The organism is Paenibacillus sp. BR1-192, from assembly GCF_029542445.1.
In the GTDB taxonomy this organism is placed as follows: Bacteria; Bacillota; Bacilli; order Paenibacillales; family Paenibacillaceae; genus Paenibacillus_AQ; species Paenibacillus_AQ lautus_A.
In genome coordinates, this window is record NZ_CP120718.1 from 651,713 (window position 1) to 709,383 (window position 57,671).

The following is a 57,671-nucleotide window of genomic DNA, read 5'->3' on the forward strand; positions in this document are numbered from 1 at the left end:
ATGGGTATACGGCTTCGTCGGAGCGATGATCGTGGACTGCGGCGTGCCGGATACATAGGTCCAATTCCGCTGCATTTTTTCAAATTGGACGGTATTCACCAGCCACACATCCTGATCGACCGGAACCTTCATCCGCAGACGATTCGTACGCTTGGCATTCTCCGGAAGCTTCAGCTGTTCCTGGATCGCGCTCATCGCCTTCGGCATGCTGCGGCTCATGCCCGATTCCCCGATGATATGTCCTTGATCGTCGAGCAGGAACGATAGATTCTCGCTGTTGCGAATCACGTGCAGCTTCGACGGATCGATGTAGATGACGATCGCCCCGTAGGGCGTATGACCGTTGAAGGGGAGCCGCATGACGAGCGCGTGGGAAGATCTCCCCTTATTGAAAGGCCGCTCCAGGTCATGTACCCAGAACATGTCCGAATCTCCCTCCATGAGCCGGCCGAAGCCTAACGCATCCTGTTCCTGATCCAATGTCCGCAGCCCGAGATCGGGCTCCATGATTTTATTTTGCTTTTTGATGTAGAGATAGACCTGATCCACAAGGGGATCGGCATTTTCCACCAGGTTGAGCGTATTAAACAGCTCGTTCGTCTCCTCGATATTCGACACAAAGTCCATATCGGACAAGGAAGGCTTGAAATGGGGCTTCACCACCATATTGAGCGCGTAGTGGACGAGCTGGGTGAACTGCTCGTCCACTTGCCTCGCCGCGTCCACCAGGGCTTCCTCGTTCCGCTGCTGATATTGGTTGATCATATGCTGGTTCCCCACGTATAGGTAAACGGCCGTAATGGCCGAGATGGGGAGGCATGTCATCAACACGGCAAGCGCGATGCTTCTCCAATACATAACACCTTTGAAACCGGATTCAGGATTCTGTTGCCTCATAACACTAACCCCCTGTTGGCATAGACAAATCCAAGGCCTGATCGAAGAAAGCCGGGAAAATCATTAAATACTATCATAGCGAAAGAGGGGATTAGTTGAAAAGATCACATTTTCCTATTGATGCCGATGAACACGGCATTCCGGCACCAAGGAAAAAAAGTGCAATTCGAGGAAATGGATGATGCGAAACGCTTGGCAGGCAGGCATTTTTCCGTATTGTGCATCGAAGGGAGAGGCGAAAGGGCCGCGACGGAAAAAAAGTGGAATTGCAGGCAATTATGCAACCGTTTACATTAGGGATACGTTCCGCGAACGGTAGGTTTGAACGAGACGACAAGGCTGAAAGTGAGGGAGTATCGATGAAAGCACAAGAAACCGTTCAGTCGGCAAAAGGAAGCGGGAGCCCCCTATTCCCGCGAAATCCAAAACGAAGTGGGGGCGGATCCGGTCGGATGTAGCTCGCGACAAGTATTTATACATGCTGGCGTTGCCGGGTCTTATCTTTTTTATCATTTTCAAATATATTCCGATTACGAATCTCGTCATTGCTTTCCAGGAGTACTCGCCGTACTTCGGAGTGTTCGGAAGCCCTTGGGTAGGCTTCGAGCATTTCGCCCGGTTTTTCTCCAACGACGACTTCTGGATGCTGCTGCGCAATACGCTGGCGATTAGCTTCCTGAGCTTGATTTTCTTTTTCCCGGCGCCGATTATTTTAGCCTTGATGCTGAATGAAGTACGAAGCTCCTTCTATAAACGGACCATTCAATCGCTGGTGTATATCCCCCATTTTTTATCCTGGGTATTGATCTATGGGCTGACCTACCTCATGTTCTCGCAATCGGAGGGCTTGTTCAATAAGTGGCTCGTTACCATGGATTGGGGAACGGTCGATATTCTCTCCAATCCGAACTATTTCTGGGGCATGCTGACGGCACAATCCATCTGGAAGGAGGTCGGATGGGGGACCATCATCTTCCTCGCGGCCATCGCCGGAGTGGATCCGCAATTATACGAGGCAGCCGTCATGGATGGCGCAGGCCGTATGAGACGGATATGGCATATTACCCTGCCCGCGATGCGCAACGTGATCCTGATTCTGTTGATCCTCCGCCTGGGAACGATCATGGATACCGGATTCGAACAGATCTATCTGATGATGAATGCGCCCGTCACCAATGTAGCCGAAGTGTTCGATACCTATGTATACCGGGTGGGGATAAGGCAGGGAGAATTCAGCTACAGTACGGCCATCGGGTTGTTCAAATCGATCGTCGGCGTCATCCTGGTGGTCTCGGCCAACCGATTGGCGAGGCGATACGGTCAAGAAAGCCTGTACTAGAGGACGGGCGAAGACAAGGAGGAGTAAAGCATGCATGAGAAAGGATGGAAAACCGGGCTCTTCGGCTTCGTCAACAACGGCCTGCTGCTGATCATCGGTTTGGCAACGATATTTCCGATTTACTATACCGTTATTCTGTCATTTACCGATCCGGTGGAGTATTATCAACGAAGCTTGATATTATGGCCGCGGGATTGGACGCTGGATGCTTACAAGCATTTACTGTCCAACGGGTTGTTTGTCACCTCGATCTCCATAAGCGTGTTCCTGGCCACGGTCGGCACGATGCTCAGTCTGCTCGTTACCGGGGGGATGGCTTACGCGGTGTCCCGAAAACGGCTTCGGTTTCGCAAGGCGATCATGATTATGGTGTTAATCACCTTTCTCTTCACGCCGGGGCTGGTTCCGCTGTATCTGGTCGTCCGAAATGTGGGACTCATCGACAGCGTCTGGTCGCTGATCCTGCCGAGCTTGACGAGCGCGTGGTATGTGCTGCTCATGAAGGGATTCTTCGACAGCATTCCGGACAGTCTGGAGGAAGCCGCGATGATCGACGGCTCCAATGATATCGGCGTGTTCTGGCGAATCATTCTGCCGTTGTCGCTGCCGGCGCTGGTGGCTTTCGGATTGTTCTTCGCGGTCGGCTATTGGAATACGTACTTCAACGCGCTGATGTTTATTAATGACCAGAAGATGTGGCCGCTGCAAGTGCTGCTCCAAAATATGCTGGTGGATCCCACGACAATGGGATCGGGAAGCGGCGGGGGATTTGCCTTCCAGGTGAACCGTCCGGTTCCGACGGAAACGTTGAAAATGGCAGCGGTCGTCATTGCTACCGTTCCAATCATGTTAGTGTATCCATTCCTGCAGAAGCACTTCGCCAAAGGGGCGATGGTGGGTTCCGTCAAGGAATGATCCGATATACGGTTTTCTTTTTCCAACATGGTCAGTCAGGAAAGAGGTATCATAAACAGGGAGGTCTAATGATGAAAAAAATGGATGCAAAGCCGAGCAAGTCGTTTTTAAAAATGTCGGGGGTGCTGCTCTTAGCAAGTTCGCTCTTGCTTAGCGCATGCGGCAGCCGCGGCGGGAGTCCCTCGAGCGGCAGCGAGGGCGGGACAGACAGCAGTGAACCTACAAGCATCACGATACAGACCTTGAATTATGCCACCGAATTCATAGACAACACCAATCCGCTTTGGAAAGAGCTGGAGAAACGCACCAATACCAAGTTGAATATTACGTGGTTGTCCCCATCCACGGCCGAAGAGAAAATCAATGTCATGCTTGCGTCCGGCGACCTTCCGGAGGTTACTTTCGTGGAAACGATGCAGAACCCGCAGCTGCAGAAGATGCTGAAGCAGGGAGTCTTCTGGGATCTGACCCCTTTTCTCAAAGACTACCCCAATTTAAATCGCGAAGAGCTGAAGGAAATGTGGGAAATCACCAAGGTGGACGGCAAGAACATCGTGATTCCGCGTTACTACCCAAGCTATGGGGGCGGGGTGTTCCCGATGATCCGCAAGGATTGGCTGGATGCCCTTCAGCTGGAAACGCCAAAAACGCTGGATGAGTTCCATAACGTGTTAAAGGCTTTCAAGGAACAGGATCCGAATGGTAACGGACAGGCGGATGAGATTCCGTATGCCGCTAATCCGAGCGCGCTCGCGTATATTTATAATATCTTTAATGAAACGCAAGGGGGCTGGAAGCTCCAGCCGGATAACACCCTGTCTCCGATTATTACATCGGACGCGTCAAGGGAGGCCATGCTGTGGATCAAGCAGGCTTATGACGAGGGCCTGTTCCCCAAAGATTTTGCCATCATGAAGTTCTCCCAGGTGATGGATACGATGCGAAGCGCCAAGGCAGGGGTTGGCGGCATGTCCATGAACCATGCCTGGGTAACCGGCAAAGCCGTGAAGGACGTTGATCCCAAGGCGGATTTGATGCCGCTTGCTTACTTGGAGAATGCCAACGGGGTAAAGTATACGCCTTCAGGCTCCCCGTACTATGGCGTGTACCTCATTCCGAAGAAAGTGCCTGAGGCCAAGGTCAAGAAGATCCTCGAGTTCTTCGACTATGGCTACAGCCAAGAAGGAAACGAGATGCTGACCTACGGAATCGAAGGCGTCCATTACAATCTGGAGAACGGGAAGAAGGTCGCAACGCCGCAAGCCGTCACCGATAAGACGGGAGATGGAAATCTGAACAATATGATTCACCTCGTCAGCGACGATATGGCTATTAATGCGGTAGGGATGCCGGACGAGGTGTATGAACGAAACGTAGAGATCGTTACGGAGCGCAAGACGGTTAAGGTGCCGAATCCTTCAGGCGAGCTCTACTCCGAAGCCTATAACAAATACTATCCCGAGATTTCCAAGAAAGTAGAGGATATGCGGGTCATGGTCATTACCGGCAAGGAACCGGTTGAATCGTACGATAAATTGATCGAAACGATTAAAAGCGATCCGAAGATGAAGGAGATTACAGAGGAGATCTCGAAGGCGTATCAGGAGAAATTTGTGAAATAACCGAAATCCAAACCATAATGCGAGTGAGCTCGCATTGTGGTTTTCGTATTATTAGGTCAACCAGATTTCTGGTTGGCCTATTTTTGTAGGCATTATACGATGGTGGTAGCCGGGAGAACGAAGGTGGCTTAGGGACGCAGATCCCGTCAAAAAAACGGTTCTCTCACTACCGTCCAACGACTATGTTTGAGCTGGTAGAGGCTTTAGACCTCGCATCACAAGCGAAGCTATGGGGTTGGAGACCATGTGGGAATGCCGGTATCGAATCAAGGAGGTTATTATGCAGCCAGTAGTAGGAATAGACGTGGCCAAAGGGGTTAGCGTTATCCAGGCCTTTATCGGTCGCGAAAAACCCTTCGGGAGGATGGAGAAGCTTCATCATGGGCCGGAAGGTTTTGAACGGCTAGGGGAACTGTTAGGAACACTCAAACATAAAAGTGGCGTCGAGCCCGTTGTTGTCCTTGAGGCGACCGGACATTACCATCGAAGTCTGGTAGGGTATCTTAAACGTAGTGGATGGACTCATTACATCGTTAACCCTCTGCAAGCGAAACGATCGAAAGGTACGCAACTTCGCAAGGTGAAAACAGATGCAGCAGATGCATGGCATTTGGCTGAGATGTACTACCGAGGGGACGTTAAAGCGCATCGAGAGTGGGAGGAAACCTACACCGAGCTTCAACACTTAACGAGGCAACATGAGTTTGTAACCGCGATGTACGTACAGGCCAAGTTAAACAGCAGAGCTTTGCTTGAGCAGGTGTTTCCGGACTTCATCGGATTATTTCATAATCTGTATGCGACCACATCATTAAAAGTGCTAGAGCGATGTTTGGAGAACAAGGTCGAAGATGTGGGGGATCTGATCCTTGAATGTGTAGGTAAATCCCACTCCAAAGGATGGATTACGGAGAAAACAAAACGGTTGAAAGAACTCGTGTTGGGCTGGAAAACACAAGAGAGGAGTCGATCCCAGAGCATAGCGTTGACTAGCATGGTCTCCCTGCTGTTGGAATTCGATAAACAGTTAAATCATTTGGAAAAGCAGATGGAAGAACTGGCTGGGGAGTTGCCTGAAGTGGAATTGGTCAAAAGTATCCCGGGTGTAGGGAACAAACTTGCGGCAGCCATCGTGGCAGAGCTGGGCGATGCAAGCCAGTTCAAGGATGCGAAGCAACTTGTAGCCTACGCAGGATTAGATCCGGGGATTTACAGCTCAGGAAAATTCACGGCTACAAGCAACCGGATCACGAAACGAGGCTCAAAAAGACTACGGCGAGCACTCTATCTTGCCGTACAGTGCGGGATTCGCAGACGTGCAAACCGCAGGATCAGTGATTACTACGACAAAAAAAGAAAAGAGGGCAAGCCCTACAAGGTGGTCGTGATCGCTTGCGCCAACAAGCTTCTCCATCACATTTATGCCATCCTAAGTAAAAGCGAACCCTACAAAGCCTAAAAACCATATTTTCCCATAACCTTCACGCCACTGAAGGTTATTTGTGCTGTTTAGAAAAGTATATCAGTATTCTATTATTTAACCAAGTTATAATGCTTGACAAGTATTAGCTGGTTTTTTTGTTTCTTGGGACCTGTCCCTTTCGATTTTAGGCCCCTGATGTCTAACATCAAACATCCTATAATTTTACATTAAAGCATAAAATATTACATGAGGGGAGGACATAAAGTCATGAAAACGAAGGAAGGCATTAGGTTTGATATCGAGCAGGAAAGAAACAAGCTTCATAAAATGAAGCAGCGGTATCGTGATTTTAACCATCCTAAAGTCCTCAGGCAATCGATCGTGCTCGATGAACTGATTAACCAATATAACCGGTTCCTTAAAGAAAACAAACCGATTGCGTAAACAACCGGCTTGAATGGAACGGGAATTCTTTTTTTTATAGATCGTAAAGTCTAACCGCATTCTCGTAAAAAATCCTGCGAGCCTCGGAAACGGCCAGCCCGCGAAGCTCGGCCCATGCCGCCGCTGCGGAAGCCGTCATCTTAGGATGGGTCATCTGTCCGGTGAACGGGCCATCGAACGGCCAAGGGCCGTCGGTTTCGGTCATGACAAGATGCTCGGGATACATACGGGCAATATCGCGAATTTCATCCTCATAAAGAATGTCGGGCGTGAAGGAGATATAGCAGCCTTTATCCGCCATCCGCTGCAAGGTGTCACGGGAGCCTTTGAACCAATGGAAATGGGCGCGGGTGACGCCATATTTGTCGAGCAAATCACATGCGGTATCCGCATCTTCATATACAGCGTGCAGTATAACCGGTTTATGATGCCGCTTCGCAAATGCTATAAATTGCTCAAGCAGGCATTCGTAAGGGCGGTTATCCCACGGCCGACCCTCCGTTTCGGCTTCCAGCCTGGCATAATAGGGCAGGCCGACCTCTCCGACGGCAACCATGTCGTCGACATGATTAGCCATCCAATCCAGCAGTTCCTTGGTTTCTTCAGGGGAAGGGACGGGCTGTTCCGGATGATAACCGAATGCCGGCCGCACCAACGGTCCGTACTCCCTGGCCAGCTCCAGGTTTCGCTTGCTGGAAGCCAGGTTCATGGAAACGGAGATGATGGACTGAACTTCGCTTTTGCGGATATCCGCAAGAATCGTTTGCTGATCGGAGAAGGCATAAGAATCCAGATGAATATGGGTGTCCAGCAGAGGGAGATTCGTTTCCGTCTGCGTGAATGATTTCATCGTTACATCACCTCGCTTGTACGCCTCCGAGAAGCGCTCTTGAATAATGGATACAGGAGCTTAGGCATTTGTATCCTGCCTATGCGGCTCAACGCTTGTGCTGTTCTTCGCGCATGATGGCGGAGATTTCGGTTTTTAGCGCGATAAAGGACGGGTCGTTCAGGATGTCTTCCCTGCGCGGACGGGGAAAAGGGACCTTCACACGTTTCAGGATCGTTCCGGGCCGCGCCGACAGGATATAGATGCTGTCCGAGAGCAGCAGCGCTTCCTCGATATGATGGGTAATCATCAGCACCGAACGGCGCGTATCCTCCCAGATATCGAGCAGCCAGCGCTGCATATCGCCGCGTGTCAGCGCGTCGAGCGCGCTGAATGGTTCGTCCAGGCACATAACCTCCTGCGGACTCATCAGCGCGCGCAGAAAGGCGGCCCGCTGCTGCATCCCCCCTGAAAGGGTATGCGGATACGCCTTCTCGAAGCCGGCAAGCCCGGCCCGTTCCATCCAGCTGCGGGCATTTTCCCTGGCGGCGGTTTTCGAGGTGCCTCTCAGCTCCTCGGGAAGGAGCACGTTGTCCTCCACCGTACGCCAAGGGAAGAGGGCCGGCTGTTGAGGCATATAGGCGATGCGGCCTTTCTCTCCGGTCACGTCCTGACCGTCCATGAGTACGGAGCCCGCATCCGGAGCCGTTAACCCCCCGATGATATGGAAGAGCGTGCTCTTTCCGCTGCCTGAAGGACCGATCAAGGAGACGAATTCCCCGGGCTGCACCTGAAGCGAAAGGCCATCCAGCACGTGCACTTCGCTGCGCCGTTCGCGGAAGGTGATATGAAGGCTGCGAACCTCAAGGGCAGGCGCTGGCGGGACCGCGGTAGATGACCGGCGCTGCCCGTCATGATCCGGCAGGGATACTTGATATGTCATGTCGCTAAACAGCCTCCTTTTATATAGGTTGGAAAATGTCCGTTCACCGTGGTTCTAGCCTTTTCGATTCCAGCGGATCAGGCGCTTCTCCAGCAGGGTGATCAGCAGCACCATCAGCAGGCTGAGCAGGACGATGATCAGAATGGCAACAAACACCCGGTCCGTGCGGTAGCCGGATTTTTGCAGCATCATATAGTAGCCGATGCCCCGGTCCGAGCCGATCCATTCCCCGATCACCGCACCCATGACCGAATAGGTGGCCGCGATGCGGATCCCGGAGAAGATGGAGGGGAGCGCATGCGGCAGCTCCAGCTTGGTGAAGATCTGCCATGAAGTGGCTCCCGCCATCTGCATGTAATTCATCATGGTTCGGTCGGTACGCGCCAGTCCGTCCAGGGAGGCAACGGCTACGGGGAAGAAGCAGACCAGGGTAATCACGATAACCTTGGGCAGCATGCCGAAGCCGAACCAAATCATGAGGAGCGGGGCGAGAGCGATCGTCGGCACGTTCTGGCTAAGGATAAGAAGCGGATAGAGGGCTATTTTGAGAAAAGGCACCAGATGCAGGGCCAACGAGATGACAAGGCCGATCGCCGTACCGATCATAAATCCGACCAGGGTTAATTGCAGCGTGGCCAGCGTATGCTGAAAAAGGCCGGAGGCGCCGGTGGCGGCTTCATGCCCGATGGCCGTCGGCGCCGGCAAAATATACGGCTCTATATCGAATACCGATACCGCGGCCTGCCATACCGTCAAAAAGAAAAGGACCGCCGCAGCGGGCGGCCAAACGGTGCTCCACCAGCCTTTTCTCATGGACGGTATTTCTCAGTCAGCTTATCCATGCTGATGCCGCCCGGATGGTGCGCGATTTTGACCTGGGATATGACGCTGGGACTTCCCGCTTTCACCAGCGCCTCATGCATGCGCTCAACGATTTTCAGCAGCTCGGAAAGCTCTCCTTCCAAGGTGGTTTCGAGCGCATGGACCTCGTATTTCACGCCCGACTCCTGAATGACCCGAATCGCTTCATCCACATAAGGAATGCTGTCGCCTCCATCCGGCGTTCTGGGTATCACTTGTATGCTCAAGAGGGTGTTTGCCATCTAAACTCATCCTTTCATGCAAGCTATATTGTAATGGAAGAGAGGCAGCCTGCCGGACAGGCCGTCTCTCTTCCAAATTAAATGCATCCTATGGTTTCTCCGGTAAAAATTCATTGGTGAAGGCGCTGTCCGCATCAAGCTCCTTCTCGAGTAGCTTGCGTTCAAACATCCAGTCTGCATACCCCGACCATACTTCGGCTTTCTGCTCGCCCCAGCGGGCAGCATCATCCTGATAGCGGGGACTCAGCCATTTCTGGCTGGCAAGAACCAGCTCGGCATCCAGCTCGGGAACGGCCTTCGTCAGCAGGGCAGCCGCATCCTCAGGATGTTGAATCGCATAGTCGTATCCTTTTGAGGTCGCCCGCATGAATGCTTTGACAAGCTCCGGGTCCTCCTGGATCAGCTTCTCGTTCGTTACGATCACCGGCGTGTAATAGTCAAGCTGCTCGGAGTAGTCCTTCACATAGATCATGTCAAGCGGCTCGTTCCGGAGCTCGGCTTCGATACCGGTCCAGGCATAGAAGATCCAGGCAAAATCAATATCGCGTTTGACGGCCGTAAAATAATCGGCATCGCCCATGTTAACCATATTTACTTTGCTGACATCGGCACCGTCGATCTCCATGATGGATTTCATGACGGCTTCCTCAACAGGCGAGCCCCAGCCGCCGTAGGATTTCCCTTCAAAATCGCCAGCCTTGACGATCCCCTTGTCCTTGGGGGCGGCAAAGCCGGATGTATTATGCTGAATAATCGCCGCAATGGAGACAAGCGGCAGGCCTTGGGTTCTGGCAAGCGTGACGCCTTCCTGGTAGCTGATGCCAAACGGCACCTTGCCGGATGCGACCAGCGTATCCGTTCCGCCGGCCCCCGGCTGGACGATCTGGACGTTAAGCCCTTCTTCCTCATAATACCCGAGCTCCTTGGCTGCATACAGTCCGGTGTGGTTTGTGTTGGCCGACCAATCGAGCATCAGCTGTACGTCGCGGAGCTTTTCGGCCGCCTGGCCGTCTGCGCCTTCGGTACCTGTATTTTCGTTCTGTCCGCCTGTACCGCATCCCGCCGCAACCATCAGCAGGGCGCAAGCGAGAAGCAGCGCCATCCATTTTCCCTTCTTCATTTTGTCTTCTCTCCTTTGAATTCTCTTTCTCTTTCTATGACCTCGTTAACTCCACAAAAAAAGCGCCCTGAATGATATCAGGACGCATGACGGCGTAAGTGTATACCACGGCAAATCATAGCTGCCGCAAACATGGACTTCCTACGCTGGCATTACCCAGATCAGGTGTAAGGGTCAGTATCATCGGATACACTCTCAGCCGGCCAATTTCCAGCTCCCCCGGGATTTATGAAGTTTCGGACGTTACATCCGTTATTATAGTCCTAACGCAAAGACCTGTCTAGTTCGGAAGGGGATGCGAACGAGGCAGGTCTTCGTATTGGACATGGCTTGTGCGGTTGGAAGAATGAACCCCGTTAACCATTCACGGGATGAAGCATTTTGATAGGATCCTGTTCGCCAGCGGTTAGCGCTGGAAGAACTCAATCCATTCTCCTTCGGGACCGTGGACGAAGAAATAGCGGTACCCGTTCGGAAGCGTTACGATTTCCTCGTCAAGATGAGGTACGGCCAGTCCCTGTACGCGCACATATTCCGCTTCGATGTTATCGGTGCTGACGGCGAAATGATGGACGGTGCCTTCTGCGGGAAGCGTGTCGCTGTAACCCTGGATAAGCTCGACTTCCGTTTCGTCGCTGCCGTTAAATCCGAGGAATGCCAGCTGGATGACGCCATTGGTATGGGTAAGGCGATCTTTCAGTTCAAGTCCGACGACGGTTGTGTAAAAAGCAATCGTGGCTTCAAGGTCCCGGACGACAATGCCGACATGATCCAATCGTTTCTGTGACAAGGCTAAACACCCTTTCCGATTCATATGAGATATGACTGAAATGTTATCATATAATTCCTATACGTCAAGTGGGTCTTGAGGACGGAAAGCTTTTGGAGCGCGATGGTTTAATAGAGTAGAATCGATGGTCTTTCTTTCATTTCCTCATCTTTACTTTTAGGTGGGTAAAAAGTATCATGAGAACTATAACTATTAATTCAAAAGACCTAACAAACAAGCATTGACAAGAAAGCTTGCCTTTTGGCCGAGGAGGAATGCTTATGAGTCCAACTCCAGCAGATCATCTGTGGATTCGACTCGCCATCATATATGCATTCATTCAGATAATGACCGTTCTGTGGATGCCTGATGCTTTATTGCTTCAGCGTGTTCTAGTCATTATGGCTTCCGCTGCCGCTTCCGTCTATTTACTACGGATCAGTCGGCATTACGAGCCGCATCTTCGAAGGTTTTGGCTTATCGCAAGTGCCGGGCTGATGGCGGATGCCTCGGCTCGAATCATCGATGCTTGTTATTTTTGGCTGGGGAAAGAGAGCGCTTCCCGTACAATTTTGACTCAATTATTCTGGGGATTCGAAATCATCCTGTTTGCAGGTGCCCTCATTTATTTGTTCCGGCACGTACAAGGTTCGTTTCGGGGAGTGCGGTTTATGCTGGATATCGTGATCGTTGGCATAACGGTCATGACGGTAGGCTGGGAATATTTCATCAAGCCCGAGCTTAACGGTTTGGCGAATGAAGCCTTATGGGGAAAGCTGTGGGTGGACATGCTGTACCCGCTGTGCGCAACGGTGCTTATTTTCTTCACCTTGGTGTTGTATTTTAACACAGGACAGTTAAGGAAACGGGCAGTCTTCCTGATATGCCTCGGCGGGAGCATGTACATTGCCGCCGATGTTCTGCATATGTATCTCGTCGATTATAAGGGTGTTGAAGTTCGTTCATACCTGTACCCACTGTATACGTTATCGGTATTCATCATTGGTTTGGCAGGAGGGCGGTCAGCTCCCGATGCCCGAAATCAATCGTTGGATGAGAGGGAGCCCCGTTCGTTCGGAAATCTGATCGTAAGATATCTGCTTCCCTACAGCGTGCTTGGCGGGATGTTTGTCCTTATGGTGCAGCGGTTCGGAGGGTGGAACGGGCTTTTTACCGGCTTATCCCTGTGCGTCATCCTGATTCTGATCAGGCAGATCCTGATCCAGTTCGAGAATGACCGCTTGTTTGACCGGCTGCATCAAAGCCTGATGCAGAGCGAGACCTTGGCGCATCGCGACGATCTTACGGGACTCTATAACCGCCGCTACTTTAACGCGAGGCTGTCGAGCTCGCTGCAGGAGGCGGACCGTGCGGGTTCCCGCGTAGGGCTTCTATATATGGATATGAACCGTTTTAAACGAGTGAATGACCGCTACGGCCATCGTGCCGGCGATTTGCTGATTCGCAAGGTCGCGACCCGTCTTCAAACCCTTGAATCCAAAGGCGTTCTGGTTTCCCGTTTAGGAGGGGACGAATTTACGGTAGTGATTCATCCGGCCGGCGAGGATCAGGAACTGATCTGGATGGCGGAAGAGATCTGGACGATGCTGAGCGAGCCGTATGAGCTGGAAGGGCATGAGGTCCGAACCACGCCGAGCATCGGCATCGCGGTCTATCCGGATCATGCCAGGAACGACCAAGAGCTGATCGGTCGCGCGGATGCAGCGATGTATGCGGCCAAAGAGCGAAACGCCCGCTGGCATTTCGATGTGGAACGAACGATGCTGCTGCAGCTGTTGGATCAAAAAGTCGAATAGACAAAAGATTCGGATATCGACAATGTGTTGTTAAGAGCAATATAAGTCGATTATTGTAGAATTTAGCGCAATCATTGCACGAATCTTGCGCATTTCTCGCAAAATAGGTCATAACTTCGATATAAAATCCATAAAATGCAAAGAAATCATATTCAAAATGCCGATAAGAAGCATAGTGAGAGCTAGCTTGCCAAGGAGGACGAACATGATTTGCGACAATTGCAGCACCTTTGAACCGATTGAGGACCAGGGGACCATTCATATGAAGCCTGCAAGTGGTGAGCTTATTCAATTGCTGGCAGTGAACGGCTACGCGGTACAAGAGAACAATGAGGGTTGTGCTGTGAACTACAAGGTACGAGCGGACCTGATCTCCATCATCGAGTGTCTGCAACCCCTTCCGCTGAAGATTCGTCAAGAGCTGTCCTTCTGTGTTACCCGTGGAGGAGCTCCGCAAATCCGGCATTCGTGGATCCCTATGCAGAAGTTCGAACTGCAGATGGAGCATTATGATATGGTGAATGTCATTTTACATAAGCAGTTTACGAGCTACATGCAGCCCATCGTGGATCCAAACGAGCAGATCGTGGCCTATGAATTTCTCCTTCGACCGGTAGAGTGGGGACTCCGGTTCCAGCCGTACGAGCTGTTTGAGACAGCCCGAAAAACCGGACTGCATTCATTCCTGGACCAGGCGGCACGCACCAGTGCGATTGAGACCAGTGCCGAGTGGCTTCCGATCGGCGTGAAGCGGTTCGTGAATTTCCTGCCGTCCTCGATATACGATGCGCAGATGTGCCTGAGCCACACCTTCAATACGATCGACAGGCTCCATCTGGATCCGAGGGATTTCGTATTCGAGGTGGTGGAAACCGAGAAAATCGACGATGTGAAGCATTTGCAGTCGATATTCGAGGTATATCGAAGCCACGGCATCTCGGTTGCCATGGATGACGTCGGCGCAGGTTATTCCACATTGGAGCAGATGATTAAGCTTAAGCCGGATTATGTGAAGATCGACCGGAGTCTTATCGACCATTGCGATCGAAATCCCGCCCAGCAGAAGCAGCTCGAAATGATCACGAACATGGCTCATGATTTCGGGGCCATGGTGCTTGCAGAAGGCATCGAGAGACGGGAGGAGTTTCATTTTTGCCGAGATATCGGGATCGAGCTTTCGCAGGGGTATTTGTTTGGGAAGCCAGCCGAGCGCCCTCCGCGTGATCCTCATACTCAACTGATCTATTCATAACATACATAATCGGCATTTCCCCCGCACGGAGGCGCAAAGCGATGGCATTTATCTGATCCCGGCTTATGGCTGAAGCCGAACCTGCAGATGATGCCTGACATGGACGAAGACGGGTTCTTCAAGAATGAGCCATGATGTAGAGGAGCCCGTTTTCTGTAAAAACAAGAGCCCTGGAAGATTTTCCAGGGCTCTTGTTTTTGTATGGGCCGGCGCATTGAAGCTCCAGTGCCTTTTATCTTGCAGCCGTTACCTCTCCAAATCCGCTGATGGCGTATTCCTTGCCGTTCACGTTCAGGACGGCGGGCGTATCCGTTTCGTTCACGATGAGGGTTTCATGGCCTTTGACGTTAACCTTCAGGCGGGATCCGCGGAACATCACCTTGAAGGAGAAGGAGGACCAATGCCCCGGAATGAACGGGTTCAGATGCAATACGCCGTCCTTCACGCGCAGGCCGCCGAAGCCATGCACAACCGACATCCAGGTTCCCGCCATGCTGGTCGTATGACAGCCGTCCTCGGTATCGTTGTTGTAGTTGTCCAGATCCAGGCGGGCTGTACGAAGGTACATCTCGTACGCCTTTTCCTGGTACCCGAGCTCGCACGCGAGAATGGAGTGTACGCATGGCGAGAGGGAGGACTCGTGTACCGTGAACGGTTCATAGAAGTCGAAGTTGCGTTTTTTCGTAGCCAGGTCGTACCGGTCGCCAAGGAAGAACAATCCTTGCAGCACGTCGGCCTGCTTGATGTACACCGAACGCAGAATGCGGTCCCAGGACCAGTTCTGGTTCAGCGGCAGGTGGGCAGGGTCCAATTCCTTCACCGGAACCAGCTCCTTGTTAAGGAAACCGTCCTGCTGCAGGAAGACGCCGAGTTCCTCGTCTACCGGGTAGTACATTTTGCTGATGATATCCTGCCATTTGGCCGTTTCGGCATCCTGCAGGGCAAGCTTCGCCGTAAGCTCGGCATAGCGGGAATTCTCACTCTCTTTCAAATACTCCAGCACGTCGAGCGTGTATTCCATCGTCCAGCTGGCAATGCGGTTGGTATACCAATTGTTGTTGACGTTGTTCTCGTACTCGTTCGGGCCGGTGACGCCCAGCATCATATACTGGTCCTTCGCCGGCACGTAATTCACGCGCTCCTCCCAGAAACGGGAGATTTCCACGAGCACTTCCAGACCGTATTGGCCGAGGTAAGAGAAGTCGCCGGTATAATTGACATAGTTATAGATGGCATAGGCAATCGCGCCGTTACGGTGGATTTCTTCAAACGTAATCTCCCACTCGTTATGGCATTCCTCGCCGTTCATCGTCACCATAGGATAGAGCGCCCCTTTGGTGAAGCCGAGCTTTCTGGCATTTTCCTTCGCCTTTTCCAAGTGCTTATAACGATAGATCAGCAGGTTGCGCGAGATGCTGGCATCGGCGGTGCTCAGATAGAACGGCAGGCAATAAGCCTCGGTATCCCAGTAGGTGCTGCCGCCGTATTTTTCCCCGGTAAAGCCCTTAGGCCCGATGTTCAGGCGGTCGTCTTCGCCGCTGTAGGTTTGGTTCAGCTGAAAAATGTTAAAGCGGATCGCTTGCTGGGCCGCCACATCGCCTTCGATGACGATATCGCTTTCCTTCCATTTGTCGCCCCAGGCATCTGCCTGCTCCTTCAGCAGCTGTTCAAATCCGGTCTCCACCGCCGGTTCCAGCACGGCACGCGCAGCATCCACCAACTCGCCGAATCCATGATTACGGGAAGTGACGTTGGCCACGTATTTATAGATGGTGACGGCTTCGCCTTCGGATACGGGGACGCTTACGCGGTTCGCGGCATATTTCTCTTTCTCGATCAGCTCGGCTTGAAGATCCAGCTTCGCCCCGTTCTTAACAAGGTAATAAGACATAACGGAGGTAACATGGAAATCGAGCTTTTTGGTTTTTACGGTCAATGCGGCCGAGCCTTGCGCGGCTTCCTTGAATACCTCCAGCCAGAACTTCTCGTCATAGTTGGAGTCTTTGTTCTTCACATCGCCATCGAGATAAGGCGTAACCGTAAGCTCTCCAGCGAAATTAAGCGGCGTTACGGCATATCGGATGGCACCGATCTCGTGGCGTACAATGCTGACAAAGCGAACCGCCTCGATCTGGAGCTCCTTGCCGTCTTCCATGACAGCGGTGAAGCGGCGGGAGAGGAAGCCTTCCTTCATATTCAGCTCGCGCACAAAATCCTTCACCGTGCATTTGGCCAAATCCAGCGGCGTGCCGTCGATTTCAATGCCGATGCCGATCCAGTTGGTGCTGTTCAGCACTTTGGCGAAGTATTCAGGATAACCGTTCTTCCACCAGCCTACGCGTGTTTTATCCGGATAATACACCCCGGCCATGTAACTGCCCTGCAGGGAGGAACCGCTATAGGACTCCTCAAAGTTGGCGCGTTGGCCCATGAATCCGTTACCGATACTGAAGATACTCTCTGAAATTTCATGCGTGTGAGGATCAAAGCCCTCTTCAATAATTGACCATTCATCAAGCTTTAAATATTGTTTCACAATCATCGGCTCCTTTAGGTTTAGGAAAAATGGTTGCATATCTATATGGGATGATGCTGCTGAATGCTGTAAACGCATGTGCTCACACGCTTATAACTCCAGCAGTCGGTCCACCGTTAACTCTTCCAGGGAAGGAAGGACGAGGTTGGCGCGCCCCAAGGTTTCGGGCGAACCGATGCCGACGCTGCGCATTCCCGCGCGGATGGCGGCTTCGATTCCGGCCTCGGCATCCTCGAATACGACGCAGGCGTCAGGGTCGGCGCCAAGCTCGCGAGCTCCCAGCGTAAATACCTCGGGATCCGGCTTTGCTTGGCTGGTCTTCGTTCCATCGATGATGGCGTCGAAGTAAGGCGTCAGGCCGGTATTGTTCAGGATCAGCATCGCGTTCTTGCTGGCGGAGCCCAGCGCAACCTTGATGCCGCGGTCTTTCAAGGCTTGGATAAATTCGAGGGCTCCAGGCAAAATCTCGGTTTCGTCCATATTGGAAATATACTCGACGTACCAAGCATTCTTCTTCTCGGCCAGCGCCAGCTTCGCGTCTTCATCCAGCGATACTCCGCCAACCTCAAGCAGAATATCGAGGGAAGCCATGCGGCTTACTCCCTTCAGGCGTTCGTTGTCCTGCTCCGTGAATTCAAAGCCGAGCTCTCCGGCAAGACGCTTCCAGGCAATGTAGTGATACTTGGCGGTATCCACGAGCACACCGTCCAGATCGAATAAACAAGCGGATAGGGTTGACATGATCATCCTCCTTAAGGAATTAGTGCAAACGTTTGAACCAAGCTGCAAAAATAAAGGAAGCACCAGGATGCTTCTTTATTTTGAAGTACTTCTTGCTATGCTCCGCAAATTCGTCGACACTCAAGATTTCGGCGGCGAAAACATCGAGGATTCGCGGATCATCAATCGATGCGGAATAATATAGCGGTGCGGCAGGATCGTGTTGTCATCGTTGCGAATCGTCTGGATCAACGCCTGCGAGGCGGTATAACCCAGATTATAGATGCCGATGTCAACGCTGCTCAGCGGCGGGGTCGATAGTTCGGTCAATGAGATGTTGTTGAAACTGATGATCGATACGTCCTGGGGAACTTTATACCCCAGCTCGTGCAGTCCGCGAACCACGCCGAAAGAGACAATGTCGTCGACAATGACAAGCGCCGTCGGCCGTTCGGGCAGGTTCATGAAAAAGGACATGGCTCGATAGCCGCTCTCCTGCAGGAACTCGCCTTCGACAATCCATTCTTTTCTCATTTCAAGGCCTGCATCGGCGAGTGCCTTTCCGTAGCCCTTCATCCGGTCCTGGGATACGATCAGATTTGGCGGCCCGCTGACAAAACCGATCCGCTGATGCCCAAGCGAGATCAAATGCTTGGTTGCATCATAGGCCGCCTGCACATTATCGGTATCGACCGATAACAGGTCAGGATATTTCTCGCTCCGGCCGACAAGCACGAACGGGTAGTTGTTCGATTTCAGAAAATCAACGACCTGGTCGTCCTGCCTGGAGTAAAGCAAGATGGCGCCGTCGACGCGGCGGCCGTTAAGAAGGCGGGATACGGCTTCGACTTCCTCTTTCTCGTTGCCGCCCGAACTGAGAACGACATCGTATCCGGAACGGTTCGCTTGGGTGACGATACCGCGGATCAGCTCCATGAAGAATAAGTTGAGGAACAATTCCTCCGCGGGTTTCGGCAGAATGACGCATATGCTTTCTGTCGTTTTGGAAACAAGGCTCTTGGCCATAATATTGGGATGGTAGCCCATTTCCTCCATGATCTCTTTCACCTTGCGCGAGGTTTCGCGGCTGATTCTTGGATGGTTGGAAAGCACCCGAGAGACGGTGGAGGGGGATACGCCCGCTCGTTTTGCGACATCTTTTATCGTTACTGACATAATAGGACCTCCAGTGGAACCGTTTGCGTTTTTTTGAAAATAAGAAAGCGACTACTGGAGTCTCCCTTATTTCACAAGAGTAACTTTCCGCTGTTCGCCGACCGTTCCTCTTTATTAAATTGTGGGTCTGTCAGGCCCTGTGTATACGTGGATACCTATTGATCTAAAGGCATATTGATCCGGTATGTTAAACGGTTTCACACTGCTATATTAACGTTAATCGATAGGCTTGTAAATACGTATCCAAGTCAGTCCAACGCAATTATTTCACAAATGCATCAAAAAAGAAGCAAGGATTAGAAAACGGAAGGAAGGCCGGTATTATGGCCAGAAAAAACCGGAAAACAACTTAAAATGGCATTGTGCAAACGATTTAACAAAACGAAAGTGTGGGTTATGATAGAGTGGGATCAAAAACAGGCCGTTATCAACCGGCGAAGATGGAATTAAAGCCAGACCCTATTATGAAACCGTTTTATTGGAAATTTATAGTGTTTTTTAATTCAAACGTTTGCGCTTTCTGATTATACATGAAGATACTTTAGATTACATAAGCGGAATGACTCGATGAATATCAGCTGCGTGAGCGAACAGGGGGAAACAGCGTGATACGAAATACATGGGGAAGACGCAGGGCTCTGCCGATATGGCTTACGGCCTTTGCGCTTACGGGAAGCCTGCTTGCAGGCTGCAGCGGCACCGCGGTTGCGCCACAAGAGGAAGCGAAGCCGCCGGCGGCTTCGGAATTGAAACAGCCGGATACGAAAGCGCCTGCGCCAGAAGGGAAAACGGAGGTGGATGAGCAGCCTTCCGACGTCTATTATGAAATTTTCGTGCGTTCATTCTATGATTCCGATGGGGATGGGATCGGTGACTTGCAAGGGATCACTGAGAAGCTGGATTATTTGAATGACGGAAATCCGGAAACCTCGGAGGATCTTGGCGTGACGGGGATTTGGCTGATGCCGATCCATCCTTCGCCGAGCTATCACGGCTATGATGTGACCGACTACCGTTCCATTCACCCGGATTACGGGACGCTGGATGACTTTAAGGCGCTGCTTGCCGAAGCGGATAAGCGCGGGATCAAGATCATTATGGATCTGGTGGTCAACCACACGAGCACGGAGCATGCTTGGTTTCAGCAGGCTGCGAAAGACAAGGCCTCGGGCACCCGCGATTGGTACATCTGGGCCGAGGATCAAGGGAAAACGCCTTCCGGATCCAGCGCGGCGGGAAGCGGCTCCCCTTGGCATGAGATGAACGGGGCGCATTACATGGGCACGTTCTGGGGCGGGATGCCGGATCTGAACTTCGATAATCCGAAGGTCCGCGAGGAGATGAAGGATATCGGGAAGTTCTGGCTGGAGCTGGGCGTCGACGGCTTCCGGATCGATGCAGCCAAGCATATTTACGAGGATCTGATGTCCGATAAGGGCGAGGCGACCACGGCCAAGAATACGGCTTGGTGGCAGGAATTCCGAGCCAGCATGAATGAAGTGAACCCGGAGGCTTATATCGTCGGGGAGATTTGGGATAATTCCGCTGCGGTCATCGCGCCGTATTTGGAGAATGCATTCGATTCCGGATTCAACTTCGGCTTGGGCGAGAGCATCGTCGGTGCCGCCATGAACGAGAAGGATAACAACCTGGCCTTCACCCTGGAGCGGACATATGGCTTGTTCAGCCAGGTATCGGACGGCAAGTTTACGGATGCTGCCTTCCTGACGAATCATGACATGAACCGTGTCATGTCCCAGCTGAAGGATGACGTGAACCACGCCAAGATGGCTGCCGGCATCCTGCTGACGATGCCGGGAAATCCGTTTATCTATTACGGCGAAGAGATCGGGATGAAGGGAGCGAAGCCGGACGAGCAAATCCGGGAGCCGATGATCTGGTCCAATACGGGCAGCGATAAGGGACAGACGAACTGGGAGCCGCTTACGCATAACCGCGGCGATCAGGTCCAAGGCGTAGAGCAGCAGACCGGAGACGAGGATTCCCTGCTGTTCCGCTATCGCACGCTGATCCGGTGGCGGAATGAGATGCCTGTCCTGAACAGCGGCACGATTGAATCTTATGCGTCAGAGAACCAGCAAGTGATGGCCTATATCCGCCGGACAAACGAGAGCGGGGCCTTAGTGGTTCATAACCTTTCAGGCACGGAGCAGACCGTGGACCTGGCATCCAAGAACGGATCTGCGGATTTCCGGTCATTGGCGAGAACCACCGACGACAGCGCGGCATGGGACGGCAGCAGTTTAACACTGCCGCCTTATACGACCGTTATTTTGGAATAGGCTGCGATCCTGCCTTATCCAGCAAAACACAACAAGACCCCGAGCCCCTGGAAGGAGGCGTGCTCGGGGTCTTGTTTGACATCCAAGCCCTTAGGCTACTCAGAGGACTAAGCCCGAAACTGCCGCAAATAATTGGCCGTCACGGAATGCGGGCTCTCCAGAAGCTCCGCCGGATTGCCGGAGAACAGGATATTCCCGAGGGAGTACGGCCAGGTTAGCAAATCGGATGCATGAACATCGGGGATCCCATGTTACAATGACAAAAGATGAATTTACGGCATACATAAAAGCTTGCAAGGGCCTTTTTTTGACTTAAAGGCTATAGAATAACCCCTCATGGGGAGATACGAATGTTCGTACGGAAAGGAAGATTTACCATGAGCGCATGCATTCTATATATTGAGGATGACCGGGAGATCGGCGGATGGGTCAGCGAATTTCTCAGGGACAAGGGATACGAGGTGCGGTGGCTGCTGAGCGGAGAACAGGCCGTACAGGAAGCGGCTCCGTGCGCGGTCGTTGTTCTGGACGTCATGCTTCCGGGGCTGGACGGCTTTACGGTCGGGCAGCGTCTCAAAAAGGCCTATCCCGGACTGCCCATCCTGATGCTGTCGGCGCGAACCTCCATTGACGATAAGCTGCAGGGGCTTGAGTTCGCCGACGATTACCTGACAAAACCTTTTCACCCGGACGAGCTGGCTGCCCGTCTCGAGGTGCTTCTGCGACGGTCTGTCGTGAAATCCGCGGAGCCCATCCGAGTGAAGCACTTATCGGTATATGAAGACGAGAATCGGATCGTGAACGAGGATACCGGCGAGGAGACGCTGCTGACCGGCAAACAGCATCAAATCTTTATGTATCTGCTCCAGCACCAGGGGCGTGTCATGACCAAGGAGCAAATATACGAGTCGGTCTGGGGAGAAACATATATCGAAGGGGACAAGACGCTGATGGTCCACATCCGGTATCTCCGGGAGAAGCTCGAGCGGGACCCCGCCAACCCGGAGATTATTGAGACCGTTCGCGGGCTTGGCTACCGGGTGAGAGCATGAGATGGAAAAGGAAGAAGGGAAGGTTCCGCAATTCGCTGACCAACCGGTATTTGCTGCTGATTTTGATGGCCATGATTTTCATGCCGATCATGTTTCCGTTAGCGTCGATTTTTTACTGGTTCGTGAACGATACCTTCTCGGATCGGCCGCCGGCCCCAGCCGGGAAATATACCAGCGGTGCCGCGTTAGAGAGAATGTGGCACGAGGAAGCAGCCGGATTAAGCGGAGCTTCGCCGGAGGCCATTGAGCAGAAGCTGAATTCGATACGGCAGGAGTATCCGGAGATCTCCATGTTCTGGGTGGATGGCGGCAATAAGACCAGGCTGCAGCTGCCGGTGCAGCCTAACCTGCCCGAGGTATGGAGCGCGCCCTATACCGTGCAATTTATGAAAAACTCCCTGGATAGCGACCCGTTCACCTCCGTGGCTTTTATCGGGGGAGAGGGATCGGGAGAAGGCTTCATGGTCATGCAGCTGCCGAGAAAATACCTTAATGTCCAGCAGCCAATTGCGAGCGAAACGGCGCTGTACGGGCTGTTCACGGCGTCGATGTCCGGCCTGTTCATTCTGGTCTCCTGGCTGTTCTTCGTGCGTATACGCAAGCGGCTGCTGCGGCTTCGTTCGGCCATGACGTCGTCCCATGCGACGACGGGCATACCGCAGCCGGTTACGTTAACCAAGTATGACGAGATTGGACAGCTGGAAGAGGGCTATAACGATATGGTCATCCAGTTGGAAGAGGGGCAGCGCCGCCAGCGCGAGGAAGAAGAGCTGCGCAAATCCCTGATCGCCAATCTGTCCCATGATCTCAGAACCCCGCTGACGGTGATTCGAAGCCATATTTTCTCCATGGAAAGGGAGCCGCTGAGCCCGAAGGGGAAAGAATCGCTGTCACTCATTGAATCGAAAATCGCCGATTTGGGCGGCCTGATCGACAATCTGCTGTCCTACAACTTGCTGACCAGCGGCAGAGTGCAGCTGAACATGGAATCTGCAGACGTGCTGCGAATCGTCAAGGAAAGCGCCGCAGCCTGGTATCCGGTATGGGAGAAGGCGGGAATCGAGCCTGACATCCAGGTGCGAGACGAGCCGCTCCACTGGAACGTAGACGTGCTGTGGTTCCGGAGGCTCCTCGATAATCTGTTCCAAAATGTCGCTCGCCACGCCCGATCCGGGCAGTACATCGGCATTCATACCGAGGAGAGGGAAGGACTTGAGGGCGTCCTCGTCATTTCGGACCATGGGCCGGGGATCGAAAGCGATTCCGGCAACAAAGGCACGGGCATCGGCCTGGCCATCGTGGACCACTTGACCAGGGAGATGGGGCTGGAAAGCCATGTGGAAAGCTCGGAGGAGGGAACGAGGATCCGCATCTGGAAGCGTTGAGCAATCAAGCGCTGGGCTATCAAGCATTCCATCAGGGGTGCTGAGGCCTTGGTTGAATAGATAAAAAGAGGAGCCGGCACGATTATCGGTTCCTCTTTTTTTTGCTGCCAATAACAGAAAAAGACGCCCTATAAGGCGTCTTCGTACCATTGCTTTTCGCTCGAGTTTCACGAGCTCGTCAGTGAACTGGGTTCATAAGCAAGGCAGGCTACAGCTGCTAGACTCAAAGAGAGATCCATTCTGAAATCAAGGCGAACGAAAACATGCATATTCATGGTTAACCACGCTCCAATCGTAACGGTGAATCGATCGATGAGAGAGAAAAGTGATCGGCATGCCATCATCAGCGTCAGGTAGCCCCCCTGTACGGACGCCATAAGCGTTTCGGCAAATTAATTATATCATATACGGACACTTGTTAAAACGTTGGATAGGCTGCCCGCTTTTTTAAAGAAAATTTAAACTTGGGGCCGACCGGCATTTAACCTTGGACATGTAGGATGTATACCTGAGGTGATGAACGTGACGGAACTCGTCATTCAAACAAAAGGCTTATATAAAATATACAAAAAGCGCGCAGCGGTCGTGGATTTGAACCTGGAGATCGCACGCGGCGACATTTATGGCTTCCTTGGACCGAACGGCGCCGGGAAAACAACGACCATCCGCATGCTGCTCGGACTCATTCAACCGACGCGTGGCGCGATTCATTTGTTCGGCAAGGATTTAAAGAGCGAAAAAATGGACATTTTGCGCCGGACCGGATCGCTCGTGGAGTACCCATCGTATTACGGCCACTTGACGGCCGTAGAGAATCTGGAAGCGATCCGCCGGATTACCGGCGGCCCGAAATCCCGCATCGCGGAAGTGCTGGAGATCGTCTCCTTGACGAAGGAGGCCAAGCGCCCGGTTAAGGGATACTCGCTTGGGATGAAGCAGCGTCTTGGCATCGCGGCCGCCCTGCTGAACAATCCGGAGCTGCTCATTCTGGATGAGCCGACCAACGGCCTGGATCCGTCCGGCATCCATGAAATCCGGGAGCTGATCAAGAATATGCCGCGCCAATACGGCATTACCGTGCTGGTATCCAGTCACCTGCTGGGCGAGGTCGAGCTGATGGCGGACAAAGTCGGCATTATCCGCGAAGGAAGGATGGTGTTCCAGGATACGATCGACAATCTGGTATCCACGGCGTCCAGCGGTTTCCGCTTATCGGTATCCGAGCCAGAGGCAGCGCTTGGACTAGCCCTAGACTTAGGCTGCGAAGGCGTCCTGCGGAACCAGATGCTGGAGCTGGAGAGCATGCAGGATGCCAAAATCGCGCTGCTCGTGAAGCGCCTGGTGGAGAACCAGCATGCGGTATACCGGGTGGAAGAGCAGCGGAGGTCGCTGGAGGATATCTTCATGCAGATCGTAGGGGAGGGAAGCCGGGTATGATGTTCCGTGCGCTTTCCGCCGATTGGCTGAAGATCCGGGGCAAAGGCATCTGGTTTCTCGCTGCGCTCGGTCCCGTCGGGCTGGCAGCGATGCAAGGGCTGAACTTCGGACTTCGATACGATTACCTGATGAAATCCTACGCGGCGGATCCTTGGGGCGGGCTGCTGGAGAACGTGCTCTTCTTTGTGCCGATTGCCCTGTTCCTCGGGATCACGCTGGTCTGCTCGCTGATGGCCAACGTGGAGCATCAGCTGAGCTCGTGGAAGCAGCTGCTGGCACTGCCTATATCCAGAACGGCGGTATTCAGTGCCAAGTTCGTGCAGGCCTTCCTGATTCTCTGCGTATCCTGTTTCCTTCTGTCGATCAGCACCGCCGTACTCGGCATCATACTGGGGATGGGGGCAGATCAAATGCCGTATGTCGATCTGCTGCGCATTGGCTTTGTGCAGTTATTCGCGGCGCTTCCCATGCTGGCCTTTCAGCTGTGGACGTCTTTGACGCTTAAGAACCAGGGGATCGCGGTCGGGATCGGGATTACCGCTTCGGTCGTGTCGATGTTCGCCCTGCAGTTTCCTGATTGGATGCCGCTAAAATGGCCGCTGCTGGCTTACATGGGGCCGGGAGAAGCCCGCGTCATCGGAGCGGGTTTACTGCTGGGCGCGGTGATCGCATGCGCTGGCCTGATTCATTTTAACCGAAAGGATGTGGACTAAGATGGCATCCTATCTAAGAGCGGTGTCCGCAGAGTGGCTTAAGCTGTCGAAATCGAAGCTGTGGCCGCAAATCTTCCTGTGCGCGGTCCTGGTCATGCTGCTAGGCATATTAAACGGAAAGCCTGAGGAGCTGGCGCCTTGGGAATATCTGATCAGCATTATGATCATTCTGCATGCCATGCTGCTGCTCCCGATTCTGACGGGGATATTCAGTGCCATGGTATGCCGGTATGAGCATTCGGGCGGGGGATGGAAACAGCTGCTCGTCCTGCCGGTTTCACGCGGCGCCGTCTATTTTGCGAAATTCTCGGTGGTAGCCATGCTGCTGGCCGTCGTCCAGTTACTGTTCATGGGCGCCGTGCTGGGAGCCGGTTTGATCCACAAGGTGGCTGCTCCGATTCCGTGGGAAATGCTGCTGCGCTGCTTGCTTGGCGGTTGGGTTGCCTGCTTGCCGCTTGCCGCGCTGCAGCTTGGAGTCTCAACGGCCTGGAGCAGCTTTGCCGCTCCGCTGGCATTGAACGTCGTTTTCACCATACCGAACATGCTGGTAGCCAACTCGCAGACGTATGCCCCTTACTATCCGTGGACGCAGCCGTTTCTGGCGATGATGCCCGCGGGTCAAGCCGATTTCGGTGCATTCAACCTGCCGTTCGAAAGCCTCATGACCGTCGTGGCGGGAGGGTTTCTACTGTTCTTTCTCGCGGGCTTCGTCTATTTTCAGCGGAAAGAAGTATAACTCTTCAGAATTGGATTTCAAAGCTGGCTTGGTTTTATGAAAAAGAGCTGCCCTCAGGCCCTTACGGCCTGTTGGAGCAGCTCTTTTTATATATTTCTATGTGTAACGAACCCTTGGTTTTGCTATTGAGGCAAATCCACCCACACATAAGGGGTGTCAGCCGCCTTCAATCCATACTCGATAATCGTGATGACGGCGACCGTTTCTGCCGGGTTGACGGCAGGCTCGCCCGTTTCGAAGAAATTCACCAGATTCTCGATGAACAAGGCGAAGAAATTCGAATTCGCGGTGACCTGCTTGAAGCCCCCGTCGCCATTCTTTATCCCCAAGGTAAAAGGACAATTATCCCCAAGATGATTCACGGTAGCTTGCTGTCCGTTCCCGAAATCGATCAGCAGGGCAGGGGAGTCAGGCGTTCCGATATACATCACCCGCTTCGGGCTGGTCCCCATCAGGCTGACGATCGGCTCGATCTGATGAATCGAATAATTGGCGAAGGCGCCCGGCCCCCAGCTGCTGATCGTTTGGATGTCGCTTCGGTCCAGCTCCGTGTATTCGCTGGCAAAACGCAGGGCGGACGTCGAATACATCGGCGTTCCGTGCTTTGTTGCCAGATCGAACAGGCGGATGGCCGTTTCGCGGTCAGGCGCGAACGTCTTATCGATATAGGTCGGCTTGCCGGATTGCAGCGGCAGCTGGGACAGCTCCTCATGGAATTCCGGATTATCCGGGGACAGCACGATCAGGTAATCGCTGCGCTCCACCACCTCTTCGATCGTGGGCAGCAGCTCAATTCCAAACTCCTTGCTCCAGGCAGCGTTCGTGAGCCCGTTCTCTTTGTCTCTCTTGCCGTAGGCGTACATGACCTTCATGGCATGTTCCGATGCCTGCTCAATCCACCCGGGATATTTGTTCGCGTGGAACTGGTCCAAATGCAGGTCGATGAATCCGATTTTTTTCATGATAAAAGGGCCTCCCTGGCGTTCGAACTATAGGTTATAGGCTGTTCTGGGCAACGGGCTGCAGCGAAACCTCCGCGCCTTGGTCGGACGAGTCGTAAATCGCCTGGATGATCTGGGAGGAGAGGATGACTGTATCGATATGCGAAGGCTGTTTCTCCCCGGTTTGAATGCAGCGGATGAATCCGTCGATCTCATTCTGGAACATGCTGCCGAGATTGAATTTCGGCGTGGTTTCGATCAATGCGCCGTCCTCCGTGGTGTAGAAGGTGAAGTCCGCGCCGTATTTCAGCCGGATGCCGCCTTTGTCGCCGAGGAAGTCGATGAACATTTCTTCGGCGCCGATATTTTGCGCCCATGCGCCGTTCAGGGAAATGGTCGGGCCTTCCGTGCGGACGAGGGCCGTGACAAAATCGTCGACGTCATACGTGCCGTCATATTTCGGCGGACCTGCCCACATTTTGAGGAAGGTGTAATTCTCCATGTCTTTGCCCAGCTTGCAATAAGCCTGACCGGAGACGGTCTTCGGCTTCGGATCGCCCGTACAGTACATCACGACATCGAGGAAGTGAACGCCCCAATCGATCAGCGCGCCGCCGCCGGCAATGGCTTTGGTCGTGAAGGCGCCGCCGAGACCCGGGATCGAGCGGTGGGAACGGAAGCTGGCATAAACGTGATACAGCTCGCCAAGATCGCCGTTTTGGATCATTTTTCTGATTCTGTTTACGCTTTCATTGTAACGGTTGACCACCCCGATATTGAGCGTTTTGCCCGTTTCGTGCTGAACCTTCTGCATCTCCAGCGCTTCCGCGTAGGTGCGGGCTGCCGGTTTTTCGCATAATACATGCTTTCCTGCCCGCAAGCAATCGATGGCGATGGAAGCATGAACGTCATTCGGCGTACAGATCGATACCGCGTCGACCTCAGGGTCGTTCAGGATCTGGTTGTAATCTTCGATGGCTTGGCCGCATTCGTATTTGGCGACGGCGGCATCGGCCCGGTCCTTCAAGATATCGCAGAAATATTTGATCTCGGCATCTTCGTTGGCCATGTAGGCGGGGATATGGGCACTGTTCGCAATCGTGCCGCAGCCAATCACGGCAATTGTAATTTTGTTCATCGGTTCTCCTCCAAAATCGTGGATTGATGATGCAGTGATGACATGAGCCTGTCGCTTGATTCTTCGTTATTGCTTGCCCCGAGTATAGCATGTGCGCGATCGCTTCGATTTCACTATCGTGTTTATTTATTGGATTATCGTACCGAGGCGCTAGTCCACGGTTTTAAAAGCGTTCTTTTTATAATAAGCGGGGGTCGTTCCCGTGTATTTTTTGAAAATGCGGCAGAAGTAGGGAAGCTCGTTAAACCCGACCTTGAAGCACACGTCGGTTACCGTCAGCTCGGGCTCCGTCAGCAGCCGCATCGCCATTCGTATCCGGTAGTTGGCCAAGTACTGGCTGAAGGTCCAGCCTGTCACTTCCTTGAAACGTCGGCAAAAGCTCGTCCGGGACATCATCGTCCGCGCGCAGAGATCCTCCAGCCACAGGGGCTGATCGAAGTGGTCGTGGATATATTGAACGGATTCCAATATGGGCTCCCGATACGGGGCGCTGCCCGCGGTTACCGATATATGCTTGCTTTGCTCGGCATGCTCGCGGTTCACGATCGCCAGCAGCTTCAGCAGATTGGCCTTCAGCAGAATATCGAAGAAGGGGCCCCGGCCTCCGAACTCGTTCAGCATTTCGGTCAGGAGTTCCTTAACGACTAGGTCACTGCCGCCGGTCAAGGTGATTTTGAGCGGGACGCGGTCTTCGGTCGTGACAAAAGGCTTGATGAAGGAAAGGTCGAACAGCTGCGGCTCGTCCGGCATTCCCTCCAATTGTTCGTTAATGAAGGCCGGCATGAATTCGCACCCGAGCACCTCCAGTTCTTTCCCGGGGACCATCTCCACGCGATGGACGCTGTAAGGAGGGAGCACGAATATATTGCCCTGGACCATCCGGTATTTTTGGCCATAGAGCGTATGGATGAATTCGCCTTTGCTGACATACCAGATTTGAAGATAGTCATGCATATGATCGGATAAACTCCCGAACTTCTCGGTAATGCGGTACATTTTGCAGGGCAGGCCATTCGCCATCTCCAGCTCCGACGTAAAGTAGGCGATTCCTCTTCGGGTGCATTCGGCGATATCCGGTTCCAGCCAGTGAATAGCCATCGTTTCTTTCCTCCTCGTACGTTTCGATCCTGTTATTCATAGCATAACTGATTAAGGACATGAAGGAAGAGAAAAATCGAAAAAGTTACTGTAATTCATGGGGGCGGGGACGTGATCGATATCATGAGGAAGTCCAATCATGATCAGGGTCCGCAGGATTCGCTCCGCATGATTTACCGATGATCAAGCAGCCGCGTTTAATGCCATGAGATACAAGATGAAGAAAAGGCGACCATCTTTTGGTAACAAATGGGCATTGTCATACGTCTGAATGGTAGAGGTGATGTTGCGATGGGGATCATGAGGGAATATAAGCTGGCGAATAGGGGAACGGTCTTGCTATGGGTGATGGTTTTGACGATGCTGCTGACAGGCTGCGGTCTCGGTAAGGATGGGGATGTGAAGAGGTCTTCCGAAACAGGGGAACGAGCCATAACTTCAGGAATGGAGGAGGATAGCCAACTCCAAGATTATGTAACGATCCACCGCGGTCAGGGGTTCGGTAAAGTCAGTTCGGGTATTTTCGGAACGCTGGATAGCGTGAAGGACGTTGAGGTGTTCGATGAAGCCATCCGGACAGCGGTGAGGATGCAGGGAATCATGGATGTAAGAGAACCGGATTATGATGCGGTGATTCACCTTGACGGGGAGAGCACATCCATTCATCTATGGCTAGAACCCGACAGTAAACGTGGAATGTTTACCTATATAACGGATACCGGCACAGGATATACGTTGACCGAGCAGTTGACAGCCCAGCTCACGGAATTGATCGATCAATTGCGATATACGCCTGAGCAGGCCAAGAAGAATGGGGAGGTTGTATTTAGTTTAGATGGGTTGATTGCCAACCGGGAGGCATGGGATCAATTCGTGAAGCAAGTGGAGGAGAAGCACCCAGCTTCTGTACAGCTGACGCTGTATACAATAGAGGGCAGCCCCATTTTTCATGATTTGGAGCATGGTTACCAAGGCGAGTTCATCCGGCATCGGCTCGATACTACGCATGACCCGCTGGGGAAGCCGGTAAAATCCGTCGAATTCTGCAAGGAGCTGGTAGCGGAGCAGACGGAACAGGGAATCGAATACCGACTGAACGGGTGCGGTGAGGGGCGTGACCAAGAGAGCGATACTTTCCACATGCTGTTTCCTGTAGAAGAGGCAATTCATAATAGATAAAGATCAGCATCCCTTTCGTGTGCCATAATAATCGTTTCGTGCAGCAAAGAGCCGAGGTATCCTAAAGATACAGGAAACCTCGGCTCTTTTGGCGTTACGGGCAAAACTCCTTCAGCATCTGCTCCTTCACTTCTTCAATGGGGAAGTGCAGGGGATAGGTGGATATCATCAACATGATGCCCTGAAGGGTAGAAGAAAAGTACAAGGAGCGCTTGCGCGGCTCGGGTACTCCGAGACTTTCGAATATGCGGCATTGAATCTCAAATTGCCGTGCAGCCTCTTCCACAAGACGCTTGCTGTAGGGAAACAGCTCTTGATCCGCTTCGGGCTGTGTTTGAAGATGCAAGTAAAACCGGAATACCTCCGGCTGCTGATAGACGTTGTCGATGGCTTGCTCCAAAATATATTTCAGCTGATCCGCTGGTGCTTGGAGTGAAGCGGAATTCTCCATAACTTCGGCAACGCTTGCGATTCGCTCCTCGACCATAGCGGCAAGAAGTCCTTCCTTGCCTGAAAAGTAATTATAGAGCAGCCCTTTGGATGTACCGGCTTTCTTGGCTACATCGCTAATGGAAGTGGCATGGTACCCCTGATGGATAAACAAATCCATGGCAGTTTCCAAAATCTTCTCTTTTGCCATCTGGCGTATGCGTTCGTTCTCGATGGGTGAGCGTGGCATAAATCTTCATTCCTTTACGAATGGGGTGATATGAAGGGATAACTCCTCCGGATGCGTTAGCGTGACCATGTGATCCGCTCCCGCGATGGTGGCAAATCGAATGCCCGGAACCCTTCGAAATTGTTCTCCTACCTGCTGGTTATCGGTCAGTTCATGATCTCCTATGATGAACAGCGTTCTGGCCGAGATATCCTGTAGTCGATCCATCGCCGGCGGCTCCGGCCAAACCGAGTCAAAGGTGGACCAGGTAAACGTCCGCTCGAAATGGTGGCGAAGCATTTGGACCATCAGCTCCCGCTCGGCGCGGTTCCTTGTAATTTCATAAGAAGGCGGCTCAATGCACAGCTCGATCATTTTCTCGATATCAGGGGCAGCGGCGCTTACCCCGAGCATGTAGGTTTGCATTTCCTCAGAATAAGGGAAACCGGACAGGGCGGGCGCTATGACAATCAGTTCCGATACCCTTTCAGGATAATGGATCGCGAACTCCGTGGCAATCCGGCCGCCCATAGAATGACCGACAATCGCAGCTTGCGGAATATCCAGATGATCAAGAAGAGATAACAAGTCTTCAACATAATTCGGCGGCTGAGCGGGAGAGGGAGAGCGTCCGGCTCCGCGACCGTCAAAGGCAATGACGCAAAAATGCTCCGCTAAAAGAGGGACAAGATAACTCCAGTCCCGCAGATCGGCTCCACCGCTGTGAACAAGGACGATAGGCTTACCGTTTCCATGAACTTCATAGTGCAGATCCAATAGAATACCTCCATTCGATTTTCAATAATGTGAAGCGCTTGTTGAACATTATTTTATTATTGAATGAACGTTTGGTCAATAGAAAATCGACTCGTATCTTGATTTGCCTTTCAAATCTGGGATCCTACTGTGAATATCGCTGTGAAATAATTCACTAATCTTATTTGTGAATTATGTTACAATCGAAAAAAATATATTTTTGGGAGTAGGGGGAACGGACTGTGGCTCGTTATTTTAACGGTAAAGAAGTGGAACTATTGGCTCCAGCCGGAACATTCGAGATATTCAAGACCGTCATTGACGCAAACTGCGATGCCGTATATTTCGGGGGGCCATCGCTGAACATGCGTATGATGCGCAAGGGATACAACTTAAGTTATGAGGAGGTCGGCGAGGCCGTCCAATTGGCGCATGACCGCGGGAAACGTGCCTACATTACAGTGAACAACCTGATGAATGAAGAGGACTTGGAGGAAGCGAAGCGCTACTTCGCCTTTCTGAACGAGATCGGCCCGGATGCCATTATCGCGCAGGACCTGGCCGTGTTTCCCCTGATCCAAGAGATGAATTACACGAATATTCCGGTTCACTCCTCCGTCATGATGAACGTGCACAACCTGGAAATGATCGAAGCGCTCAAAGCATTGGGCGTTTCCCGCATCGTGGCTTCCCGCGAAATGGACCTGAAAACGGCAGAGGTGCTGCAGGCCAGGAGCGGGATGGAGTTCGAGTATTTTGTGCACGGAGACATGTGCACGGTTCACGGGGCCAACTGCCTGTACAGCTCGATGCTGTTCGGCAACAGCTCTAACCGCGGGCGCTGCATGAAGCCTTGCCGCTGGGATTACCGGGTGAAGAAGGACGGCTATCTCTATCCGACCGAGTATCCGCTCGCGGCGAAGGATATGTACATGTACGAGAGCATTCCTGAGCTGATCAAGTCCGGCATCACCAGCTTCAAAATTGAAGGACGCATGAGAGACACCGAGTTTTTGCTGATGGTCGTGAATTCGTACGGAGACGCCATCGATCGTTATATTGCGGATCCGCTGGGCTACAATCGCGAGGCGGGTGCGGACACGCTGCATAAACATCGCAAGCGCGATTTCACGACGGCTTATGCCTTCGGCAAGCCGGGACTCGACTTCATTAACCGCCGCTATGAGGGAACAGGCAAGTTTTACAGTACGGGGAAGGTGTTCAGTACGCCTACCGCCGAACGCGAGACGAAGGAGGAACGGGTGCTCCAGGTGAAAGAATCGCTTCATCATGCGAAGCGGGAACGGCCGGACACGTCGATTCCGCAAATTACGGTGCATGTCAACACGGTTGAGCAGGCCCGTGCGGCATTAGAAGAAGGAGCGGGCGTCATTTACCTGACGGGGGACGTATTCCAGCCGGATCGTCCGTTTAGCCGCAAAGACATCGAAGCCTTGACGGCGGATAAAGGGGACGCGGAGATTGTCCTTGGCATGCCCCGCATGATGAATGAGCTTCAGATGGAGCAGTACCATCAGTTTCTCAGCGCAGGCAAGGAGTTTAACCATTATGGTCTGGACGGCCTGCTTGCGACCAACATCGGTGCCATGCACAAGTTTCAAACCATCGGGCTGCCGCTGATCGCCGATTTCAGCCTGAACATCTACAACCATATGGCGGCTTCGTTTTATCAGGACCATTTTGGCATATCCCGAATCAATCCGTCCCTAGAGCTTCAGCTCCATGATTTGACGAAATTGCTGCGTCATCCGGAAATTCCCCTTGAGATCATCGTTCACGGCTCGCCAATCGTCATGTATCTGGAGCATGATTTATACGCCAATGCCGCAGAGTTCGAGCCCATAGCGGAAGAGGACAACCGTTTCGTGGATAACCGTCATCTCGTGCTGCTTACGGATAAAGGGGAGAATCCCGTATACCGGGACGCCGCAGGGCGCAACCACTTGGCGCTGGCGAAGGAGCTGTGCTACATGCCGATCCTGAAGGAGCTGTATGAAGCCGGCGTCCATCATTTCCGCATCGAAGGAAAAACGTATACGACCGAGCGGCTTCGCAGCCTGGTGCGGTTATATCGTCAAGCTTCGCTGAACCTGGATTCATGCGGCAGGCTGTATCAGAGCATGGCACCGGTACACGCCGGGTTCACGCTCGGTTCGCTCCAATTCGGCCATTCCCTGGAACTGGAGCTGACGGAAGCATGAGATCTCTTAGAGAGGGGGCAGGAAGATGATCCGATGCGAGGCACCGTTTTCCTCAGTCTCTATCACGGAACATGGAAAAACGGAAATAATCGAAAGAGGGGGAGCCTCCATGAAACATGAAGGCCATACGCATATCGGTCCGGAAGCCGTCGCTGCCAAGCGCCGGCGGTACGGCTATCCTTGCACGGCGCATTTCTACAGCGAACCGCCCCAGATCGTCGGCGGCAAGATGCATACGCTTTACGGCCATGACGGCAAAGCTTATGTCGACTTCTTCACGGGCGTGTCGGTCGTTGCCTGCGGCCACTGCAATGAAGCCATTACGGCGAGAACGATCAAACAACTGCAGACGCTGCAGCATACGTCAACCATTTACCTTACCCAGCCGATGGTGGACCTGGCGGAGCGGTTGGCGAACGGCGTTCTGCCCGGCAACTTAAAGCGAACGTTCTTTGTGAACAGCGGGTCCGAGGCGAATGAAGGCGCGCTGCTCGCCGCGCGTCTTCATACGAAACGCCGCAGCTTCCTGGCGTTAGAATACGGCCTTCATGGCCGCACCTTCCTGACCATGAACGTGACAAGCATTCCGATGTGGCGTGCCGACGATTTCTTGGATGAAGACGTGGCTGAGTTTATTCCACGACCATATGATCCCGGCATGGATCACGATGCCGCTGCCCGCCGCTCCCTGGATGCCTTGGCGAGCGTGCTCGCTGCAAAGGGAGACAGCTTTGCTGCCATGATCGTGGAGCCGATCCAAGGCAACGGGGGAATGATCGCGCCGCCGGATTGGTATTTCCGTGAGCTGAAGGCGATGCTGGAAGAGCACGGCATTCTCCTGATTGCCGACGAAATCCAGACAGGCTGCGGCCGCACCGGACGCATGTTCGCGATCGAGCATTACGGCATCGTGCCCGATATTCTCACCATGGCGAAGGCCTTGGGCAATGGCGTGCCGATCGGCGCGTTCTGCACGACGGATGAGATCGCCGCCAGTCTGAATCGGCCCTCCGCCTCGACCTTTGGCGGCAATCCGGTATCATCCGCCACGGCGCTTGCCGTATTGGATTACATCGAGCAGCAGGGCCTGGTTGATCGTTCCCGGCGCGTTGGCGGACGGCTGATCGAAGGCTTGAGGGAGCTGCAGGGCCGATACGAGCTTATCGCCGATGTCCGAGGCAAAGGGTTTATGGCCGGAGCCGAAATCCGGGGTGCGACCGACGAGGAGAGCGCAGCATGGACGGATATTATTCTGGAGCGCATGAAGGATGAAGGCTTTATTATCGGTAAAAACGGGGTGGGCCGAAACGTGCTGGCCTTTCAGCCCGCCATGATCATCCCGGAGGAAGAGATCGAAGCGATGCTCCGTGCCTTGGATAAGGTGCTGGCAGGGTTATCCCAAACATAAACGAATGAGGTTGGATCCGGATGCAGATGATGTATAAAGTCGTTCATAAGACCAAAATGTTCGGAGAACTGGTGATGTTCTCCCACACGCTGTTCTCGCTGCCCTTTGCGATCATATCCATGGTCTGGGCCGCCGGCGGCGTGCCGTCATGGCATGTCGTGCTGTGGTCGTTGATTGCGCTGGTGGCCGCCCGCAACGGGGCCAATGCCTTCAATCGCGTCGTCGATTTGAAGTTCGACGCGGCCAACCCGAGAACGGCGGACCGCCATATGCCACGAAAGCTTCTGCTGCCTCGCGAGGTGTACGTATTTGTGGTCGTTAACTTTGCCGTCTTTATTCTCGCGGCCGGCATGCTGAATCCGCTCTGCTTGGTGCTATCACCGGCAGCGATTGTGCTGATCTGCACGTACTCGTACACCAAGCGCTTCACCTGGCTGTGCCATCTGTACCTGGGCTTTACGATCGCTTCGGCTCCGATCGGGGCATGGTTTGCCGTAACGGGGGAGTTGGCCTTCATTCCGTTTATCATCGGCACGGTCGTGATGCTGTGGATTGCGGGATTTGATATCATCTACGCCACGCAGGATATCGAATTCGATCGCAGCACCGGCTTATGGAGCATTCCCCGCGCGTTTGGATTCGAAGGCGGACTGCTCATTTCCAGAATGCTGCACGGGATTATGGTCTTGCTGCTGCTTTCCCTTTACTTTATCCAAGGTTTGGGCTGGCTCTACTTGACGGGAATTGCCGTCTCGGTGCTGCTGCTGGCCGTGGAGCATCGCATGATCAAGCCTTCCAGCCGCAGGCGGATGCAGCTTGCCTCCTACAATCTGAATCAGGTGATTAGTCTGACGATTCTGCTGTTTACTTTGGCGGATCAGTTTTTGCTCGGATAAAAAAGACTCCCTTCGACTGCCGGCCCGCATACTCGGGCTCAATGGCATTCAAAGGGAGTTTCGTGTTTATTGCCCGGCTTTCAAGATCGTAAAGCCGTAAGCAGGCAGCTTCACGGTCAGCTGGCCTTGCTTCGCGCTGAGGCCTTCGCCGTTCCACAGGTTCGTCCACTGGCGGTCCAGCACAGGGAGGGTCATCGTGTTGCCCGCCTTGTCGTTGTTGACGGCAATGAGGATCGTTTCATTGTCGTCCTCGCGCAGGTAAGCGATTTTGCCCCCGTTCTTCTCGGCCTTCAAAAATTTGAAGGTTCCCGTGCGGAGAGCGGAGTGCTCTTTGCGGAGCTTAATGAGTGTTTGGTAGAAATGGAAGAGGTCTTTGTCGTGTTTCGACTCGTCCCACTCCATGCATTTGCGGCAGCCCGGATCGTGCCCGCCGTCCATGCCGATTTCGTCGCCGTAATAGATGCAAGGCGTGCCGAAGTACGTGAACTGGAACATGGCGGCCAGCTTCATCAGGCGTTTGTCGCCGTTCGCCTGCGTTAACAGTCTTGCGGTGTCATGGCTGTCCAGCAGGTTGAACATCACTTCGCTGGCCTGTCTTGGATAGCCGGCAAGCTGCTTGCCGAGCATGAACGAGAACTTCTCGGCATCGGCGGTACGGTTGATGAAGAAATCCAGTACGGCATTCGTGAACGGGTAGTTCATGACGGCGTCGAACTGGTCGCCTTCCAGCCAGATGGAGGATTCATGCCACACTTCGCCAAGGATGTAAGCATCCGGGTTGGCTTTTTTTACGACTTGGCGGAATTCGCGCCAGAAGCTGTGTCCCACCTCGTTGGCTACATCCAGGCGCCAGCCGTCAATGCCCGTTTCCTTGATCCAGTACTCCGCCGCCTTGAGCAGATAAGCCCGGACTTCCGGATTCTCCGTATTCAGCTTCGGCATCAGCGGCTCGAACGCAAACGTATCGTAAGTCGGAATGCCGTCCACCACTTCCAGCGGCAAGGAGCGGACGTAGAACCAATCCTTGTATTTGGAGTTCAAACCGTTCTTCTGCACGTCGACGAACGGGGCAAACGTTTTGCCGGAATGATTGAAGACCGCATCCAGCAGAACGCGGATTCCGCGGGCGTGGCACAGATCAACGAGTTTCTTCAGCGTGTCCTTGTCGCCGAACTGCGGATCGATTTCCATATAGTCTTCGGTATCGTATTTATGGTTTGTCGTTGCCGTGAACAGCGGCGTGAAATAAATCGCATTGACGCCGAGCTCGCTTAAATGGTCGAGATGGTCGATAACCCCTTGCAGGTCACCGCCGAAGAAGTTCTTCGGCGTCGGTTCGGCACTGCCCCAAGGCAAGGCGCCTTCCGGGTCATTGCTCGTGTCCCCGTTCGCGAAGCGTTCCGGGAAGATTTGATAGAAAATCGCGTCTTTGACCCATGCCGGCGGATGAAAAACGTCATCCGGATTGATGAACGGGTACTCGAACAGGCGGTCCGGATTGGCCGGCGGCTCCGTCAGGAAATCATATTCGGTCATCCAGCGCTTCTCGTCGCCCTGCTGCAGCAGGAAGCCGTATTTCAAGCGGCGGTATGGAGGAGTTGCCTCACACTCCCAATAGTCGAACATTTCATCCGAGGACAGCTTGGTCATCGGAATGTATTCCATCGTTTGATCCCACAGGTACTTGTCGCCTGCAAGGGCATACACTTCGGTAAGGTCGTCCTTTTTGGTGCGGATTCTGAGATGGATGGTCGTGCCGTTATAAGCGTAGGACCAGTTTTTGCGCGGGCGGTGATAGATGGCTTCCAGAAACATCGATAATTCCTCCTTAAATAGTGAAATTAAAAAAAGGCACAGCCAGGACTATGAATAGCCGAGGTTGTACCTTTGTAAGATAACATTGCCTTTAAATTATGAGGTTTGAATCGGGTTGCTTATGAATTCATTAGCTGATTAAAAATATACCACGCGTTCTGAGCGTATTCAAGCCCTAAGTACAAGCGGCAGATCTCCGTGCTGCATCGAAGCCGGAACGACCAGGTTCTTTAGCGGGATCTTGCCGGGAGGGGCAGTCAAGAGGAAAGAGCCGGCGTTTGTTGTATAATAAAGGGATAAGGGCAAGCCTGACAAGCAGATACGCAATGAGGAGGACAACATATATGCAATACGACGATCAGATGAAAAACCGGATCAAGCGGATTGAAGGACAGCTTCGCGGCATTTTGAAGATGATGGAGGAAAACAAGGACTGCAAGGGAGGTCATCACGCAATTATCCGCTTCGCGTACGGCAATCGACCGGACCATTGGCGTTGTCGTAAGCTCCAATCTGGTGGACTGCGTGCGCAAGGCCGAAGCGAACGGCGAGGATACGGAGAAGCTTGTGCAGGATGCCGTTAATTTGCTCGTAAAGAGCAGGTAGGGGATGAAGGACGGGCGCGGCAAAGGCTAGGAAATTGGTAAACGGACAAAATGGGTAAAGATAAGATGACGGCTTTACTAAAAGGAGGGTACTCAGATGTCCGTGAATGAACGCATTTTACTAGCCAAGCGGCCGCAAGGCATGCCGGAGGAGCCGGATTTTACGTTTGAGGAGCAGCCTTTGCCCGTACCTCAAGCCGGAGAAGTCCTTGTACGGACCGTGTATTTATCGGTAGACCCGTATATGAGGGGCAGAATGAGCGATGCCAAGAGTTATGCCAAGCCATATGAGGTAGGGCAGGTTATCGCCGGAGGCGCAGTAGGGCAGGTCATGGAATCGACGGATCCGACCTATCGGGAGGGCGATTTTGTTGCAGGCACCTGGGGCTGGCAGCGCTTTGCCGCCGTACGCACCGGGACGCTGCGCAAGGTCAACCCGGATCTGGCACCCGTCTCGACCGCGCTGGGCGTGTTGGGGATGACCGGTTTGACGGCTTATTTCGGACTCCTGGATATCGGTCAGCCGAAGGAAGGGGAGACGGTGGTTGTATCGGGCGCCGCTGGCGCCGTTGGCATGATTGTCGGGCAGATTGCCAAGATCAAGGGAGCCCGGGTGGTCGGTATTGCCGGTTCTGACGAAAAGACCGGATACCTGACCGGGAAGCTCGGCTTTGACGTTGCGATCAATTACCGGACCGAAGATGTGGCTTCGGCTTTGGCGGAAGCTTGTCCGGGCGGGGTTGACGTCTATTTTGACAATGTCGGCGGCGAGGTGTCGGATGCGGTTCTGCGCCTGATCAACAAAAATGCGCGGATCCCGATTTGCGGCCAAATCGCGCTCTATAACCTGGAGAAGCCGGATACGGGCCCAAGAATCCAGAGCCTGCTGCTGACCAATACGGCACTGATGAAGGGCTTTCTGGTCGGCGATTACGCCAGCAGGTACAATGAGGCGCTGCAGGAGCTGGCCGAATGGCTAAGGGATGGCAAGATTCAGTACACCGAGAATATCGTCGACGGCTTCGACAAGACGATTGAGGCGTTTCTGGGGCTGTTCTCCGGAGAAAATCTCGGGAAACAGCTGGTGAAGGTAAGCGAAGAACAAAGCTGATCCTTTGACATACAAAAAATAAAAGAGTGTCGATTTCACGACTTCGCAAGTCTCCTCGGAGGGAGCTTTGCGGCCGGAAGGGCAATTGCCTCCCGGATAGCGTGATTTTCGGCACTCTTCTTTTTGCGCTTAACTAAGTTTCATGACTGGTTTTTACGTTGGAACATGTCCGCTATATCGCCGCCTCCGGCGTCATGAACTGCTGATACTGGCGGTACATCGAAATGCGCCAATGGACAATCATGCCGTAAGCCAGCATGAAGAACAGCGCCGCGGTCTGCGGGATGGAAATATGCTGTTCAATATATCCATGGAGCAGGAGCCTGACGGCCAGCAGGCCAAGCAGAATGTACACGAAGCTTTTCGATCTCTGCATGAAGATCTGACCGTCGACCTTCTCGAATTTGGTGCTGCGGATCAGTGGGTACGAGAAGATGAACCAGCCTACCAAAAAGGCGATTCCCGCCCACCATAAGGGGATGCGTACCTGCGGCTCAACGAACATCAGGAATCCGGTGCTCATCGCTACGGGAGGGATGATAATCTTCTTGACGGTTACGGGACGGTTGCTCGCCTTCATTCGAATGAAAATAACGGCCAGCGCCATAACCAGCATCGCGATCGTAGAGCCTATCTGAAGAATTGGGGAATCGAAATTAACCACAATTCAGACCTCTTTCCATAAATAAAATGACATCACAATGTGCTGCCTTATGATTATAGCACATTCTGATGCCAGGCAAAATCAGGCAGGCGCAGGAGGTACGGCCCTTCTAGCGCCGTCCGTCTTGAAGATGGAGCCCGGTGACGAAACTCCGGATCATGAAATCCAGGCTGTCGTCAACACTCAAATCCATGGCGAATTGGCCCGCGCGTTCCAGGGAAGAGAAGCCGTGGCATAGGCTGCGAAGGGTCCGTACGGCATGCAACGCTTCCGCCTCGCTGAGCTGGTAAGGGGCCAGGATTTGAAGCAGCAGCTCGACAATCTGATTCCCTACTCGCTGCGTCTCCTGCTCTTCGGGACGGACCGGCTGCAAGGCGGCTTCGTACAATCCGGGGTGTGTTCGAGCAAATTCGACATAAGTAAGGCATACAAGGCGCAGGGCATCTTCGCCCGACCGGCCGGCGACAGCCCTCAGCAGTTCGTCATGGAGCGTCTGGAGGCCATGCCGCATCAGGGCGGCATGCAGACCGGAAAGCCCGTCTACGTGGTTATACAGGGAAGGGGAGCGAACCCCCAGCTTGGCTGCAAGCGCAGCCAGGGTCACCGCGTGAAGTCCCTCCCGATCCGCTAATTCGGCAGCGGTTTGAAGCAGTTGAAGCCGATCGATGCCGGGTCTTGGACTCATCGTGCATTCCTCCTGAACGTTGATTCGGCTTCCGCAACGGCCTGCTGCATGGCACCCGCCGGATTTCTCAGCATCCGTCCATGGCCGACAGCCAGAACGGCGGGCTTGAGCGCGGTAAGCATTCCGGCGCTTTCCAAGGCCTGCTCCTTGCTCCAGGTGGCCATGGCAGGGAACGGAAACCATGGTTTCATGACGCCCGATACGGCCAATCCGCCACGCGTCTGCCAAGCATCGCCGGCGATCAGGATGCCGCTGCGCTCATCGAGAAACGCCATATGCCCCGGCGTGTGGCCTGGAGTCGAGATGGCCTTGAGGGAACCAATGGAGTCCCCGTCCTCCAGAAGAACGTCCGGAACGGTGGTCATGTTCTTCGGGATATCCCCGCGTATCGGCGTTTGCGGCTCTCCGGGCTGGAGCTCGGCATTTCCTTTCAGCAGCAGCGCATCGCGCCGCGAGATGCAGACCGAGGCATTCGGAAGCTCCTTCTTTAACCCGTCGAGCGCACCGACATGGTCGCCGTGGGCATGGGTCAACACGATCCGTTTAATGGGTTTTCCGATATCGGCCGCAGCCTGCAGGATTCCCTTTTGGGAAAATGACATCCCCGCATCGATGAGGGTAACCCCATCGCTTTCTTCTACTAGGTAAACATTGATCGGAAAAAGGCGAGGAAGAAAAGAAATTTGAGTCACCTGTTCAATCGTCGTTTTTAACATAAAGCCGAACCCCTTTCGCTTAAAACTAATGTTATTAGTATAATAACTAATGATATTAGTTTTAGCAAGCCTGATTTTAACATTTTCATGAATAGAGCCTTTGAACCACTAAAATTTTTATATATTTACCAAATTTTGAGTGCAATTTTCGTCGGTTTGCGTTACCATAAAGATAGATATACGGAAAAAAATGTAGGTTGTTTAGATAAGGGTGAGGAGCGGACGATATGGATATGTTCAAACGCATCGTACTTCTGATGGTGATGTATGCCTTCTCCGCAGTTCTGTTATACGTAGCCAGCCAGCACACGCCATATCTGCTTCCTGTCATCTGGATCTCCGCTCTGATGCTGCTGTTATGCGGCATCGGTTATCTGGGATACCATTATTTCTTTAAAGGACGCAGAAGACGAAGTTAATTGGGACTGACATACAAGTCTGCCTTGCCCGGGCGGGCTTTTTTTGTGCATAAAAATAAAAAAACCGTTTGATTGGCTTCGCAGTCTTTATATAGAGTGAAGTAAACAGCGAGGCAGGTCGAACGAGGGGAAGGTATATCGGATGTTGGAAACTAAAGAGCTGGCGGCTGCGGCATGCAGGGGAGACGAGGAAGCGTTCTATGCACTCGTCACGGAGCATCGGAGGCGCCTATACGGAATTGCGTACAGTTATCTGCATAACGAGAGCGACGCTTTGGAGGCATTGCAGGAGACGGTATGCCGGGCGTGGATGAAATGCCGGAAGCTGAAGCATCCGGAGGCGTTCGTCCCTTGGCTCATTCGGATATTGATTAACTGCTGCGTGGATGAACAGAAACGGAAAAAGCGCATGCTTCCCGTAGAAGAAGTGCGCAGCCGGGAGACGGCCGCGGAGATGGTCAGCGACAGCAAGCTGGATCTGGAGCGCGCGCTGAGCCGCATGAAGCCCAAATATCGCCATGTGCTGATCTTGAAATATTACCAGGACATGACGATCAGCGATATCGCGCATATTCTCGATGTACCGGAGGGAACGGTCAAAACCCGGCTGCATCAAGGATTAAAGCTGCTTCGGCAAAAAATCGAGCCAGGAGGTGCCGTATTCCATGTATGAGAAGGAAGAGCGGATGCTGAACGAGATGAATAGGGATGCGGAGATCTACACGGCGGTTGTGTCCGATGAAGCATTGGAAGCGGCTGTTCGAAGCGGAATGCGGAGAGGACGGGGCATGCAGCGGAGCCGGAAGCGAATGGCTGCCTTTTCTTCCGTGATCGCCACTGTAGCTGCCGCACTGCTGTTCGTGGTATGGGGCGGAGATGGAGGCATCGTGGAGCCGAAGGAGCAAATGGCGGCGCAAGGGCCGTACCCGCCATTGACCGGGTTTGATCTCGGAGAAGATATTACGCTGAATACGGCTAACCAACACGGCATGATCCAGCCGGTGAATCAATCGGTGACCCGGGGGGATTATACGATAACGCTGAACGGGATACTTGTCGGCTCCCAGCAGATGGAGGTGTTTTATACGATCCAAAACGATGCGGAGTATCATGCGGACCTAAAGCGGGTCGAGATGAAGCGTAAGGGCTCCAGCCAGTCGCTGCCATACAGCATCGGGTCGTCGGGTGGAACCCAGATTAAGCCCGGCCAAACATTCCGTTCCCGATCGGATATTCATATGGGCGAGAACCAATTCGTGCCCGAAGAAATGACGTTATCTTTTAGCATCGCCCCTTATACAACGAATACGGTGCATCAATCCTCGGCAGAGGGCGAGCAGGTTCTCGATATCGACGTATCCGTTGATATGGAGACCGTCCAAAAGTTTACCCGCACGATTCCGCTCAACAAAATGCTGCAGATTGAGAGTCAAAGGTTCTATTTGAAGGAAGCCGTGTTATCCCCAGCCGGCATCGTCTTGAAAGCGAACATCCCTTCGACCAATACGATGAAGGTATCCGGTTTATGGGACGTGTATTTGGAAACCGTGGTGAACGGCGAGCAGATCCGATTGAACAGCGATTCCGCATTTTTGCCTGGTGCGGGAGGAGGGGACATGACATACTTCTTCGACAGCAATATATTGGAGAATCCGGAATCAATCACGCTGAAAGCGAGCGGATTCCAAGCGGTGGACCCCTCCGAGATGAAACTTGTAGTCGATACGGATAAGAAGGAGATTCTTCGTGCACCGGACGGCGATCTTCGGTTCGGAGCGTACACGGGGCATACGCTGACATTGGAATACGAAGAGCGGGCTGACCGGCATATGGGCAGCGTATCGATTGAGCCGGAATTCGTGGACGGGGAAGGGAAGAAGCATACGATCAACGAGGACGCAGGGGGACTCAGTTCCTCGTCCCGATCCTCTTCGGATACCGGGATAAGCCTCATCACGCAGTATATCCACCTTAAACCCGGGGATTACCCGCAGCCGCTCACGTTTACGTTAAGCAGCTACCCTGGCGTTATGGAGCATGCATTCGAGGTGCCGATTCGATGAGATTAGAGATGCTGAAAGCTCATCAGAATGACCAATGCGCCGAACGCCAAGGTTACTTTACCCATAAGTTTTAAGTACCATATTCTCAGATCGCTGGGTTCCTTGTCATCTCTCGTTCTTCTGAACCACCAAGAGTACGGGTTGCGGATGGCATATAGGCCGGTCCCAATGAGTGCCAGACCCATGAGCATTGTAAATATGAAATAGAACATGGGTGAATCAGCTCCTTTCTTTAGTGGTATTACGCAGGGTCATCCAATGAGTTACAACATATGTAAAATAGCAGAAGGGTACCCATCGTAAATAACATTTTGAACTATGGACACGAAAAAGGAACCGCCCCCGACCATGAAGGCCGGAGGGCGGTTCCTTTTTTCTCATTTATTTAAATCCTGGATCATGGGTCGATGCCGCTATTCCCTGCGCTCGGTAGGGGAGCTTCCTGCCGGTCCTTTAGCATCCAGCAGCTCGATCAGAGCTTTGGGCACGCCGTTGAGGATCAGCCATTGGCGAAGCGTTTCGATGGCACGGATATGGCCGTTGCCTTCATCCCGCCAGGTCAGCAGCTCGACAACCTTAATGACGAGGAGCATCAGCTCCATTTTGTCATGCTCGGTTTGGTCTGCGCGGACTTTTTGGAATACGGCTTCTTTCTCCCAATCAAGCAATATCTCTTCCCCGATGGTCGGTCGCATGAGTGAATAGCTGTAATCGCACTGCGGGCAGTGAACCGTGGTGAACTGTTCGGATGTGAACATAACCCCGATTTCCGTTTGACACTGGCGGCAGTGGAATTGGACTTGAATTGCCGAGTTCGTTTCCATGTCTATGTTGCCTCCTTCAAAGAGAAAGGTATCTACTTTTACCCAATAGTCGGTAACTGTGACCCATCTTCCCTTAAGGAGCAGTTTGAAACATGAAAAAGAATCGCCCTCAATAGGCGATTTTTTAAGGAAAAAAGTCAGCGTTTCCTTCTACTCTGCGAGCTCTTCACATGGGTGAACACATTATAGAGGAAAGCGAGAACGCCCAGCGTTACCAGAACGCCTCCCACGGCAATGACCGGCTCTACCGATTCGATGCCGCTCATCAGCAGGGCAAGACCGATCATCATGACGGGCAGACCGATATTGTGCAGCCAGAAATGCACTTTGCCGGCAGTGGACTCCCCGGCAGCCGGGAACAGAACATAAATAACGCCTGCAAGAGCCAGGGACGCCCAGCCCAGAAGGTTGACGTGTGCGTGAACCGAGGCGTAATCGTAGCTGTGGGTGATCGACATGTACATGCCGAGCAGCACCCCGAGCACGAAGTAAACAGCAGCGATTTTGATTAATTTAATCCCCATAAAACCCCTCCTTTATGGATTACTATTATGATATATGTCACCTGGGGCGAAGTAGACCTAGACGGAGGAGGATTTAATTAAAGAAGATGCAAAAAAAGAAACCGCGAATTTCCCTTGCCGGGAATTCACGGTTATTACGTAAGCTTTTCATGATATCCGCAATCTATTCAAGCTCCAGCACGTCATAGATCAGCCATTTGCCTTCGGTTTTCTTGAGCCAGTAGAGCGACGTCGAATAAATCGTTTCGCCGTCCGCATCATCGCTTTCTTCGGCATAAACGACGGCGTCTTCACCTTGGAAGAAGACCGTCCGGAGCTCCTCCGATTTAAGGTTGAAATTCACCTCATCGAAGATGCCTTCCTCAATGCTGGTTTGGAACATCTCGTGGAAGACCGAGTCCAGGTGAATAACGGACATGAGCAGCGGGCCATTCTCCTCATTGAAGCCCTTGTACTGAATGTCGATAGACTCCACGATGGCTTTCTGCTCCGCTTCCGGCACTACGGGACGAGCTTCAAGCAGTTTGTCTCCGAGGAAATATTCTGTCTCGTACAGGTTCAAATCATAGATTTTCCATGCGCCCGACGCATCCTTCTTCAGGAGATTCTCGTAATGGAGCGTAACATCCCATGCAAACGGCCCGCCGATGCGGTCTAGGCTCACACTGGTGTAGGCGTGGATCGACGTTCCGGCTACCGCTACATCCCATACGTCCGCGGATACATGTTTGTCGTTCTTGAATTGATCCTGATAGTTTTGCTTAACCTCCGCAAGAACGGGAGATTCGGGGTGGAATACGCTCATAACTTCGTCCAGTTTCTTGGCGCTTCCAGCCTCTTCAATGATATGGTAAAGCTTCTTCACCTCGTCTTCGGCTTTGGCGGTCGCACCCTCGCGGTCAATCTTGACGGTACGCGCCTTGGAATCCCACTTTACCGGGAGTCCGGTGGCTTCAGCCACAAAACGAAGGGGAACCAGCGTATTGCCGCCTTGAGTGAAAGGAGCGATCTGCAGCGTGGTTTTTGCGCCATTGACATAGGCGGTCTTCTGCCCGATCGTCATCTGCAGCTTCTGATCGAGATATGTACCCGTTACCTGCTTGTTCGCGCCGTTCCAATGGACCTTATAATCCAGGGCTTGGAACAAAGGGCGGAATTGAACGAAAGTGACTCCGTTCTTCATGATCGGCGCCGCCGCAAATTGAATTTCCCGGTTATCGAGATAAACCCTGATTTTCCCTTGATCCTTTGCCGGAGCGGCTTGGGCCGCGCTTGCGATCAAGAACAGGAAAGCGATAGCCAGTAGGCTGATTTTTTTCTTCAATGTGCTGTCATCTCCTTCAACGAATGATAGAATAGAGAGGTAATTGTGGTAATCGTACATGATAAAACCAATGGTAGCAATACATTTCTTTGCGTGCAGTAATTGGTAGAGACAGCGCGGTGACGGCTTGCCGGAACGACTTAAAAAAAGGCGGTAGGCATGGGGCTCCGATGGGTAATACATAGTAAGAATCAGGCCGGGCCACCGGATCATTCATCAGACAAAGGAGTGGATCACATGACAGCAGGACAGGAACTGATATTTTACATAGGAACCTATGGTTCGGAAGAAGAGAATCGCATTCATTGGGGGGCGATGGATCGGGCTACCGGGGAGCTGCGCCTGTTAGGCGGTACGGCAGGCATCGAGAACCCGACCTATCTGGATTTCGATGACTCGATTTCCGTATTGTATGCAGCGAGCGAGAAGGGCGAAAGCGATGTGTCGGCTTATTCGGCCAATCTGGTCACCGGCGAATTGACGCTGCTGAATGTTCAGTCTACCGGCTCGTCCGGCGCGTGTCATGTATCCCGCACAACGGACGGGAAGCATCTGCTTACGACAGGGTACGGCGATGGACAGATTTCGGTGCTGGCATTGGAGCAGGACGGACGGGTCGGCGAGCTGGCCTCCAAGATCAAGCACAGCGGACGCGGCCTTCGCGATGACCGTCAATCGGAGGCGCATCCCCATTCGATATTCCAAGACCCGGTCAACAAGTATATCCTGGTCAGTGACCTGGGGATGGATGACGTGATTGTGTACCGGCTGGAAGACGGAAAGCTGGTGACCCACCGCGAGATCAGCCTGCCGCCAGGCTCCGGCCCGAGGCATGTGGCTTTTCATCCGTCTGGCAAGTGGGTATACGGCACGAACGAGCTGAACAGCACGGTAACGGCATACGCGAACGACGCAACGTTCGGGGATCTGAAAATATTGCAGCATATCTCGACCTTGCCGGAGGACGTCGTGATGGATAGCAATACATCGGCCCATCTGCTGGTATCTCCTTGCGGCCGTTACCTGTATGCCTCAAATCGGGGCCATGACAGCATCGTCCAATATGTAATCGACCAGGAAGCCGGTACGCTCCGTGCCGTCAACTGGGTGTCTTCCGGCGGCAAAACGCCGCGCCACTTCAATATACTGCCGGATGGCTTCCTGCTTACGGCGAATCAGGATAACGGATTGATCGCAAGCTTCCGGATCGACCCGGATACGGGGAATCTGGTCTCTACGGGCTATACGTTGGAAGTCACGCGCCCGGTGTGCATTTGTCCCGTGGAGAAGGCCAAAGCAAACAAACGTTAACTTATATGAAAGAAGAAGCAGCTTGAAGACCCGGGAAGGGAATCAAGCTGCTTCTTTTATGCGTCTCTCCTTGCCCGCAGCGACGGACAAGGAACAAGGCGTCGAAAATTCTGTCTTCGTGTGTTTCAGCTAATGAAAGATTAACTGAATGAATCCTTAATGAGCAAAAATATGATTGCCGATCTGCAGCACTTGCGGCCTGGACCAGATCCAGTCGCTGGTCGCGGTTTTAGGATTGAAATAATACAGGGATTCGTAAGTCGGATCCCAGCCGCGAACGGCATCCAATGAGGCAAGATAGGCGGAACGGTTCGGCGTCAGCCAGTATTGTCCGTCATCCACGGCCGTAAAAGCCCCTTTTTGAAAGACGACGCCCCGAATGTCATTCGGAAATTCGCTGGATTGAATGCGGTTCATGACCACGGCCCCGACCGCAACCTGCCCTTTGTACGGCTCACCGCGGGCTTCGCTGTAAATGACTTTGGCCATGACGTCCATTTCGGATTGATTCAACGTATATTTTTTCAGCTGTCTCCAGGTTTGCGCACCGGTAATTCCATCGGCTGGCACGCCGTATTCTTTTTGAAAACGGCTAACGGCTGCTTTCGTGTTTGCGCCATATTTGCCATCCAGCGGCTGCGTGTAGAAGTCCAGCGTTTTCAGGCGATATTGAAGGTCCCAGACATCCCCGTTTTCACTGCCGGGCTTTAACAGCGGAGCGGCCTCCGTCGTTTGGGCGAATGTCGGCAGGATCAGAAGAACACTAAGGAAAAAAGCAGATATGATTTTCCGTATTGGCTTTCTTATCGTGATCAACTCCTTTGGGGTAGAATTATAAGGTTGGAAACGGGTTCATACAACCATCAGTAAATGGAAATCCGCGCCGTGACTGCGTTTGTTGTACCAAAAATGGTTCTATGGTCCGAATGGTCCTAAACTTGAAATTTTTTGAAAAAAAGGTTTGACAGCAGAAGGGGGACTTATTACAATAGCAACATAACATACTAAACAGGTAGGAATTATAATATATTGTTCTCACCGTATCGACGGAGGAACGCTCGAAGAACAAGGGCAGGCACGGTTGCAAACCGGCTTGACTCTGTTCCGATGAGCCTTCCTCCGTCTTTTTTTGCCATGGGGCCTGTTTAGTAGAGAAGAATAGGGGGAGTGATCCATATGAAAAAGGTGTTGAAGCAAGGGGTTCTCATCGGATTAACAGTCATGCTGACGGCGGCGCTGACGGCTTGCGGCTCACAGAAAACAGAAACGGCCGCAACCGCCGGCGAAGCAACGCCTGCTTCGGGTTCAAGCAAGCCGAGCGTGGAACTGCTTAATGTTTCTTACGATCCGACCCGGGAGTTATACGACCAGTACAACAAGGCATTCGCGGCGCATTGGGAGAAGGAACAAGGCCAGAAGGTGACGTTTAAGCAATCGCACGGAGGTTCGGGCAAGCAAAGCCGTTCGGTTATCGACGGTTTGGAGGCGGATGTGGTGACACTGGCCCTCGGATACGATATCGATGCGATCCGTCAGGCCGGATTGATCAATGAAGGCTGGGAGAGCAAGTTTGAGCATAACAGCGCGCCTTACACCTCGACCATCGTTTTCCTCGTCCGCAAAGGAAACCCGAAAGGCATCCAGGATTGGCCGGATCTGATTAAGGAGGGCGTGGAGGTCATCACGCCGAACCCGCAGACCTCCGGCGGTGCACGGTGGAACTACCTGGCGGCATGGGGTTATGCACTCAAGGTTAACAACAACGACGAAGCGAAAGCACAGGAATTCGTGAAAGAGCTGTTCACCCATGTGCCGGTGCTGGACAGCGGCGCACGGGGAGCGACAACCACCTTTGTGGAACGCGGAATCGGGGACGTGCTGCTGGCTTGGGAGAATGAAGCCTATCTCTCGATTAACGAGCTGGGACCGGATAAATTCGAAATCGTGAACCCGTCCGTCAGCATTTTGGCAGAACCGCCGGTTGCCGTCGTGGATAAGAACGTTGACAAGCGCGGCACCCGGGAGGTGGCCGAAGCCTATCTGGAATACCTGTACAGCGAAGAGGGGCAGACGATTGCGGCGGAGAACTACTACCGTCCGACGCTTGCCAGCGTAGCCGACAAATACAAGGAGAAATTCCCGGCCATCGAATTGTTTACGCTCAAGGACGTGTTTGGAACATGGGAAGAGACGCAAACCAAGCATTTTAATGACGGCGGCATCTTTAATCAGATTTACGTGCCAGGCAGCTGATCGGCATAACCGCCGAAGGCAGGAAAGGATGAGTGGATATGACGGTACTCCCCGTACGGAAGCAAGGCAGAAATCATCGCAGGGTGCTCCCGGGTTTTGGAGTCGGCATGGGACTGACTGTCCTTTATATGAGTTTGGTTGTGCTCGTGCCGCTATCGGCGCTGCTTCTTAATCAAACCGGATTGACCTGGGAGAAGTTCTGGTCGGTTGCAACCGATCCGAGGGTGCTGGCATCCTACAGGGTCAGTCTGACGACGGCGGCGCTGGCCGCATTAGCGGATACGATACTGGGGCTGCTGCTGGCCTGGGTGCTGGTGCGGTATGATTTTCCGGGCAAAAAATGGTGGGATGCCCTGATCGACCTGCCCTTCGCCCTGCCAACGGCCGTGGCGGGGGTGGCATTAACCGCGATCTATTCCTCGAATGGCTGGATCGGATCGCTGCTGGAGCCGCTCGGCATTAAGGCGGCGTTCTCTTCCTTGGGCATCACGCTGGCCCTGATGTTCATCGGCATACCGTTCGTCGTGCGGACGGTACAGCCTGTGCTGGAGGACGCGGAGCGGGACACGGAAGAGGCGGCAGCCACGCTAGGGGCAGGCCGGTGGCGCACGTTTTGCACCATCATTCTGCCGACTCTGATTCCGCCGCTGCTGACCGGGTTTGCGCTCGCTTTTGCCCGGGGGATCGGAGAATACGGCTCCGTCGTCTTCATATCGGGAAATATGCCGATGAAGACGGAGATTGCGCCGCTGTTGATCATGACGAAGCTGGAGCAGTTTGATTATGCCGGCGCTACGGCGGTTGCCTTGATTCTGCTGCTCATCTCTTTCGCGCTGCTGCTCGGAATCAATCTTTTACAACACTGGACGCGGAAAACCGCGCGCTAGGGAGGGGGAACTATATGGCTGGAACCGTACCCGCTGCCGTCCCGGCAGGGAAACGAGGCACATCGCCCTCTCCGGCTGCAGCGGAGAAAACCTGGGTGAAATGGACCTTCATTAGTTTGGCTGGCCTTGTGCTTCTGTGGCTTATTGTGCTGCCGCTCGTTACGGTGCTGTCCGAAGCGCTGAAGAAGGGATGGGAGGTTTATATCGCGGCCTTGTCCGATCCCGATGCCTTGTCCGCGCTGCGGTTGACCTTACTGGTGGCGGCGATTGCGGTACCGCTGAATTCGATATTCGGCGTCATCGCGGCTTGGACCATAACGAAGTTCCGCTTTAAAGGCAAAAATCTGCTGATTACGCTGCTGGATTTACCGTTCGCGGTATCGCCGGTTATCGGAGGCCTCATCTTCGTGCTTATTTTCGGCCGTCAGGGTTGGTTTGGCCCTTGGCTCGAAAGCCATGATATCAAGATCATATTTGCCGTGCCCGGCATCGTTCTGGCTACGTTATTCGTTACGTTTCCTTTTGTGGCCAAGGAGCTGATCCCGCTGATGGAGGACCAAGGGACGAAGGAAGAGGAGGCGGCTGTAACGCTCGGCGCCAAGGGCTGGCAAATCTTCTGGCGGGTCACCCTGCCCAATATCAAGTGGGGACTGCTGTACGGCATCATTCTGTGCAATGCCAGGGCCATGGGCGAGTTTGGGGCCGTGTCCGTCGTATCCGGCCATATCCGCGGAGAGACCAATACGCTGCCCCTTCATGTCGAGATTTTGTACAATGAGTATCAGTTTTCGGCATCGTTCGCGGTGGCCTCCTTATTGCTGTTGTTAGCCGTGATTACGCTGCTGCTTAAAAATTGGTTTACGCGAAAAAATGCCCATTGACAGTCGTTTCCAACCCATGCTAAGGTTAATTCATACTATATTGGTTGGAAAAGAATGAATAATGATCGTTTACATTGTGAATGTGTCTTCGGCTGATGAAGATGAGTGAATAAATGAGGGCTTTGCCCGGTGAGGAGGCGTATCCATGGCTAAACCATTAAAAGTGGATGAAATGTGGCTCGAGCGCATAGCAAGCCTGCTGAACGACATGGAATTCGGTTCGCTGCAAATCGTAGTGCATGAGGGTCAAATCGTTCAGATGGAACGAACGGAGCGCAAGCGTTTCGAGAATACGGCCTCCGGAACGGTCAAGACGTCAGGATCGTCCCGGGCATCCGGCCAACAGCGAAGAACGAATACAAGATGACTAAGCAAAAGCTACCAGGTACCGTAAAAAGAACTTCCGCCAGATAACTGAAGTGCAGCCTGTCCAGTCGACATGGGTAAGACACCACGGGTGTTGACCAAGTAGACCAGGGGAACGCGCTTTGGGAATCATGCGGGAGTTCTTTTCTATTAGAGATAGAGTATATGAATAATACAAACAGCCCGGCCGTTGAATCGGTCGGGCTGTTTGTTAATCGTATTCATGTATCAGGCATCTTATCGCGACCGGAGCGGGCTGCTGCCGATCTCCGGCTCGCCTGCGCCTGTTGTTTCGCTTAGAGGATCGTGATCCCCGGCAGGATGAAGGAACTGCTCCATCAGCTCCGGATGGCCGGCATAGGGCCGCTCACGCCGCTTACGGGTGGCCGTTACCCGGAAACCCGCCAGATAGAGCAAGCATTGGGTAGCCAGAACGTAAGGCGAGGCTTCGCCGCCGATCAGATTAAATAAGGCCGAAGCCACAATCAGCAGATGCAGCACGGTATAAATCATGCCATGCGTTTTTCTTCTCGAATCCATCAATAAACGGTAGAAAGAGATCGTGGCAATGATATTGGAGAGCCATAAACACCAAACCTCGGGGCTTGCCCAGGCCGATGTTTGCCTGAGTTCCTCCGCAAGGACCGCCGTCCATAGGAGCGCGGCACCCAGTGAAAGGGCAGGTACGGCAGGTTTTAGGAGCAGCCACAAGCCCATCCCCCAGCCGGGCTTCTCCAGCCGTCCAACCAGCTCGTCGCGCTCCTTCATGAGTCTGTTGACCTCGCGGTCCAGCAGCTTGTGAAGCGTCGTCAATCGGGATTCATCGCGATCGCTTAGAAAAATATCCATTTGTTCGTGGAGCTCACGCGTCAACAGGTCAGCGGATTTGCATTCCTGCAGAAGCCGGATCAGCAGATCCTCGGGGACGGCCGTCCGGGTCGGTCGATGGATCAGCGTGCCGAGAAGCCCTGCCAGCCTGGCGTAGACCGTCAAGGTCTGACGAATGCGAGCGAGCGAATCCTTGCGTGCACCGAGCAGCCGGGACGCACTGTATATGTACAGGCCCGCAAATACCGCAGTGGCAAGAAGCGCGGCCACGAGCCCGTCCAGCGAGCCAAAGATATCAACCATCCATTCCGTAAGGGACAAGCGGATCCCTCCTTCAATATTCTACCTTTCACTATTGCACAAGAAGGAAGGGATTTCAAGCCGATTCGGTAACAGGCAGCTATAGAGCGCATGGGGGTTGCGTATAACGTTACGTCATAGCTTATAGTCGCCTTAGGAGGGGATTAAAGTGAAACGAAGAAAAGGATGGATTATCTTGGGTAGCATTCTCATTGCGATACTAGCTATACTGACGGTAGCAGGCTTTCTATTCAGAGATGACGGGTCGTTAAGCGGTTTTGTTACAGAGGATGGGCAGAAGGAATATGCGGCGGCTTATGAGGAGGCGATGAGTCACTTGCCAGAACCGGTTGAGTCAATCAAGGTTCATACTGATTTTGGCGTGGTGCAGCTCTACAAGTTCCAGGGGAGCGATACGCCGCACAAAACGCCTTTGTTGCTGCTTCCGGGAAAGGGATCTGCTACACCCATGTGGGAGGCCAATCTTAGCGGCTTTTTAGAACACCGGCCTGTATACACCGTTGATTTGATAGGAGAACCGGGTTTAAGCACAGAAACCAGACGGATTGAAACCGCTGCGGACCAAGCAGCATGGTTAGGGCAAGTATTGGATCAGCTGCCGGAATCAGAGATCCACCTATTAGGGCTGTCGTTCGGCGGGTGGAGTGCGGCGAATCTGGCGCTCAAGCATCCGGAGAAGATTCACTCGCTCATATTGCTGGACCCCGTCTATGTGTTCGGCCCCATTCCATTGAAAATGATACTGGCCTCCATTCCGGCGACGGTGCCCATGGTGCCCAAACCGATCCGGGAGAAAATGCTCAGCTATATATCCGGCGGGGCTGAAGTCGATGACAGCGATCCGACCGCCAAATTAATCGAAACCGGTATGCGGACATTCAAGAGCAAGCTGCCCATGCCGGAAGCCATCCAGCCGGAACAATTAGCTGAGCTGACGATACCGGTGCTCGGTATTTTAGCTGGACAATCGACGATGCACCATGCTGAAAAGTCGTATCAAACGGGGATGGATGCCTTGAAAGACCCTAATAGCGAGATGGTTTTATTTGAAGAGGCCTCGCATGCGATTAACGGGGAATACCCTGAAGAGTTACTGGAAACGATAGAAGCCTTTTTAGCGAAAATCGAGTAAGGGACAGGAAGGGATGGGTTCATGGGGAAAAAATATTCCGTAAAAGAAATCAGCCGATTGTCGGGAATAACACCGCGAACCATTCAGTACTACGATAATGAAGGGATTCTTAAAGCGGAGCGAGATGAGCTGGGGCATAGAGTATATTATGATAAACAGCTGTATGTACTTGAGCAGATTATGTTCTATAGAGCCATCGGTTTCTCTTTAAAAAAGATCAAAGAACAATTGATTGTGGGCACCGAGGAGCAGGATATCGAGAACATTCTAGATTACCAGGCATCGGTCCTTTATTCACAGAAAGAGAGCATCCAAGCCAAGCTTGACGGATTGCATGTGGCAAAGGAAATGATGAAAGAAGGGTACAACGTACCCTGGGAGCTGTTAGCCCATCTTATGCGTTCGTTGAATGAGGTCGATATGTCGGCTTGGAAAGAATACGAATTTTCGGAGGAAGACGCGCGGCTGTTTCAAAAAGTATTTGACTCTGAGCAGGCGGTATTGGATTTTTACAATACGTTCAGAAAAATATCGCTGCAAGCTGCAGCTTATAAGGCCTCAAACGTCCCCATCGAGTCCCGTTTAGCAAGGGCCTTAGCCCAAGAATGGCAACAGATGGTTCAACGTGTGACCCATGGCGACGAACGGATTCATGCTGCCTTTTTAGCGGTCGATAACAATCGGGATCAATGGAACGCTGGAGAGCGTCAGCTTGTAATGGAAGCAGAACAATATTTGCAGGACGTCATAGAGCGCTATGCTGATCGTAAATGAGCCGCATGCTGCCCGGGTTCGCTTCCAGTGCAGGAAGCTTGATCGTATGCTACTATTCATGACGGATCGGTTTTTCTCTTGGTAAACAATGTTTCCTCAAGGTAACAAAAGGGGCCGAGCCGCATATAGTATATGAATAAGACATCGAAGAGAGGGAGGGGCCGGGGTGATGGAAGTGCAGGTAAAAAAAGCGCCGCTTCAACGCGCGAAAATGACGGTCGGTTATGTACTGCTTCTCATGTTGACGGTTTGAAGGCGATCAGGCCTTTTACCCGAAGGAGAGGATAAGTTCCTTCATCTAAACATAAAAGATGGCGCCAGAGGACACACCCTCTTGAAACGCCATCTTTTTTTAATGCCATAATGTAAGGATCGCAACGTTATCGATCGGAGTCATGAAGTTCCTTCCAGTACCTGTAGTCGTGAATGGCGAACCCGGAGAAGGAAGGGTGCTTTTCCGCCTTGGTGCATACCTTGCTCAGCTGTTCCTCCATATAGGACGTGCCTTCCTCGAAAAAGGTAATGTAAGCTCCCTCATTGCTGGACTTGGTCTCCACGGCAATCAGGGCCTCCTTGCCGAGTTCGTCGGCTTCCTTTAGCTCGGTCGCGGCGAGGTTGTATATGTTATCCGCTTGATCGCGATAGGCCATAATGACGATCTGGTCGAACTGCTTGATCATCCAGCGGCTGATCGACATCGACTGATCCGGCAGCCGGTAGGTATGCAGCCAGAAGGTCATGTCGGAGCCGATCGGCAGATTCAGCTTGTGCGCTTCATCGACCAGATAACGGACGCTCGCTTGCCACTGCTTAACGACCGAGGACTGGTTCGTTTTCCATTCGGCCAGCACATGCGGCTCGATATCGACATGGATGCCGGTGAAGCGCTCATTCGGGGCAGCGGACGCTTGATATTCGGCGGTCCATTGAATAAACGTCTCCAGCCGGTGACGTTCCGATTCCAGCGCCCAGTTCGGCGCCCCGCCGAGGACGTGGACCTCGATCCCTTGCACTCCTGCTTGGCGGATAAAGCTGCGGTAATACTCGGGACGGACATCGCGGTTCATCTGCAGGTAGAGCACGTTCACTCCCTGGCTGCCGGCAAAGCTCAGAATGTCATCGGCGGAGTCTTTGATTTGCGGGGTATCCCAGAACCAGGTTGCCTTCTGGCTGGGTTTCGCTTCCGCGGCATCAGGATGAAGGGACAGACTGCTTAGCAGCAGCAGGCCGCCGGCGAGACAGAGAGCCAGCAAGCGGACGTATTGTTTTTTCATAGGATGGATGTTCTCCTTTTCATTACGATTTAAACATAAGCATTAGGACAATCTTCGACAAGCGTAT

At 53.0% G+C, this 57,671-nt stretch carries 54 protein-coding genes, 1 pseudogene and 1 riboswitch (1 of these 56 cut by a window edge); of the genes and pseudogenes, 29 read left to right on the forward strand and 26 right to left on the reverse strand.

The window, feature by feature from the left end; all coding sequences use genetic code 11:
* On the reverse strand, positions 1-897 hold the 5' portion of the coding sequence (locus P0X86_RS02845) for a PDC sensor domain-containing protein (protein ID WP_277747736.1). Its footprint begins 846 nt before the window's first position; only the first 897 of its 1,743 coding nucleotides appear in the window; it begins with the start codon at positions 895-897; its stop codon lies off the left edge, out of view.
* A gap of 409 nt (positions 898-1,306) precedes the next feature.
* Here P0X86_RS02845 and P0X86_RS02850 point away from each other — a divergent pair, with 409 nt between their 5' ends.
* From P0X86_RS02850 to P0X86_RS02870, 5 genes are all read left to right on the forward strand, one after another.
* Positions 1,307-2,236, forward strand: a complete 930-nt coding sequence (locus P0X86_RS02850) for an ABC transporter permease (RefSeq protein ID WP_277748986.1) — start codon at positions 1,307-1,309, stop codon at positions 2,234-2,236.
* A gap of 30 nt (positions 2,237-2,266) precedes the next feature.
* Positions 2,267-3,151 (forward strand): carbohydrate ABC transporter permease, encoded by an 885-nt coding sequence (locus tag P0X86_RS02855; protein WP_009594160.1) that lies wholly within the window; start codon positions 2,267-2,269, stop codon positions 3,149-3,151.
* 71 nt (positions 3,152-3,222) lie between these two features.
* On the forward strand, positions 3,223-4,773 hold the full coding sequence (locus P0X86_RS02860; protein WP_374705893.1) for an extracellular solute-binding protein: 1,551 nt from the start codon (positions 3,223-3,225) through the stop codon (positions 4,771-4,773).
* Positions 4,774-5,053: 280 nt separating this feature from the next.
* The gene (locus P0X86_RS02865) at positions 5,054-6,232 is read left to right on the forward strand and encodes an IS110 family RNA-guided transposase (protein WP_277745938.1); all 1,179 of its coding nucleotides are present in this window, start codon (positions 5,054-5,056) and stop codon (positions 6,230-6,232) included.
* A 231-nt stretch (positions 6,233-6,463) separates the two neighbouring features.
* Positions 6,464-6,640: an aspartyl-phosphate phosphatase Spo0E family protein gene (locus P0X86_RS02870; RefSeq protein ID WP_009594144.1), complete on the forward strand. Its 177-nt coding sequence runs from the start codon at positions 6,464-6,466 to the stop codon at positions 6,638-6,640.
* 34 nt (positions 6,641-6,674) lie between these two features.
* Here P0X86_RS02870 and P0X86_RS02875 read toward each other — a convergent pair whose 3' ends face one another.
* From P0X86_RS02875 to P0X86_RS02900, 6 genes are all read right to left on the reverse strand, one after another.
* On the reverse strand, positions 6,675-7,490 hold the full coding sequence (locus tag P0X86_RS02875; protein WP_277747737.1) for a TatD family hydrolase: 816 nt from the start codon (positions 7,488-7,490) through the stop codon (positions 6,675-6,677).
* Between the two features lie 88 nt (positions 7,491-7,578).
* Positions 7,579-8,412, reverse strand: a complete 834-nt coding sequence (locus P0X86_RS02880; protein ID WP_213580107.1) for an ABC transporter ATP-binding protein — start codon at positions 8,410-8,412, stop codon at positions 7,579-7,581.
* A gap of 54 nt (positions 8,413-8,466) precedes the next feature.
* Positions 8,467-9,225 carry an ABC transporter permease gene (locus P0X86_RS02885; RefSeq protein WP_277747738.1) on the reverse strand — a complete coding sequence of 253 codons (759 nt, stop codon included), beginning with the start codon at positions 9,223-9,225 and terminating at the stop codon, positions 8,467-8,469.
* Positions 9,222-9,515 (reverse strand): MTH1187 family thiamine-binding protein, encoded by a 294-nt coding sequence (locus tag P0X86_RS02890; RefSeq protein WP_009594139.1) that lies wholly within the window; start codon positions 9,513-9,515, stop codon positions 9,222-9,224. Before P0X86_RS02890 ends, P0X86_RS02885 begins: the two co-directional genes overlap by 4 nt.
* A gap of 88 nt (positions 9,516-9,603) precedes the next feature.
* Positions 9,604-10,635 (reverse strand): ABC transporter substrate-binding protein, encoded by a 1,032-nt coding sequence (locus P0X86_RS02895; RefSeq protein ID WP_012818800.1) that lies wholly within the window; start codon positions 10,633-10,635, stop codon positions 9,604-9,606.
* A 121-nt stretch (positions 10,636-10,756) separates the two neighbouring features.
* Positions 10,757-10,866, reverse strand: a riboswitch (TPP riboswitch).
* Positions 10,867-11,041: 175 nt separating this feature from the next.
* Positions 11,042-11,425: a VOC family protein gene (locus P0X86_RS02900; RefSeq protein ID WP_012818801.1), complete on the reverse strand. Its 384-nt coding sequence runs from the start codon at positions 11,423-11,425 to the stop codon at positions 11,042-11,044.
* 260 nt (positions 11,426-11,685) lie between these two features.
* On the opposite strand from P0X86_RS02900, the gene P0X86_RS02905 reads away from it, so the two are divergent.
* Complete coding sequence (locus P0X86_RS02905; RefSeq protein ID WP_277747739.1) at positions 11,686-13,221, forward strand: GGDEF domain-containing protein; 1,536 nt, start codon at positions 11,686-11,688, stop codon at positions 13,219-13,221.
* Between the two features lie 205 nt (positions 13,222-13,426).
* The gene (locus P0X86_RS02910) at positions 13,427-14,473 is read left to right on the forward strand and encodes an EAL domain-containing protein (RefSeq protein ID WP_096774662.1); all 1,047 of its coding nucleotides are present in this window, start codon (positions 13,427-13,429) and stop codon (positions 14,471-14,473) included.
* A 232-nt stretch (positions 14,474-14,705) separates the two neighbouring features.
* On the opposite strand, the gene P0X86_RS02915 is transcribed toward P0X86_RS02910, so the two are convergent.
* The 3 genes from P0X86_RS02915 to P0X86_RS02925 form a co-directional block, all read right to left on the reverse strand.
* Entirely contained in the window at positions 14,706-17,009 is a 2,304-nt protein-coding gene (locus tag P0X86_RS02915) for a glycoside hydrolase family 65 protein (protein WP_277747740.1), read from the reverse strand.
* A 90-nt stretch (positions 17,010-17,099) separates the two neighbouring features.
* A complete protein-coding gene (gene pgmB / locus P0X86_RS02920; protein ID WP_277747741.1) occupies positions 17,100-17,750 on the reverse strand; it encodes a beta-phosphoglucomutase in 651 nt (216 codons plus the stop codon).
* Positions 17,751-17,870: 120 nt separating this feature from the next.
* Positions 17,871-18,905 (reverse strand): LacI family DNA-binding transcriptional regulator, encoded by a 1,035-nt coding sequence (locus P0X86_RS02925; protein ID WP_009593335.1) that lies wholly within the window; start codon positions 18,903-18,905, stop codon positions 17,871-17,873.
* 605 nt (positions 18,906-19,510) lie between these two features.
* Here P0X86_RS02925 and P0X86_RS02930 point away from each other — a divergent pair.
* From P0X86_RS02930 to P0X86_RS02955, 6 genes are all read left to right on the forward strand, one after another.
* Positions 19,511-21,208: an alpha-amylase family glycosyl hydrolase gene (locus tag P0X86_RS02930; protein WP_277747742.1), complete on the forward strand. Its 1,698-nt coding sequence runs from the start codon at positions 19,511-19,513 to the stop codon at positions 21,206-21,208.
* Between the two features lie 377 nt (positions 21,209-21,585).
* Positions 21,586-22,260 carry a response regulator transcription factor gene (locus P0X86_RS02935; protein WP_277747743.1) on the forward strand — a complete coding sequence of 225 codons (675 nt, stop codon included), beginning with the start codon at positions 21,586-21,588 and terminating at the stop codon, positions 22,258-22,260.
* Positions 22,257-23,645, forward strand: a complete 1,389-nt coding sequence (locus P0X86_RS02940; RefSeq protein ID WP_096774659.1) for a sensor histidine kinase — start codon at positions 22,257-22,259, stop codon at positions 23,643-23,645. Before P0X86_RS02935 ends, P0X86_RS02940 begins: the two co-directional genes overlap by 4 nt.
* Before the next feature lie 516 nt (positions 23,646-24,161).
* Complete coding sequence (locus tag P0X86_RS02945; RefSeq protein ID WP_375121402.1) at positions 24,162-25,082, forward strand: ABC transporter ATP-binding protein; 921 nt, start codon at positions 24,162-24,164, stop codon at positions 25,080-25,082.
* Positions 25,079-25,795: an ABC transporter permease gene (locus P0X86_RS02950; RefSeq protein ID WP_192569853.1), complete on the forward strand. Its 717-nt coding sequence runs from the start codon at positions 25,079-25,081 to the stop codon at positions 25,793-25,795. The genes P0X86_RS02945 and P0X86_RS02950 overlap by 4 nt, the downstream gene beginning before the upstream one ends.
* Position 25,796: 1 nt before the next feature.
* The gene (locus tag P0X86_RS02955; protein ID WP_277747744.1) at positions 25,797-26,531 is read left to right on the forward strand and encodes an ABC transporter permease; all 735 of its coding nucleotides are present in this window, start codon (positions 25,797-25,799) and stop codon (positions 26,529-26,531) included.
* A gap of 122 nt (positions 26,532-26,653) precedes the next feature.
* Here P0X86_RS02955 and P0X86_RS02960 read toward each other — a convergent pair whose 3' ends face one another.
* The 3 genes from P0X86_RS02960 to P0X86_RS02970 all read right to left on the reverse strand — a co-directional run bounded on the left by P0X86_RS02960 (position 26,654) and on the right by P0X86_RS02970 (position 29,708).
* Positions 26,654-27,493 (reverse strand): Gfo/Idh/MocA family protein, encoded by an 840-nt coding sequence (locus tag P0X86_RS02960; protein ID WP_277747745.1) that lies wholly within the window; start codon positions 27,491-27,493, stop codon positions 26,654-26,656.
* 34 nt (positions 27,494-27,527) lie between these two features.
* A complete protein-coding gene (locus P0X86_RS02965) occupies positions 27,528-28,610 on the reverse strand; it encodes a Gfo/Idh/MocA family protein (RefSeq protein ID WP_009591335.1) in 1,083 nt (360 codons plus the stop codon).
* A 150-nt stretch (positions 28,611-28,760) separates the two neighbouring features.
* Positions 28,761-29,708, reverse strand: a complete 948-nt coding sequence (locus tag P0X86_RS02970; RefSeq protein WP_277747746.1) for an AraC family transcriptional regulator — start codon at positions 29,706-29,708, stop codon at positions 28,761-28,763.
* A 291-nt stretch (positions 29,709-29,999) separates the two neighbouring features.
* Here P0X86_RS02970 and P0X86_RS02975 point away from each other — a divergent pair, with 291 nt between their 5' ends.
* Positions 30,000-30,887 carry a YhfM domain-containing protein gene (locus P0X86_RS02975; protein ID WP_277747747.1) on the forward strand — a complete coding sequence of 296 codons (888 nt, stop codon included), beginning with the start codon at positions 30,000-30,002 and terminating at the stop codon, positions 30,885-30,887.
* A 94-nt stretch (positions 30,888-30,981) separates the two neighbouring features.
* Here the strand turns inward: P0X86_RS02975 and P0X86_RS02980 are convergent, their stop codons facing one another.
* Positions 30,982-31,566: a TetR/AcrR family transcriptional regulator gene (locus P0X86_RS02980; RefSeq protein WP_192569851.1), complete on the reverse strand. Its 585-nt coding sequence runs from the start codon at positions 31,564-31,566 to the stop codon at positions 30,982-30,984.
* A gap of 6 nt (positions 31,567-31,572) precedes the next feature.
* Positions 31,573-32,322: an alpha/beta fold hydrolase gene (locus P0X86_RS02985; RefSeq protein WP_213580118.1), complete on the reverse strand. Its 750-nt coding sequence runs from the start codon at positions 32,320-32,322 to the stop codon at positions 31,573-31,575.
* A gap of 221 nt (positions 32,323-32,543) precedes the next feature.
* Between P0X86_RS02985 and P0X86_RS02990 the strand changes: the two genes are divergently transcribed.
* From P0X86_RS02990 to P0X86_RS03000, 3 genes are all read left to right on the forward strand, one after another.
* Positions 32,544-34,523, forward strand: coding sequence for a peptidase U32 family protein (locus P0X86_RS02990; RefSeq protein WP_277747748.1), 1,980 nt, complete (start codon positions 32,544-32,546; stop codon positions 34,521-34,523).
* 109 nt (positions 34,524-34,632) lie between these two features.
* On the forward strand, positions 34,633-35,931 hold the full coding sequence (locus tag P0X86_RS02995; protein ID WP_277747749.1) for an aspartate aminotransferase family protein: 1,299 nt from the start codon (positions 34,633-34,635) through the stop codon (positions 35,929-35,931).
* Positions 35,932-35,951: 20 nt separating this feature from the next.
* The gene (locus P0X86_RS03000) at positions 35,952-36,827 is read left to right on the forward strand and encodes a UbiA-like polyprenyltransferase (protein WP_277747750.1); all 876 of its coding nucleotides are present in this window, start codon (positions 35,952-35,954) and stop codon (positions 36,825-36,827) included.
* A 66-nt stretch (positions 36,828-36,893) separates the two neighbouring features.
* On the opposite strand, the gene P0X86_RS03005 is transcribed toward P0X86_RS03000, so the two are convergent.
* A complete protein-coding gene (locus P0X86_RS03005) occupies positions 36,894-38,642 on the reverse strand; it encodes an alpha-glycosidase (protein ID WP_277747751.1) in 1,749 nt (582 codons plus the stop codon).
* Positions 38,643-38,986: 344 nt separating this feature from the next.
* Here P0X86_RS03005 and P0X86_RS03010 point away from each other — a divergent pair.
* Positions 38,987-39,248 (forward strand): annotated as a pseudogene (locus tag P0X86_RS03010) (metal-sensitive transcriptional regulator).
* Positions 39,249-39,344: 96 nt separating this feature from the next.
* Entirely contained in the window at positions 39,345-40,358 is a 1,014-nt protein-coding gene (locus tag P0X86_RS03015; RefSeq protein ID WP_277747752.1) for an NADP-dependent oxidoreductase, read from the forward strand.
* Between the two features lie 172 nt (positions 40,359-40,530).
* On the opposite strand, the gene P0X86_RS03020 is transcribed toward P0X86_RS03015, so the two are convergent.
* The 3 genes from P0X86_RS03020 to P0X86_RS03030 all read right to left on the reverse strand — a co-directional run bounded on the left by P0X86_RS03020 (position 40,531) and on the right by P0X86_RS03030 (position 42,423).
* Positions 40,531-41,022, reverse strand: a complete 492-nt coding sequence (locus P0X86_RS03020) for a cytochrome c biogenesis protein CcdC (RefSeq protein WP_009595968.1) — start codon at positions 41,020-41,022, stop codon at positions 40,531-40,533.
* A 109-nt stretch (positions 41,023-41,131) separates the two neighbouring features.
* Complete coding sequence (locus tag P0X86_RS03025; RefSeq protein WP_213580124.1) at positions 41,132-41,707, reverse strand: TetR/AcrR family transcriptional regulator; 576 nt, start codon at positions 41,705-41,707, stop codon at positions 41,132-41,134.
* On the reverse strand, positions 41,704-42,423 hold the full coding sequence (locus P0X86_RS03030) for an MBL fold metallo-hydrolase (protein WP_277747753.1): 720 nt from the start codon (positions 42,421-42,423) through the stop codon (positions 41,704-41,706). Before P0X86_RS03030 ends, P0X86_RS03025 begins: the two co-directional genes overlap by 4 nt.
* 227 nt (positions 42,424-42,650) lie before the next feature.
* Here P0X86_RS03030 and P0X86_RS03035 point away from each other — a divergent pair, with 227 nt between their 5' ends.
* From P0X86_RS03035 to P0X86_RS03045, 3 genes are all read left to right on the forward strand, one after another.
* Positions 42,651-42,842 (forward strand): hypothetical protein, encoded by a 192-nt coding sequence (locus P0X86_RS03035; RefSeq protein ID WP_009595964.1) that lies wholly within the window; start codon positions 42,651-42,653, stop codon positions 42,840-42,842.
* A gap of 142 nt (positions 42,843-42,984) precedes the next feature.
* Positions 42,985-43,515: a sigma-70 family RNA polymerase sigma factor gene (locus P0X86_RS03040; RefSeq protein WP_012818824.1), complete on the forward strand. Its 531-nt coding sequence runs from the start codon at positions 42,985-42,987 to the stop codon at positions 43,513-43,515.
* On the forward strand, positions 43,508-44,905 hold the full coding sequence (locus P0X86_RS03045) for a DUF4179 domain-containing protein (RefSeq protein ID WP_277747754.1): 1,398 nt from the start codon (positions 43,508-43,510) through the stop codon (positions 44,903-44,905). The genes P0X86_RS03040 and P0X86_RS03045 overlap by 8 nt, the downstream gene beginning before the upstream one ends.
* Positions 44,906-44,907: 2 nt before the next feature.
* Here P0X86_RS03045 and P0X86_RS03050 read toward each other — a convergent pair whose 3' ends face one another.
* From P0X86_RS03050 to P0X86_RS03065, 4 genes are all read right to left on the reverse strand, one after another.
* Complete coding sequence (locus P0X86_RS03050) at positions 44,908-45,117, reverse strand: DUF6199 family natural product biosynthesis protein (RefSeq protein WP_213580128.1); 210 nt, start codon at positions 45,115-45,117, stop codon at positions 44,908-44,910.
* Between the two features lie 201 nt (positions 45,118-45,318).
* On the reverse strand, positions 45,319-45,729 hold the full coding sequence (locus tag P0X86_RS03055; RefSeq protein ID WP_277747755.1) for a hypothetical protein: 411 nt from the start codon (positions 45,727-45,729) through the stop codon (positions 45,319-45,321).
* Between the two features lie 137 nt (positions 45,730-45,866).
* A complete protein-coding gene (locus P0X86_RS03060; RefSeq protein WP_012818828.1) occupies positions 45,867-46,253 on the reverse strand; it encodes a hypothetical protein in 387 nt (128 codons plus the stop codon).
* Positions 46,254-46,416: 163 nt separating this feature from the next.
* Positions 46,417-47,577, reverse strand: a complete 1,161-nt coding sequence (locus P0X86_RS03065; protein WP_277747756.1) for a copper amine oxidase N-terminal domain-containing protein — start codon at positions 47,575-47,577, stop codon at positions 46,417-46,419.
* A gap of 237 nt (positions 47,578-47,814) precedes the next feature.
* Between P0X86_RS03065 and P0X86_RS03070 the strand changes: the two genes are divergently transcribed.
* The gene (locus P0X86_RS03070; protein WP_012818830.1) at positions 47,815-48,888 is read left to right on the forward strand and encodes a lactonase family protein; all 1,074 of its coding nucleotides are present in this window, start codon (positions 47,815-47,817) and stop codon (positions 48,886-48,888) included.
* 156 nt (positions 48,889-49,044) lie between these two features.
* Here P0X86_RS03070 and sleB read toward each other — a convergent pair whose 3' ends face one another.
* On the reverse strand, positions 49,045-49,704 hold the full coding sequence (gene sleB / locus P0X86_RS03075) for a spore cortex-lytic enzyme (RefSeq protein WP_277747757.1): 660 nt from the start codon (positions 49,702-49,704) through the stop codon (positions 49,045-49,047).
* 360 nt (positions 49,705-50,064) lie between these two features.
* On the opposite strand from sleB, the gene P0X86_RS03080 reads away from it, so the two are divergent.
* The 4 genes from P0X86_RS03080 to P0X86_RS03095 all read left to right on the forward strand — a co-directional run bounded on the left by P0X86_RS03080 (position 50,065) and on the right by P0X86_RS03095 (position 53,276).
* Positions 50,065-51,141, forward strand: a complete 1,077-nt coding sequence (locus tag P0X86_RS03080; RefSeq protein WP_036664629.1) for a sulfate ABC transporter substrate-binding protein — start codon at positions 50,065-50,067, stop codon at positions 51,139-51,141.
* Positions 51,142-51,179: 38 nt separating this feature from the next.
* The gene (gene cysT / locus P0X86_RS03085; RefSeq protein WP_277747758.1) at positions 51,180-52,028 is read left to right on the forward strand and encodes a sulfate ABC transporter permease subunit CysT; all 849 of its coding nucleotides are present in this window, start codon (positions 51,180-51,182) and stop codon (positions 52,026-52,028) included.
* A gap of 14 nt (positions 52,029-52,042) precedes the next feature.
* A complete protein-coding gene (cysW, locus tag P0X86_RS03090) occupies positions 52,043-52,909 on the forward strand; it encodes a sulfate ABC transporter permease subunit CysW (protein ID WP_012818834.1) in 867 nt (288 codons plus the stop codon).
* A gap of 145 nt (positions 52,910-53,054) precedes the next feature.
* Positions 53,055-53,276, forward strand: coding sequence for a YezD family protein (locus tag P0X86_RS03095; RefSeq protein WP_192569836.1), 222 nt, complete (start codon positions 53,055-53,057; stop codon positions 53,274-53,276).
* Positions 53,277-53,512: 236 nt separating this feature from the next.
* Here the strand turns inward: P0X86_RS03095 and P0X86_RS03100 are convergent, their stop codons facing one another.
* Positions 53,513-54,424, reverse strand: coding sequence for a hypothetical protein (locus P0X86_RS03100; protein ID WP_277747759.1), 912 nt, complete (start codon positions 54,422-54,424; stop codon positions 53,513-53,515).
* A 148-nt stretch (positions 54,425-54,572) separates the two neighbouring features.
* Here P0X86_RS03100 and P0X86_RS03105 point away from each other — a divergent pair, with 148 nt between their 5' ends.
* On the forward strand, positions 54,573-55,556 hold the full coding sequence (locus P0X86_RS03105) for an alpha/beta fold hydrolase (protein WP_096774637.1): 984 nt from the start codon (positions 54,573-54,575) through the stop codon (positions 55,554-55,556).
* 21 nt (positions 55,557-55,577) lie between these two features.
* Positions 55,578-56,330, forward strand: a complete 753-nt coding sequence (locus P0X86_RS03110) for a MerR family transcriptional regulator (RefSeq protein ID WP_277747760.1) — start codon at positions 55,578-55,580, stop codon at positions 56,328-56,330.
* 380 nt (positions 56,331-56,710) lie between these two features.
* Here the strand turns inward: P0X86_RS03110 and P0X86_RS03115 are convergent, their stop codons facing one another.
* The gene (locus tag P0X86_RS03115; protein WP_277747761.1) at positions 56,711-57,604 is read right to left on the reverse strand and encodes a hypothetical protein; all 894 of its coding nucleotides are present in this window, start codon (positions 57,602-57,604) and stop codon (positions 56,711-56,713) included.
* Positions 57,605-57,671 lie beyond the last annotated feature (67 nt).

Excerpts from the sequence above, each read along its gene's own strand:
- P0X86_RS02855 (WP_009594160.1), top strand. The coding sequence starts at position 2,267 with ATGCATGAGAAAGGATGGAAAACCGGGCTCTTCGGCTTCGTCAACAAC.
- P0X86_RS02860 (WP_374705893.1), top strand. The coding sequence starts at position 3,223 with ATGAAAAAAATGGATGCAAAGCCGAGCAAGTCGTTTTTAAAAATGTCG.
- P0X86_RS02865 (WP_277745938.1), top strand. The coding sequence starts at position 5,054 with ATGCAGCCAGTAGTAGGAATAGACGTGGCCAAAGGGGTTAGCGTTATC.
- P0X86_RS02870 (WP_009594144.1), top strand. The coding sequence starts at position 6,464 with ATGAAAACGAAGGAAGGCATTAGGTTTGATATCGAGCAGGAAAGAAAC.
- P0X86_RS02875 (WP_277747737.1), bottom strand. The coding sequence starts at position 7,490 with ATGAAATCATTCACGCAGACGGAAACGAATCTCCCTCTGCTGGACACC.
- P0X86_RS02880 (WP_213580107.1), bottom strand. The coding sequence starts at position 8,412 with ATGACATATCAAGTATCCCTGCCGGATCATGACGGGCAGCGCCGGTCA.
- P0X86_RS02885 (WP_277747738.1), bottom strand. The coding sequence starts at position 9,225 with ATGAGAAAAGGCTGGTGGAGCACCGTTTGGCCGCCCGCTGCGGCGGTC.
- P0X86_RS02890 (WP_009594139.1), bottom strand. The coding sequence starts at position 9,515 with ATGGCAAACACCCTCTTGAGCATACAAGTGATACCCAGAACGCCGGAT.
- P0X86_RS02895 (WP_012818800.1), bottom strand. The coding sequence starts at position 10,635 with ATGAAGAAGGGAAAATGGATGGCGCTGCTTCTCGCTTGCGCCCTGCTG.
- P0X86_RS02905 (WP_277747739.1), top strand. The coding sequence starts at position 11,686 with ATGAGTCCAACTCCAGCAGATCATCTGTGGATTCGACTCGCCATCATA.
- P0X86_RS02910 (WP_096774662.1), top strand. The coding sequence starts at position 13,427 with ATGATTTGCGACAATTGCAGCACCTTTGAACCGATTGAGGACCAGGGG.
- pgmB (WP_277747741.1), bottom strand. The coding sequence starts at position 17,750 with ATGTCAACCCTATCCGCTTGTTTATTCGATCTGGACGGTGTGCTCGTG.
- P0X86_RS02925 (WP_009593335.1), bottom strand. The coding sequence starts at position 18,905 with ATGTCAGTAACGATAAAAGATGTCGCAAAACGAGCGGGCGTATCCCCC.
- P0X86_RS02935 (WP_277747743.1), top strand. The coding sequence starts at position 21,586 with ATGAGCGCATGCATTCTATATATTGAGGATGACCGGGAGATCGGCGGA.
- P0X86_RS02940 (WP_096774659.1), top strand. The coding sequence starts at position 22,257 with ATGAGATGGAAAAGGAAGAAGGGAAGGTTCCGCAATTCGCTGACCAAC.
- P0X86_RS02945 (WP_375121402.1), top strand. The coding sequence starts at position 24,162 with ATGAACGTGACGGAACTCGTCATTCAAACAAAAGGCTTATATAAAATA.
- P0X86_RS02950 (WP_192569853.1), top strand. The coding sequence starts at position 25,079 with ATGATGTTCCGTGCGCTTTCCGCCGATTGGCTGAAGATCCGGGGCAAA.
- P0X86_RS02955 (WP_277747744.1), top strand. The coding sequence starts at position 25,797 with ATGGCATCCTATCTAAGAGCGGTGTCCGCAGAGTGGCTTAAGCTGTCG.
- P0X86_RS02960 (WP_277747745.1), bottom strand. The coding sequence starts at position 27,493 with ATGAAAAAAATCGGATTCATCGACCTGCATTTGGACCAGTTCCACGCG.
- P0X86_RS02965 (WP_009591335.1), bottom strand. The coding sequence starts at position 28,610 with ATGAACAAAATTACAATTGCCGTGATTGGCTGCGGCACGATTGCGAAC.
- P0X86_RS02970 (WP_277747746.1), bottom strand. The coding sequence starts at position 29,708 with ATGGCTATTCACTGGCTGGAACCGGATATCGCCGAATGCACCCGAAGA.
- P0X86_RS02975 (WP_277747747.1), top strand. The coding sequence starts at position 30,000 with ATGGGGATCATGAGGGAATATAAGCTGGCGAATAGGGGAACGGTCTTG.
- P0X86_RS02980 (WP_192569851.1), bottom strand. The coding sequence starts at position 31,566 with ATGCCACGCTCACCCATCGAGAACGAACGCATACGCCAGATGGCAAAA.
- P0X86_RS02995 (WP_277747749.1), top strand. The coding sequence starts at position 34,633 with ATGAAACATGAAGGCCATACGCATATCGGTCCGGAAGCCGTCGCTGCC.
- P0X86_RS03000 (WP_277747750.1), top strand. The coding sequence starts at position 35,952 with ATGCAGATGATGTATAAAGTCGTTCATAAGACCAAAATGTTCGGAGAA.
- P0X86_RS03005 (WP_277747751.1), bottom strand. The coding sequence starts at position 38,642 with ATGTTTCTGGAAGCCATCTATCACCGCCCGCGCAAAAACTGGTCCTAC.
- P0X86_RS03015 (WP_277747752.1), top strand. The coding sequence starts at position 39,345 with ATGTCCGTGAATGAACGCATTTTACTAGCCAAGCGGCCGCAAGGCATG.
- P0X86_RS03025 (WP_213580124.1), bottom strand. The coding sequence starts at position 41,707 with ATGAGTCCAAGACCCGGCATCGATCGGCTTCAACTGCTTCAAACCGCT.
- P0X86_RS03030 (WP_277747753.1), bottom strand. The coding sequence starts at position 42,423 with ATGTTAAAAACGACGATTGAACAGGTGACTCAAATTTCTTTTCTTCCT.
- P0X86_RS03035 (WP_009595964.1), top strand. The coding sequence starts at position 42,651 with ATGGATATGTTCAAACGCATCGTACTTCTGATGGTGATGTATGCCTTC.
- P0X86_RS03040 (WP_012818824.1), top strand. The coding sequence starts at position 42,985 with ATGTTGGAAACTAAAGAGCTGGCGGCTGCGGCATGCAGGGGAGACGAG.
- P0X86_RS03045 (WP_277747754.1), top strand. The coding sequence starts at position 43,508 with ATGTATGAGAAGGAAGAGCGGATGCTGAACGAGATGAATAGGGATGCG.
- P0X86_RS03050 (WP_213580128.1), bottom strand. The coding sequence starts at position 45,117 with ATGTTCTATTTCATATTTACAATGCTCATGGGTCTGGCACTCATTGGG.
- P0X86_RS03055 (WP_277747755.1), bottom strand. The coding sequence starts at position 45,729 with ATGGAAACGAACTCGGCAATTCAAGTCCAATTCCACTGCCGCCAGTGT.
- P0X86_RS03060 (WP_012818828.1), bottom strand. The coding sequence starts at position 46,253 with ATGGGGATTAAATTAATCAAAATCGCTGCTGTTTACTTCGTGCTCGGG.
- P0X86_RS03070 (WP_012818830.1), top strand. The coding sequence starts at position 47,815 with ATGACAGCAGGACAGGAACTGATATTTTACATAGGAACCTATGGTTCG.
- P0X86_RS03080 (WP_036664629.1), top strand. The coding sequence starts at position 50,065 with ATGAAAAAGGTGTTGAAGCAAGGGGTTCTCATCGGATTAACAGTCATG.
- cysT (WP_277747758.1), top strand. The coding sequence starts at position 51,180 with ATGACGGTACTCCCCGTACGGAAGCAAGGCAGAAATCATCGCAGGGTG.
- cysW (WP_012818834.1), top strand. The coding sequence starts at position 52,043 with ATGGCTGGAACCGTACCCGCTGCCGTCCCGGCAGGGAAACGAGGCACA.
- P0X86_RS03095 (WP_192569836.1), top strand. The coding sequence starts at position 53,055 with ATGGCTAAACCATTAAAAGTGGATGAAATGTGGCTCGAGCGCATAGCA.
- P0X86_RS03110 (WP_277747760.1), top strand. The coding sequence starts at position 55,578 with ATGGGGAAAAAATATTCCGTAAAAGAAATCAGCCGATTGTCGGGAATA.
- P0X86_RS03115 (WP_277747761.1), bottom strand. The coding sequence starts at position 57,604 with ATGAAAAAACAATACGTCCGCTTGCTGGCTCTCTGTCTCGCCGGCGGC.